The 53,633-nt window shown below is 63.2% G+C and carries 53 protein-coding genes, 1 tRNA gene and 1 pseudogene; 26 read left to right on the forward strand and 29 right to left on the reverse strand.

What is annotated here, in order from left to right; all coding sequences use genetic code 11:
- Positions 1–111 precede the first annotated feature (111 nt).
- The 6 genes from NKH71_RS29600 to NKH71_RS29625 form a co-directional block, all read right to left on the reverse strand.
- Positions 112–1,893 carry an NAD(P)/FAD-dependent oxidoreductase gene (locus NKH71_RS29600; RefSeq protein ID WP_023720567.1) on the reverse strand — a complete coding sequence of 594 codons (1,782 nt, stop codon included), beginning with the start codon at positions 1,891–1,893 and terminating at the stop codon, positions 112–114.
- Between the two features lie 420 nt (positions 1,894–2,313).
- Positions 2,314–4,347 (reverse strand): aldo/keto reductase, encoded by a 2,034-nt coding sequence (locus NKH71_RS29605; RefSeq protein WP_352791712.1) that lies wholly within the window; start codon positions 4,345–4,347, stop codon positions 2,314–2,316.
- A 56-nt stretch (positions 4,348–4,403) separates the two neighbouring features.
- The gene (locus NKH71_RS29610; protein WP_023720570.1) at positions 4,404–5,501 is read right to left on the reverse strand and encodes an ABC transporter ATP-binding protein; all 1,098 of its coding nucleotides are present in this window, start codon (positions 5,499–5,501) and stop codon (positions 4,404–4,406) included.
- 8 nt (positions 5,502–5,509) lie between these two features.
- Positions 5,510–6,376 carry a carbohydrate ABC transporter permease gene (locus tag NKH71_RS29615; RefSeq protein WP_352587971.1) on the reverse strand — a complete coding sequence of 289 codons (867 nt, stop codon included), beginning with the start codon at positions 6,374–6,376 and terminating at the stop codon, positions 5,510–5,512.
- Complete coding sequence (locus NKH71_RS29620; protein WP_352481102.1) at positions 6,373–7,233, reverse strand: carbohydrate ABC transporter permease; 861 nt, start codon at positions 7,231–7,233, stop codon at positions 6,373–6,375. The genes NKH71_RS29615 and NKH71_RS29620 overlap by 4 nt, the downstream gene beginning before the upstream one ends.
- A 261-nt stretch (positions 7,234–7,494) precedes the next feature.
- Positions 7,495–8,766 (reverse strand): extracellular solute-binding protein, encoded by a 1,272-nt coding sequence (locus NKH71_RS29625; protein ID WP_352496003.1) that lies wholly within the window; start codon positions 8,764–8,766, stop codon positions 7,495–7,497.
- Positions 8,767–8,872: 106 nt separating this feature from the next.
- Between NKH71_RS29625 and NKH71_RS29630 the strand changes: the two genes are divergently transcribed.
- Positions 8,873–9,745, forward strand: a complete 873-nt coding sequence (locus NKH71_RS29630) for a helix-turn-helix domain-containing protein (protein ID WP_023720574.1) — start codon at positions 8,873–8,875, stop codon at positions 9,743–9,745.
- Positions 9,746–9,760: 15 nt separating this feature from the next.
- Here the strand turns inward: NKH71_RS29630 and NKH71_RS29635 are convergent, their stop codons facing one another.
- The 3 genes from NKH71_RS29635 to NKH71_RS29645 all read right to left on the reverse strand — a co-directional run bounded on the left by NKH71_RS29635 (position 9,761) and on the right by NKH71_RS29645 (position 12,007).
- Positions 9,761–10,999 carry a M24 family metallopeptidase gene (locus NKH71_RS29635; RefSeq protein ID WP_023720575.1) on the reverse strand — a complete coding sequence of 413 codons (1,239 nt, stop codon included), beginning with the start codon at positions 10,997–10,999 and terminating at the stop codon, positions 9,761–9,763.
- 316 nt (positions 11,000–11,315) lie between these two features.
- The gene (locus tag NKH71_RS29640; protein WP_023720576.1) at positions 11,316–11,654 is read right to left on the reverse strand and encodes a hypothetical protein; all 339 of its coding nucleotides are present in this window, start codon (positions 11,652–11,654) and stop codon (positions 11,316–11,318) included.
- A gap of 278 nt (positions 11,655–11,932) precedes the next feature.
- Positions 11,933–12,007: transfer RNA gene (locus NKH71_RS29645), tRNA-Gly, on the reverse strand.
- Between the two features lie 231 nt (positions 12,008–12,238).
- On the opposite strand from NKH71_RS29645, the gene NKH71_RS29650 reads away from it, so the two are divergent.
- From NKH71_RS29650 to NKH71_RS29665, 4 genes are all read left to right on the forward strand, one after another.
- Complete coding sequence (locus NKH71_RS29650) at positions 12,239–12,736, forward strand: prolyl-tRNA synthetase associated domain-containing protein (protein WP_023720577.1); 498 nt, start codon at positions 12,239–12,241, stop codon at positions 12,734–12,736.
- Positions 12,737–12,837: 101 nt separating this feature from the next.
- Positions 12,838–13,830, forward strand: coding sequence for a thioredoxin (trxA, locus tag NKH71_RS29655; protein ID WP_023720578.1), 993 nt, complete (start codon positions 12,838–12,840; stop codon positions 13,828–13,830).
- A 163-nt stretch (positions 13,831–13,993) separates the two neighbouring features.
- A complete protein-coding gene (locus tag NKH71_RS29660; protein WP_023720579.1) occupies positions 13,994–14,665 on the forward strand; it encodes an LON peptidase substrate-binding domain-containing protein in 672 nt (223 codons plus the stop codon).
- 205 nt (positions 14,666–14,870) lie between these two features.
- Entirely contained in the window at positions 14,871–15,107 is a 237-nt protein-coding gene (locus NKH71_RS29665; protein ID WP_023720580.1) for a Trm112 family protein, read from the forward strand.
- Positions 15,108–15,196: 89 nt separating this feature from the next.
- On the opposite strand, the gene NKH71_RS29670 is transcribed toward NKH71_RS29665, so the two are convergent.
- Genes NKH71_RS29670 through NKH71_RS29680 form a run of 3 tightly spaced genes read right to left on the reverse strand, consistent with a single transcriptional unit; the run spans position 15,197 to position 20,962 of the window.
- A complete protein-coding gene (locus NKH71_RS29670; RefSeq protein WP_352895761.1) occupies positions 15,197–18,499 on the reverse strand; it encodes an error-prone DNA polymerase in 3,303 nt (1,100 codons plus the stop codon).
- Positions 18,496–19,974: a DUF6504 family protein gene (locus tag NKH71_RS29675; protein ID WP_352587983.1), complete on the reverse strand. Its 1,479-nt coding sequence runs from the start codon at positions 19,972–19,974 to the stop codon at positions 18,496–18,498. The genes NKH71_RS29670 and NKH71_RS29675 overlap by 4 nt, the downstream gene beginning before the upstream one ends.
- Positions 19,907–20,962: an ImuA family protein gene (locus NKH71_RS29680; protein WP_352481094.1), complete on the reverse strand. Its 1,056-nt coding sequence runs from the start codon at positions 20,960–20,962 to the stop codon at positions 19,907–19,909. Before NKH71_RS29680 ends, NKH71_RS29675 begins: the two co-directional genes overlap by 68 nt.
- 183 nt (positions 20,963–21,145) lie before the next feature.
- Here NKH71_RS29680 and NKH71_RS29685 point away from each other — a divergent pair, with 183 nt between their 5' ends.
- Positions 21,146–21,568 (forward strand): metallopeptidase family protein, encoded by a 423-nt coding sequence (locus NKH71_RS29685; RefSeq protein WP_023721935.1) that lies wholly within the window; start codon positions 21,146–21,148, stop codon positions 21,566–21,568.
- An 87-nt stretch (positions 21,569–21,655) separates the two neighbouring features.
- Here the strand turns inward: NKH71_RS29685 and NKH71_RS29690 are convergent, their stop codons facing one another.
- Together NKH71_RS29690 and NKH71_RS29695 are read right to left on the reverse strand one after the other, a co-directional pair.
- On the reverse strand, positions 21,656–21,862 hold the full coding sequence (locus tag NKH71_RS29690; RefSeq protein ID WP_023721934.1) for a DUF1737 domain-containing protein: 207 nt from the start codon (positions 21,860–21,862) through the stop codon (positions 21,656–21,658).
- Positions 21,863–21,886: 24 nt separating this feature from the next.
- Complete coding sequence (locus tag NKH71_RS29695) at positions 21,887–22,768, reverse strand: HpcH/HpaI aldolase/citrate lyase family protein (RefSeq protein WP_352791707.1); 882 nt, start codon at positions 22,766–22,768, stop codon at positions 21,887–21,889.
- 278 nt (positions 22,769–23,046) lie between these two features.
- On the opposite strand from NKH71_RS29695, the gene NKH71_RS29700 reads away from it, so the two are divergent.
- The 7 genes and pseudogenes from NKH71_RS29700 to NKH71_RS29730 all read left to right on the forward strand — a co-directional run.
- A complete protein-coding gene (locus NKH71_RS29700) occupies positions 23,047–24,600 on the forward strand; it encodes a DUF4153 domain-containing protein (protein WP_023721932.1) in 1,554 nt (517 codons plus the stop codon).
- 4 nt (positions 24,601–24,604) lie between these two features.
- A complete protein-coding gene (locus tag NKH71_RS29705; protein WP_352481091.1) occupies positions 24,605–25,297 on the forward strand; it encodes a response regulator transcription factor in 693 nt (230 codons plus the stop codon).
- The gene (locus NKH71_RS29710; RefSeq protein ID WP_352791705.1) at positions 25,285–26,871 is read left to right on the forward strand and encodes an ATP-binding protein; all 1,587 of its coding nucleotides are present in this window, start codon (positions 25,285–25,287) and stop codon (positions 26,869–26,871) included. The genes NKH71_RS29705 and NKH71_RS29710 overlap by 13 nt, the downstream gene beginning before the upstream one ends.
- 31 nt (positions 26,872–26,902) lie before the next feature.
- The gene (locus tag NKH71_RS29715; RefSeq protein ID WP_023721929.1) at positions 26,903–28,069 is read left to right on the forward strand and encodes an NAD(P)/FAD-dependent oxidoreductase; all 1,167 of its coding nucleotides are present in this window, start codon (positions 26,903–26,905) and stop codon (positions 28,067–28,069) included.
- Positions 28,070–28,279: 210 nt separating this feature from the next.
- Positions 28,280–28,675 (forward strand): hypothetical protein, encoded by a 396-nt coding sequence (locus tag NKH71_RS29720; RefSeq protein ID WP_352481088.1) that lies wholly within the window; start codon positions 28,280–28,282, stop codon positions 28,673–28,675.
- Between the two features lie 235 nt (positions 28,676–28,910).
- A complete protein-coding gene (locus NKH71_RS29725; protein ID WP_352895766.1) occupies positions 28,911–29,525 on the forward strand; it encodes an MBL fold metallo-hydrolase in 615 nt (204 codons plus the stop codon).
- Between the two features lie 318 nt (positions 29,526–29,843).
- Positions 29,844–30,008 (forward strand): annotated as a pseudogene (locus tag NKH71_RS29730) (IS630 family transposase); the annotation flags it as partial.
- A 16-nt stretch (positions 30,009–30,024) separates the two neighbouring features.
- On the opposite strand, the gene NKH71_RS29735 reads toward NKH71_RS29730, so the two are convergent.
- Entirely contained in the window at positions 30,025–30,450 is a 426-nt protein-coding gene (locus tag NKH71_RS29735; RefSeq protein ID WP_023721925.1) for a GNAT family N-acetyltransferase, read from the reverse strand.
- A gap of 166 nt (positions 30,451–30,616) precedes the next feature.
- On the opposite strand from NKH71_RS29735, the gene leuD reads away from it, so the two are divergent.
- From leuD to leuB, 5 genes are all read left to right on the forward strand, one after another.
- Positions 30,617–31,222, forward strand: a complete 606-nt coding sequence (gene leuD / locus NKH71_RS29740) for a 3-isopropylmalate dehydratase small subunit (RefSeq protein WP_023721924.1) — start codon at positions 30,617–30,619, stop codon at positions 31,220–31,222.
- 60 nt (positions 31,223–31,282) lie between these two features.
- Positions 31,283–32,212, forward strand: a complete 930-nt coding sequence (locus NKH71_RS29745) for an Ivy family c-type lysozyme inhibitor (RefSeq protein WP_352895769.1) — start codon at positions 31,283–31,285, stop codon at positions 32,210–32,212.
- Between the two features lie 148 nt (positions 32,213–32,360).
- On the forward strand, positions 32,361–32,744 hold the full coding sequence (locus tag NKH71_RS29750; protein ID WP_023721922.1) for a RidA family protein: 384 nt from the start codon (positions 32,361–32,363) through the stop codon (positions 32,742–32,744).
- Positions 32,745–32,795: 51 nt separating this feature from the next.
- Positions 32,796–33,146 (forward strand): VOC family protein, encoded by a 351-nt coding sequence (locus tag NKH71_RS29755; RefSeq protein ID WP_352481122.1) that lies wholly within the window; start codon positions 32,796–32,798, stop codon positions 33,144–33,146.
- 140 nt (positions 33,147–33,286) lie between these two features.
- Positions 33,287–34,390: a 3-isopropylmalate dehydrogenase gene (leuB, locus tag NKH71_RS29760; protein WP_023721920.1), complete on the forward strand. Its 1,104-nt coding sequence runs from the start codon at positions 33,287–33,289 to the stop codon at positions 34,388–34,390.
- Between the two features lie 58 nt (positions 34,391–34,448).
- Here the strand turns inward: leuB and NKH71_RS29765 are convergent, their stop codons facing one another.
- Together NKH71_RS29765 and NKH71_RS29770 are read right to left on the reverse strand one after the other, a co-directional pair.
- Positions 34,449–35,162 (reverse strand): DUF805 domain-containing protein, encoded by a 714-nt coding sequence (locus NKH71_RS29765; protein WP_023721919.1) that lies wholly within the window; start codon positions 35,160–35,162, stop codon positions 34,449–34,451.
- Positions 35,163–35,250: 88 nt separating this feature from the next.
- Positions 35,251–37,083 (reverse strand): DEAD/DEAH box helicase, encoded by a 1,833-nt coding sequence (locus NKH71_RS29770; protein WP_352587998.1) that lies wholly within the window; start codon positions 37,081–37,083, stop codon positions 35,251–35,253.
- 200 nt (positions 37,084–37,283) lie between these two features.
- On the opposite strand from NKH71_RS29770, the gene NKH71_RS29775 reads away from it, so the two are divergent.
- From NKH71_RS29775 to NKH71_RS29785, 3 genes are all read left to right on the forward strand, one after another.
- Positions 37,284–37,433 (forward strand): hypothetical protein, encoded by a 150-nt coding sequence (locus NKH71_RS29775; protein ID WP_023721917.1) that lies wholly within the window; start codon positions 37,284–37,286, stop codon positions 37,431–37,433.
- Positions 37,434–37,536: 103 nt separating this feature from the next.
- Complete coding sequence (locus NKH71_RS29780) at positions 37,537–38,571, forward strand: aspartate-semialdehyde dehydrogenase (RefSeq protein ID WP_023721916.1); 1,035 nt, start codon at positions 37,537–37,539, stop codon at positions 38,569–38,571.
- Between the two features lie 159 nt (positions 38,572–38,730).
- Positions 38,731–39,114 carry a GNAT family N-acetyltransferase gene (locus NKH71_RS29785; RefSeq protein WP_352516117.1) on the forward strand — a complete coding sequence of 128 codons (384 nt, stop codon included), beginning with the start codon at positions 38,731–38,733 and terminating at the stop codon, positions 39,112–39,114.
- 3 nt (positions 39,115–39,117) lie between these two features.
- On the opposite strand, the gene NKH71_RS29790 is transcribed toward NKH71_RS29785, so the two are convergent.
- Positions 39,118–39,525 (reverse strand): ACT domain-containing protein, encoded by a 408-nt coding sequence (locus NKH71_RS29790; RefSeq protein WP_352481080.1) that lies wholly within the window; start codon positions 39,523–39,525, stop codon positions 39,118–39,120.
- A gap of 259 nt (positions 39,526–39,784) precedes the next feature.
- Between NKH71_RS29790 and NKH71_RS29795 the strand changes: the two genes are divergently transcribed.
- Both NKH71_RS29795 and NKH71_RS29800 read left to right on the forward strand, forming a co-directional pair.
- Positions 39,785–40,195, forward strand: coding sequence for a DoxX family protein (locus tag NKH71_RS29795; protein ID WP_023721914.1), 411 nt, complete (start codon positions 39,785–39,787; stop codon positions 40,193–40,195).
- Between the two features lie 192 nt (positions 40,196–40,387).
- The gene (locus NKH71_RS29800) at positions 40,388–40,651 is read left to right on the forward strand and encodes a YMGG-like glycine zipper-containing protein (protein ID WP_023680734.1); all 264 of its coding nucleotides are present in this window, start codon (positions 40,388–40,390) and stop codon (positions 40,649–40,651) included.
- Between the two features lie 93 nt (positions 40,652–40,744).
- On the opposite strand, the gene rpsP is transcribed toward NKH71_RS29800, so the two are convergent.
- The 7 genes from rpsP to NKH71_RS29835 all read right to left on the reverse strand — a co-directional run bounded on the left by rpsP (position 40,745) and on the right by NKH71_RS29835 (position 47,672).
- On the reverse strand, positions 40,745–41,146 hold the full coding sequence (gene rpsP, locus NKH71_RS29805; protein WP_023721913.1) for a 30S ribosomal protein S16: 402 nt from the start codon (positions 41,144–41,146) through the stop codon (positions 40,745–40,747).
- Between the two features lie 51 nt (positions 41,147–41,197).
- A complete protein-coding gene (locus NKH71_RS29810) occupies positions 41,198–41,524 on the reverse strand; it encodes a chorismate mutase (protein WP_023721912.1) in 327 nt (108 codons plus the stop codon).
- Between the two features lie 7 nt (positions 41,525–41,531).
- Positions 41,532–43,142 (reverse strand): signal recognition particle protein, encoded by a 1,611-nt coding sequence (gene ffh / locus NKH71_RS29815; protein WP_352481079.1) that lies wholly within the window; start codon positions 43,140–43,142, stop codon positions 41,532–41,534.
- A gap of 312 nt (positions 43,143–43,454) precedes the next feature.
- Positions 43,455–44,423 (reverse strand): CPBP family intramembrane glutamic endopeptidase, encoded by a 969-nt coding sequence (locus tag NKH71_RS29820; protein WP_352790066.1) that lies wholly within the window; start codon positions 44,421–44,423, stop codon positions 43,455–43,457.
- A gap of 147 nt (positions 44,424–44,570) precedes the next feature.
- The gene (locus NKH71_RS29825) at positions 44,571–45,173 is read right to left on the reverse strand and encodes a DUF1236 domain-containing protein (protein ID WP_023721909.1); all 603 of its coding nucleotides are present in this window, start codon (positions 45,171–45,173) and stop codon (positions 44,571–44,573) included.
- Positions 45,174–45,236: 63 nt separating this feature from the next.
- Complete coding sequence (locus NKH71_RS29830; protein ID WP_352481078.1) at positions 45,237–46,334, reverse strand: zinc-binding metallopeptidase family protein; 1,098 nt, start codon at positions 46,332–46,334, stop codon at positions 45,237–45,239.
- 90 nt (positions 46,335–46,424) lie between these two features.
- Positions 46,425–47,672 (reverse strand): flavin monoamine oxidase family protein, encoded by a 1,248-nt coding sequence (locus NKH71_RS29835; protein ID WP_352790068.1) that lies wholly within the window; start codon positions 47,670–47,672, stop codon positions 46,425–46,427.
- Positions 47,673–47,857: 185 nt separating this feature from the next.
- On the opposite strand from NKH71_RS29835, the gene NKH71_RS29840 reads away from it, so the two are divergent.
- Entirely contained in the window at positions 47,858–48,658 is an 801-nt protein-coding gene (locus NKH71_RS29840) for a lytic murein transglycosylase (RefSeq protein ID WP_023721906.1), read from the forward strand.
- A gap of 58 nt (positions 48,659–48,716) precedes the next feature.
- On the opposite strand, the gene NKH71_RS29845 is transcribed toward NKH71_RS29840, so the two are convergent.
- The gene (locus NKH71_RS29845; RefSeq protein WP_352495991.1) at positions 48,717–49,211 is read right to left on the reverse strand and encodes a hypothetical protein; all 495 of its coding nucleotides are present in this window, start codon (positions 49,209–49,211) and stop codon (positions 48,717–48,719) included.
- 13 nt (positions 49,212–49,224) lie between these two features.
- Between NKH71_RS29845 and NKH71_RS29850 the strand changes: the two genes are divergently transcribed.
- Entirely contained in the window at positions 49,225–49,605 is a 381-nt protein-coding gene (locus NKH71_RS29850; protein ID WP_352516116.1) for a hypothetical protein, read from the forward strand.
- A gap of 99 nt (positions 49,606–49,704) precedes the next feature.
- Here the strand turns inward: NKH71_RS29850 and NKH71_RS29855 are convergent, their stop codons facing one another.
- The gene (locus NKH71_RS29855) at positions 49,705–50,928 is read right to left on the reverse strand and encodes an argininosuccinate synthase (protein WP_352481074.1); all 1,224 of its coding nucleotides are present in this window, start codon (positions 50,926–50,928) and stop codon (positions 49,705–49,707) included.
- Positions 50,929–51,106: 178 nt separating this feature from the next.
- Between NKH71_RS29855 and NKH71_RS29860 the strand changes: the two genes are divergently transcribed.
- Positions 51,107–51,748 carry a LysE family translocator gene (locus tag NKH71_RS29860; RefSeq protein WP_023721902.1) on the forward strand — a complete coding sequence of 214 codons (642 nt, stop codon included), beginning with the start codon at positions 51,107–51,109 and terminating at the stop codon, positions 51,746–51,748.
- Here NKH71_RS29860 and NKH71_RS29865 read toward each other — a convergent pair.
- Positions 51,720–52,199: a hypothetical protein gene (locus tag NKH71_RS29865; RefSeq protein WP_023721901.1), complete on the reverse strand. Its 480-nt coding sequence runs from the start codon at positions 52,197–52,199 to the stop codon at positions 51,720–51,722. The two genes, NKH71_RS29860 and NKH71_RS29865, sit on opposite strands and share 29 nt — an antisense overlap.
- Positions 52,196–53,428, reverse strand: a complete 1,233-nt coding sequence (rlmN, locus tag NKH71_RS29870) for a dual-specificity RNA methyltransferase RlmN (protein ID WP_352481073.1) — start codon at positions 53,426–53,428, stop codon at positions 52,196–52,198. Before rlmN ends, NKH71_RS29865 begins: the two co-directional genes overlap by 4 nt.
- Positions 53,429–53,633: the final 205 nt, after the last annotated feature.

Here is a 53,633-nt window from a genome sequence, read left to right on the forward strand (position 1 = left end):
CAAGACGTCAAATCCCCCGCAAACAAGCGAACAACCGCCGCAACCCCGCCGCCGCAAGCTTTTGCTCATGACTGCGCAACAGGTCCACAAGGGGAGAAGGGAAAGGCAGCCCTATCGCACCGGCGCTCCATAGACTGGCGTCGGAATGCCTTCCATGCGCGCCTTGATCTGCAGCGCCACGAATTTTGAATAGAAGCGCGACAGCGCAAGATTGCCGCCGTGGAACCACAGCGCTTCCTGCGCTGTCGGCTTCCACATGTTGCGCAACTCGCCTTGCCACGGACCCGGGTCGCCTTTCACGCCCGAGCCAATCCCCCAGCACGGCCCGACCTTGTCGGCGACTTCGCGCGAAACGATCGCCGCCACTGTCTCGTTCATCGAGAGATAGCCGGTGCAGGCGATGATCGCGTCGGCCGCCAGTTCCGTGCCGTCGTCGAAGAGGATGCCTGTCGGCGTCAGCGACTTGATCCCGACGCCGCTACGGATGCCGATCTCGCCGTCGATGATCAGATCGCAGGCGCCGACGTCGATGTAGAAGCCCGAGCCGGTGCGGTAGGCCTTCATCAGGAGCCCAGTCTCGTCGTCGCCGAAATCGATGGCGAAGCCGGTGCCGCGCAAGCGGTCGTAGAAAGCCGCGTCGCGCGCCTTGATGACGTCGTAAAGCGCCCGCTGGCCTTGCGGCAGCAGCGCGAACGGCGTCGAGGCGACGATCATGTCGGCCTTCTCAGTGGTGATGCCGCGGGCCAGCGCCTTTTCCGAAAATATCTCGAAACCGATCTCCATCAGCGTGTCCGACTTGACCACCGTCGTCGGCGACCGCTGGACCATCGTCACCTCGGCGCCGCTCTCCCAGAGATCGACGCCGACGTCATGGCCGGAACTTGCCGCGCCGATGACGGCGACCTTTTTGCCGCGGAATTTCTCGCCGCTGGAATACTGGCTGGAATGCAGGATTTCGCCGTTGAAGACCTCGGCGCCCGGCAGGTCGATGCGCCTGGGCGGGCCATAAGCACCGGTCGCGAAGACGATGTGCTTCGGCTTCAGCGTGATGCGCTCGCCGGCGCGGTCGAGCTCGACCGTCCAGACCTTTTCGGTCTCGTCATAGGAGGCACTGACGCATGTCGTGGAGGTCCAGTAATTGAGCTCCATGACGCGCGTATACATCTCCAGCCAGTCGCCCATCTTGTCCTTGGGCGTGAACACCGGCCAGTTCTCGGGAAACGGGATGTAGGGCAGATGGTCGTACCAGACCGGGTCGTGCAGCACGAGCGAGCGATAGCGCTTGCGCCAGGAATCGCCGGCCTGGGCGTTCTTCTCGATGACGATGGCCGGCACGCCCAATTGCCTGAGCCGCGCCCCCAGCATGATGCCGCCCTGGCCGCCGCCGATGACCAGGCAATAGGGCTGCTGGCTAACGCCGAGGTCACGCGCCTCGCGGCGCCTTGCCTCCAGCCAGGTTTCGCGTTCCGGATCGGCCTTGTGGCGGACGCCCAGCGGCCGCGCCGGGCCTTTGCGCTCTTCAAACCCCTTGAGATCGCTCATCGCCGTGAACAGCGTCCGGCACTTGCCGTCCCTGAGGCGCATGATGCCTTGGCCCCACGCCGATGACGTCTCGAAAGAAAACCAGGCTTCGATGGTGCCTTCGTCCGAAGTCGCTTCGCCGCTGAGCTGCCATTGAGCAGGCCTTGTGGTTGCCAGCGTCGCCGCCAGCATGTCGCGGATCGCGGCCGCCCCCTCCATCGTCTTGATGTTCCAGGTGAAGGTCAAAAGATCGCGCCAGTAGCAGTCCTCGACGAACAGATTGGTTGCGGCCTCGACGTCGCCCGCTTCGAGCGCTCGCGCAAAAGAACCGAGCCAGGTGGCCGCCTGTTTCGACGGTGAGATGTCGAGCATCTATCCTCCTCGTCGACCAAGAGTGCCAGAAGCCGCGCAAAATTCGGTAGGGCCAGTACAAAATTCAGAAGGGATCGTAGCCATCTACTCCCGTTATAACGGCTCCTCGGCGGTTGCCAGGTGGGACCATGATTTCCGTGCCGTTGTCAAATCTGACCCGAACCGTGTCCTCCAAGGCTACTTCTACAAGTCGCGTTCCGACCAAAGCCCAGATTAAGCTTAAATCGCCGCTACGGTTATCCGGTTTTATCCAGACGTCAGGCCCTCCGTCGTAGGCCACCTTGAATAAAGTCCAGAGTTGGACGGTAACGCCAGCAAACTCCAAGTGCACTGAGTCGTTCTCGAGAAGCACTCTGATCAGCTCGTTTCCAACCCACGAGTCACGCATAGCGCATCTTCTAGCAACCTTTCTCCCTGCTGTCAGGCCCGCGCGCGGGCCTGATCCGAACCGCTATCCAGCCATGCAAGATCGTCCGGCGAAAGTGAGATGTCGAGCGCCTGGAGGCTGTCTTCCAATTCGTCGAGCGAGCGGGGCCCGATCAGCGGGACGGACGGGAAGGGCTGCGCCAGGACGTAGGCGAGCGCGACGTGGATCGGGCTTTTGCCCAGCCGCTTGGCGAGCTCGATGGCACGGTCGCGACGGCCGAAATTCTTGTCCGAGTACCAGACCCGGACCAACTCCTCATTGTCGCGCCGGTCGCGGCCGGCGCGGTCGGTGAAGAAGCCGCGGCCCTGGCTCGACCAGGCGAAATTCGGCATCTGCCGGGCGGTGAGCCAGGCCTTCCACGCGTCGCTGGAGGAGGTGACACAGCCTGCCCAGATCGGCTCCAGCATCTCGGCCAAGGAGAAATTGTTGGAAAGCGCGCCGGGCTTCTGCTTGCCGGTGCGCTCGGCATAGGCAATCGCCTCGTCCATGCGTTCCATCGTCCAGTTCGAGCCGCCGAACGGACCGCGGATGCGGCCGGCCTTGACCTCGCGGTCCATCGCATCGACGAATTCGTCGACCGGCACGTCCGGATTGTCGCGGTGCATGAAATAAACGTCGATATGGTCGGTCTGCAGCCGCTCGAGCGACTGGGTGAGCTGCTCGCCGATGACGTCGGGATAGCAGAGCGGCGAGTGCGCGCCCTTGCCGATGACCACGGATTGCTCGCGCACGCCGCGGTTTTTCAGCCATTGGCCAAGCAGGGTCTCGGTATAGCCGGAACCGTAGACGAAGGCGGTGTCGAACAGATTGCCGCCGGCCTCGAAATAGGCGTCGAGCAGGATGGCGCCCGACGAAAAGGTGCGGAAATCCTCGAAGCCGAGCGCCAGGCACGAGGCCCGCCGCGGCAGGCCCGGAATGCTGCGCTTGGAGATGGCGGTCCCGCCGGAGCGCAGCTTCCGTCCGGAGATCGTGTTGACGCGCTTTGCCGGTTTCTCGATGTCGTATTCGAGCCCGATCGCGGCACGCCATTTGTCGAGCACGCGCAGATTGCCGAGACTCTCGGCCCAGCCCATGCCGGGCCAGGCGAACTCCTGCTTCCCGCCGAGAATGGCCTCGCCGGCGGCGTCGACCTCGAACGCGTAAAGCCAGCCGTCCTCCTTGACCTCGACCACCTCGGTGTTACCCGGACGGATGATGCGGATTTCGCCGGTGCCGCCTTGCTGGCCGCCGGCATACCAGAAGTCCGCCACCTCGATGCGGCCTTTGCTGCCGAGAATGCGCAAGACATTGTCCTGAGCGAGCGAGATGCTGCAGGAGACTTCCGCGACGATGCCGCCCGGAAAATGCAACAGCGCCGACGCCCATTCGTCGACACCGGATTGGCCGAGATGCGCAGTACCCACCACTTTGTCCGGCTCGGCGAAGGGCTTTCCCGCCGCGGCGCCGGCAATCAGCCGCGCCATCGACACGGGATAGCCGCCGACATCGAGGATGCCGCCGCCGGCAAGATCCTTGGCGTAAAGCCGGTGCTCCGGCATGAAGCCCGGCATGGCGAAGCCGAAGCTGGATTTGATCATCTTGATCTCGCCGATCGCACCGGCACTGATCAGCTCGACCAGCTTGGCCGTCTGCGGATGCAGCCGGTACATGAAGGCTTCGCCGAGAAAGGTGCCGGCCTTGCGCGCCGCATGGATCATCGCGTCGGCCTCGAAGGCGGTCAGGCCAAGCGGCTTTTCGCAAAGCACATGCTTTCCGGCCTCGGCTGCCTTGATCGCCCATTCGGCATGGCTCGGATGCGGCGTCGAAATATAGATCGCGTCGACATCCGGATCGCCAAGCAAAGCCTCGTAGCCGTCGAGGATGCGGGCGCCGGGGAAAGCCTCGGTGAGCCCGGCCTTGCCGGGATTGCGCGCCCCTAAGGCGACCAAGGTGCCGGTGCGCGAATGGGCGACGCCGCCGGCAAAGGCCTTGGCGATGTTGCCGGGCCCGAGAATGCCCCAGCGAATTTTTTCTGGTTTGGAAGTCATGTCAAATCTCCGTGGGGTGGCCGCGAGCAATCGCGATCGGACAAAAGAAAGATGGGTTAGCGAATGCGTGCGCCGGTGGCGTCGAAGAGAAGCGAGCGGTCGGCCTTGATCGACACCACCAGGTCGTCGCCGTTGGCGCGATGCCGTGAGGCCTCGCGCTCGATGATCAGTTCTTCGCGCCCGCCCCCGGTCCCGGAATTGGCATAGACATAGCTCACCGATCCCAAGTGCTCGGCGACGTCGGCCTTGAGGGTAAGGTCGCAATCGCCCTGGCCGGCGTCGAAGAAATGCTCCGGCCGCACGCCAACCACGACATCGCCGCCTATCGCAGGCAAGGCATCGGAAAGCGGCTTGCGCAGTCGCACGCCGCGATGGTTGACCAGCTCCACGATCGCCGCGCTGTTGTCGGTTCCGACCACTTTCGCCGCCAGAAAATTCATCTTCGGCGAGCCGACGAAGCCGGCAACGAAGCGGTTGGCGGGGTCGTCGTAGAGATCGAGCGGCGCGCCGATCTGCTCGATATTACCGGCGTTGAGCACGACGATCCTGTCGGCCAGCGTCATCGCCTCGGTCTGGTCGTGCGTCACATAGACCATGGTAACGCCAAGCTCCTTGTGAAGGCGCGATATCTCGACGCGCATCTGCACCCGGAGCTCGGCATCGAGATTGCTGAGCGGTTCGTCGAACAGGAACACTTGCGGCTCGCGCACGATGGCGCGGCCGATGGCGACGCGCTGGCGCTGGCCGCCCGACAATTGCCGCGGCCGCCGCTTCATCAGCTCGGCGATGCGCAGGATTTCGGAAGCCCGCTTCACCCGCCGCTCGGTATCTGCCTTGGGGTTGCCGGTCATTCTCAGGCCGAAGCTCAGATTCTGCTCAACCGTCATGTGCGGATAGAGCGCGTAGGACTGGAACACCATGGCGATGCCGCGATCGGCCGCCTCGACGTCGTTCACCACCTTGCCGCCAATGGCGATCTCGCCGTCGCTGATGTCCTCGAGCCCGGCGATCATCCGGAGCAGCGTGGACTTGCCGCAGCCGGAAGGGCCGACGAAGACGACGAATTCGCCGTCATCGATATCGATATTGGCGCCGTGGACGATCTCGAAGACGCCGAAGCGCTTGATGACGTTTTTGAGTGTGACTGCCGCCATGCTGATCCTTACTTGATAGCGCCGGCGGCGATGCCGGCGACGAAATGGCGCTGCAGAAGCACGAACACGACGAGCATTGGCGCCGTCAGCATCACCGCGCCCGCCATGATGCCGCCCCAGGACACCTTGGTGAGACCGATCAGCGTGCCGAGCGCCACGGGCGCGGTCATTGCGCCCGGCTTGGAATTGATCAGCAGCGGCCAGAGATAGTTGTTCCAGGAGGCAAGGAACAGGATGATGGCGAGCGCTGCCAGCATCGGCCGCGCCAGAGGCAGTGCGACGAACAGGAATATCCGCCATTCCTTGACGCCCTCGACCTTGGCGGCGTCGAACAGTTCGTGCGGCATCATCGAAAAGCTCTGCCGCATGAAGAGCACGCCCAGCGAATTGAACAGCGGCGGCACGATCAGCGCCACCCAGGTGTTGGCGAGCTTGAAGTCGCGCGCCACCATGATGAATTGCGGGATCAGCACGACCGCATAGGGCAGCGTGATGGTGCCGAAGATGATGGCGACGACCATGCCCTTGCCGAAGAAGTTGTAACGCGCCAGCGCCCAGCCGGCCATCGAGGTCAGCATCACCGACAGGAAGGTGTAGGTCACCGCCACCGAGACGGAGATGCCGATGGCACCGATGAAATTGGTGCCGCGCTGCAGATTGCTGACATTGTCGAGGAAATTGCCGTGCGGCAAAAGCTCGATGTCGGGGCTGAAGATGCCGTTGTCGGGCATCGTGGAAAAGACCACCATCATCCACAGCGGAAACAGCCAGACCAGCGCCAGCGGCGTCAGGAACAGATGCAGCGCGATGCTGCGGCCCAATCTGGCCTGGGAACGGCCGACCCGGGAATGGCCGATTGGGGAGCGCGAGGTCATTTCGGTTCCCTCGTCAGCCATATCTGCACCAGCGAAATGGCAATCGCCAGTCCGGCCATGGTGTAGGCGATGGCCGAAGCGTAGCCGAAATTGAGCGACCGGAAGCCCTGGCGATAAAGCAGCAGCCCGAGCGTTTCGGTGCCGCCGCCCGGCCCGCCGCGCTCGGTGATTAGGAAGGGCTCGGTGAACAGCTGCATGGTGCCGATGATCGACAGCACGGCGCAGAACACGATGATCGGCTTGAGCAGCGGCAGCGTGATGTAGAAGAACTGTTTGACCTTGCTGACCCGGTCCAGGGTCGCCGCCTCGTAAACATCCTCGGGGATGGACTGCAGGCCGGCGAGCAGGATGATGGCGTTGTAGCCGGCCCAGCGCCACGTCACCGCCATCATGATGACCGCCATCGCCGGGGTGACGTTGGTAAACCAGTCGACGTTGGGCAGGCCGATGCTGTTCAGCAATTTGTTGATGATGCCGTAGTCCAGATTGAACATCAGCCGGAAAACCGCCGAATAGGCGACCTCGCCGACCACGACCGGCGCGAAGAAGGCAAAGCGGAACAGGCCACGCGCCTTGAGCAGCGGCGAGTTCAAAAGCACCGCCATCACAATCGCTAGCGAAATCATCACCGGCACCTGGATGACAAGGATCAGCAATGTGTTCTTCAAGGCATTGAAGAAGGCCGGATCGCCGATCAGCCGGCCCCAGTTGAAGGTCGGCGCGAACCGCCACGGCACGGTGCGCGTCGCCTGGAACGAGATCAGGAAGGAATCGATGATCGGCCACAGCCAGAAGATCGAGAAGATCAGCAGATAGGGCGCAAGGAAGCGATACGCCGTGGCGTTCTGGTAGCGCATCGTTCTCCTCCTTTCTGCTTTCGCCTGCTGGGGCGCGCGGTGTTGATGTTTCAGGTGATGCGGCGCCGCAAACGGCGGCTTGTTCGAAGGCCGGTGCCGCCCCTCATCCGCCTGCCGGCACCTTCTCCCCGTAAGTGACGGGGAGAAGGGGCTGGGCCGCAACGCTGGTGACCCCCTCTCCCCGTTCTTCACGGGGAGAGGGTAAGGGTGAGGGGCAGCGCAAGCGCCCGGTAACTGACTCTGGGATCATTCCGTGTCAGATCACGACTTGACCGGCAGGCCGGTCGCCGCGGCGATCTGGCTTGCGGCATCGTCGAGCGCTGCCTTGGCGTCGGGATAGCCCCCGGCCAGATATTTGGTCTGCACCGCGCGGATGATGATTTCGGCGTCGCTCTGGAACGGCGTACCGCGGCTGGGGACGACCTTGGGCAGGGTGCCGAGGATGTCCTTCCACACGGCTTGGCCACCCCAATAGGGCAGGCCCTCGGAGACATAAGGGTCGTTGAGCGCCGAAATCAGCGACGGCACCAGGCCGAAGCCTTTCAGCATGGTGATCTGGCCCTCATTCGTCCCTAGCGTGTATTTCAGATAGGCGTAGGCGGCTTCCTTGTTCTTCGACACCGAGGTGATGGCGAGCGAGGAGCCGCCGAGATTGGCGGCGCGCGGACCGTCGGCGGTCAGGCTCGGCATCAAATAGACGCCCCATTTGCCTGTCCCATCGGGCGATTCGGTGCGCACAGTGCCTTCATACCAGCCGCCATACATCTGCGTGGCGACCTTGCCGGCGGTGTTGTTGGTGATCTTGGTGCTCCAGTCGGCAGAGGAAATGATGCCGGCGTCCTTCATCTCCTTGATCTTGGTCATGGCATCGACGCATTTGGGCTGGTTGACCGTGATCGATTGACCATCGGCGGAGAAGTAGGCGCAGCCCTGCTCGTTGGAGATCATGCGGAAGAATTCGGAATCGCCGTTGAAATCGGCGTTGGTCATCGTGACGCCGGGATTGGCGGCCTGGATCTTCTTGGCGGCAGCGATGAAATCGTCCCAGGTCTTGATCGAGGACGGATCGACGCCGGCCTTCTCGTAGAAGTCGCGTCGGTAGAACATCGCCACCGGCCCCGAATCCCACGGCATCGCATAGGCCTTGTCGTCCACCTCGAGCTCGGTGCGCTTGAAGTCGGGGAATTTTGCCTGGTCTTCCGCGGTGTAGCCGAGCGTGTGCAGGTCGACGAAGCAATCCGGGAACTGGCTCCAGTAGTTTTCCGCTTCGCCGTTCTCGATCGTCACGATGTCCGGCAGGCCCTCGCCACCGGCGGCACAGCCGGCGATCGACTTGTCGTAGGTCGGCTGGTTGCCGAGGTCCTCGACCGTGACCTTGATGTCGGGAAACTGCTTGTTGAAGCCCGCTATGGTGGCCTTCAGCGACGAAGCGGCGATATTCCAGCTCCAGATCGTGATTTCACCGGACTGCGCAAAGGCCGGGCTGGAGCCCAAGGCAAGCGCGAGCGCGGCGCAGGTCAATTTTATGCGCATTGAAATCCTCCCATTTCAGTTGCTCTCTGTTTGCGAGCGTGGCTAGACTAGGCCTCGGGAAAGCCTTGTCCGCGACAAAGGGAATAAGAAATGAGCGGAAAGTAAGATGCCGGAAAGGCCGTTTTACCAGCCTGGCGCCAGCAGCGTGGAGGGCCTGCCGCTGCTGCTGCAGATGTTTCACACCCAGCCCCTGGTGATGCTCAAGCCGCATTGGCACGCCCAGGTCGAGGTGAATTTCATCGTGCGCGGGGCCGTGCATTACCGCATGGACGGGCACGAGCTTTCGCTCTCTGCTGGCGACATGTGTCTGTTCTGGGGCGGCCTGCCGCACCAGATGGACGAAGCCTCCGACGATGCCATCTATGCCGGCGCGCATCTGCCGCTGGTGCATTTCTTCCGGCTGCATTTGCCGGTCGACGTCCGCAACAGGCTGATGACGGGCGCGACGCTGGTAACCGACGCCACCGACCGGTCGGACGACCACAATTTCGAGCGCTGGAACCGCTATGCCCGCTCCGGCGACCCGGTCAAGGCCGAGCATGCCGTCAACGAGCTTTTGCTGCGGCTGGAGCGGGTGCGCTTCGAGCCTTACCGGCTCGCCCCCGAAACCCCGGTCGAACAGGAGATAGGCAGTCCCTTCGATCAGCAATCGCTGCGCAATGTCGGGCGCATGTGCGACTTCATCGCCGAGAATTTCCTCTACGAGATCGATTGCGTCGACATCGCCGCGGCGGCCGACATCCATCCCAAATACGCCATGAGCATCTTCAAGAAATCGACCGGCATGACGCTCAACGAATATGTGAATCTGCTGCGCCTCAGCTACGCGCAGGCGCTGCTGATGCATCAGGATGCCAATGTACTGCGCGTCGCCATGGAATCGGGCTTCGGCTCGCTCAGCGCCTTCAACAAATCGTTCCGCAAGCTTGCCGGCATGTCGCCGTCGGATTTCCGCAGGGGCGTGGCCGGCGCCAGGTAAGGGCACCGGCTGGATTCAGCCTATAGTCCCCAGGCGCCTCGGCAAGCGGTTCATCGGCAGCGGCCCGTTCGCGGTGATCAGGAACTGGTCTTCGAGATTGAAGCTGGCGAGACCGTCGATGTAGAGCGGGATCTCGAATGCCAGCACCATGCCAGCTTCGATCACGACATCGCTGTCGGCCGAGATGAACGGCCATTGCTCGGAAAACACGGAATGGCCGACGCTGTGGCCGAAATGGCCGCGGCGATAGGAACGCAGGCCCTGGCGCGCCAGGCTTTCGCTGGCGGCGCGATGCACGCCGGCGAACGGCTTTCCGGGCATAAGCGCGGCAAGCCCATCGGCGAAGGCGCGCTCGGCTATCGCATGCAATTCGGCCTGTTCGGGCGACGGCGGCCCGAAGGTGAAATTCCTCGACATGTCGGAGGCATAGCCGTTCACGCTGCAGACCATGTCGGCCTTCAGCGGATCGCCGGCGGTGGCTGCCACATCGGCGCTTTTGGGCCGAGCGCCCAGTGTGACGTATTCCGCCGTCGAGATTTGCAGCGAGGACCCGGCGGCTGCTTCGGCGACGCCTTGCCGGTAGAGCGCGACCAGCTCCGACTGACGCATGCCGGTCGCCGCATGCTGCTGCAGTCGCGACAGGCCGGTTTCCGACAGGACGATGCCCTGCCGCAGAAGGTCGATCTCGCTTTGCGATTTGATTGCCCGCAGCCTGTCGAGGATCGGCGAGCCGTTGACCAGGGCCGTGCCGGGCAACATCGCCTGCATCGCGGACAAATCGCTGGCCGAGACAAAATCCAGCTCGATGCCGAGCGTTGCACGCTCCAGCCCGAATTCGGCGAGCATCGTCTTCAGCTCGCGGACAGAGCGGGCAAGCTCGAAGGTCGCTGGACGTGCAAAACCGGGGGCGCGGCCAACCAGGCCGGCCTCGATGCGCTGCGCAACGGGCCGGCCGGCCGTCGCCGGCTCAAGCGACGCGGATTCGATCCAGATCGGATGCGTGCGCACCACGGCATCCGCCACCGCCGCCCGGAGCTGGGCAGCCTGGAAATCGGCAACCACTACGCCGATCGGCAGGTCGTCTCGTCTCGGGATGACCACGAAACCGGCGCCGGCCCGGCGGAACAGGCCGGCCGGGCCGATCCAGGCGCCGGTGGCATATTGGAATGCCTCAGGCTCGCAAAGCACCAATGCCTCGATATTGGCACGCTGCATCAGGTCTGTTGCGCGTTCTCGGTCGACAAAGCCCGTCACGGGATCTCCTCGCATGCAATCGAATCCGACGCCGATGCGGCGGCGTTTGGCCTCAGCGTAGCTTCAGGGCCGCTGTGGAGCAGCTTTTTTCTGGAAGCGCTGTTGACCTGCCGACCCTAAAAGCGCGTTGCGTTCGACCGGCCTCATGCGACGCGCTTCAGGTTCTTGTTTCATGCATGTCGGTGTCGCAAAACCGCTGCACAGTTTTGCGCGACATGCATCAAAGGCCTTGAGAGTTCGAACGCCAGGCGGGGAAACGAAAAAAAGCCGCGGCGAACCACGGCTTTCAACGCGACAAGTTGTCAGTTTCGAATGCTTACTCGGTTTCGTCAGAGGTGTCGTCGGCAGTGTTTGCCGCGTCTTTCGCGGCCTTCCTATCCAGCGCTGCCTGCAAGGCCAGGGTGGCCTGCGGTGAGGCCGGTGTCGTGGCAACGACCGCCATTGCATGAGCAACTCCGGTCGTCGACTTGTCCTTGGCCGCGGCCGAGGTGGCGGCTCCGTGTCCCTGCGAGCCGGCCCCAGCCGAGTTTCCGCCGTTGCCGTGGCTGCCGCCATTGCCGTTCCCGCCGCCATTGCCGCCGGGGGCAGCGAGGACCGGAGACGCGACAAGGGTGAGAGCGGCCGCCGCTGCGAATAGATAGGTGCGCGTTTTCATAATTCCTCCTTCGAGTGGCCCTCCCGCCAGGATGGGTTCCAGTGAGAAACGTGAGGACTTTCCAAAGTGGAGCCCGCTGTCCAACAAGTTCCGTTCAAATAGAGCATTCTGCAAGACGGACCTTGGTCCGAGGACGACACGCAAAAGTCCTGAATTCTATCTGCAGCGTACTTGGCGCGACCGCAGCGCCTGCTGGCAAGTGCGACCTGTGCCGCCCAAATGCGAAAAAGCCGCGGCGGACCGCGGCTTTTCGATGCTTGATTTCCCTTGAGAGAAACTGGAGCGGGTGAAGCGATTCGAACGCTCGACCCCAACCTTGGCAAGGTTGTGCTCTACCCCTGAGCTACACCCGCTCGCGCGGCTTTCGGGCCGCAAGCCGCGCCTATATGGCTGAAGAGCGCGGCGATTGCAACAGGGAATTCGCAGGCTTTTTGCTTCGCCGGCAATGCGGACAAGCCGTCCCGCGACACGTCGCAAGGCAATCACCCCTGCATTGCGCGACGGGCTTGTCTTGGCCGCATCATTGGCCGTAAACGGCGTAGGCCGAACAAGCCGTTGAAAGCGGGCCATCAGAAGAAAGACCGATGCCGAAGACCGAAGCCGACCTTTTCGCCTTTCTTGCCGGACTCGGGATCGAGGTATCGACACAGCGGCATCCGCCGCTGTTCACTGTCGCCGATTCGCAGGTGCTGCGCGGCGAGATCGCCGGCGGCCACACCAAGAACCTGTTCCTCAAGGACAAGAAAGATAATTTCTTCCTGGTCAGCGTCGGCGAGGAGGCGGTGGTCGATCTAAAGCAGATCCATCATCTGATCGGCGCCGCGGGCCGCGTGTCTTTCGGCCGGCCGGAGATGCTGATAGAGCTTCTCGGCGTCGTCCCGGGCGCGGTCACCGTTTTCGGGCTGATCAACGACACGGAGCGAAGGGTCAAGGTCGTTCTCGACGAGGAGCTGATGAGCCATGCTGTGGTCAACGCCCACCCGCTGACCAATGAGGCGACGACTTCCATCGCCGCCACGGACCTGGTCAAATTCGTCGAGGCAACCGGACATGATGCTGTTATCTTGAAAGTCTCGGCATGATCGCCACATGGGTGACTGAGACCGGGGTGACTGAAACCGGGTTCTGAAGAAGGATGTTGCGCCCGTCCCTTGGCCGGCGGCGCGACCGAAAGGGCGACGAGATGAGCGATAGCAACCCCTTTGGCGGGCCATTTGGCAGCAATGGCGGTCAGTATGCCACCACCGTGCAGTATGGCGGCACCGATGCCGCGCGTGAGAAGGTCGCACTTGCGGAGGTGCCGGCCGACGTCATCAGGGACACCACGACCGCTGGATTTGCCGCCGACGTCATCCAGGAATCGCGCCGCCAGCCGGTGCTGGTCGATTTCTGGGCGCCATGGTGCGGCCCCTGCAAGCAATTGACCCCGCTGCTGGAAAAGGCGGTGAAAGCCGCCGGCGGCAAGGTCAAGCTGGTCAAGATGAACATCGACGACCATCCATCGATCGCCGGCCAGCTCGGCATCCAGTCGATACCGGCGGTCATTGCCTTCAAGGACGGCCAGCCGGTCGACGGCTTCATGGGCGCCATTCCCGAGAGCCAGATCACGCAATTCATCCAGAAGGTCGGCGGCAAGGATGGTGGCGCACCGCAAGTGGCCGAGGCGCTGGCCGCGGCCGCCGAGGCGCGCGAGGCCGGTGACGTGCAGACCGCGGCCGACATCTACGACGCTATCCTGGAACAGGCGCCGGAGACGATCGAGGCGATCGCCGGCTTGGGCGATCTGCTGTTCGAGGCCGGCGATACCGAAGGTGCCGATGCGATGCTGGCGCGGGCGCCGGAGGCAAAGAAGGATGCGCCGCAGCTCGCCGCGCTGCGCGCCAAGATGGCGCTCGCCGCGCAAGCAGCAGTGCTCGGCAATCCGGCGGAACTGGAACGGCGGCTGGCCGAAAATCCCGGGGATCACCAGGCGCGGTTCGAGCTTGCGATGATCCAGAACGCCAAGGGTGATCGCATGGCGGCGGCCGACAATCTGCTGGCGATCATCAAGGCCGACCGCTCGTGGAACGACGATGGCGCCAGAACCCAGTTGCTGCAGCTCTTCGAGGCATGGGGCATGACCGACGAGGCAACGCTGTCGGCACGGCGCAAACTGTCGTCGCTGCTGTTTTCCTGAGCCGGCGCAGACTGTTTTGTCCGGCGGGCTTGCGGTCGGCGGCGGCTGCGCCAGATTAGGTTTTCGGACGGCATTCGATTTCGGGTTTCCGGTGTCGCGCCTTGTGCCGGCCGGGAGGAGACGGGTTTGGTGCGCTTCCTGACGAAGCGATCGGAGGATTGAGGTGCAGGCGGGAAACGCGCATTACCGACTCGCTGCGGACTTACCGTCGACCATGCCGATCTTTCCGCTTGAGGGCGCATTGCTGCTGCCGGGAGGCCGCATGCCGCTCAACATCTTCGAGCCGCGCTATCTGCAGATGGTCGATGAGGCGATCGCCGGGGCGCGGCTGATCGGCATGATCCAGCCCAGCCTCGACGGTGCGCTGCGTCCCGACGGCGAGCCGGAACTCTGCAATGTCGGCTGTGCCGGGCGCATCATCGCGCTGTCCGAGAGCGGCGACGGTCGTTATCTGATTTCGCTGCAGGGCGTGTGCCGGTTCCGCATTGTCCAGGAACTCACCGTCAGGACGCCGTTTCGCCAGTGCCGGTTGGCACCCTTTCTCACCGATCTCGACGACGACCAGGCGGAAGCCGAGATCGACCGGCCGGCGCTGCTCAAAGCGTTTCGCGCCTATCTGCAGGCCAACGATCTGGAGGCCGACTGGGAAAGCGTCAGCCGCGCCGAAAACGCCATGCTGGTCAACGCGCTGTCGATGATGGCGCCCTACGGGCCGGCCGAGAAACAGGCGCTGCTCGAAGCGGCCGATCTAAAGACACGCGCCGAAACGCTGATCGCCATCACCGAAATGGCGCTGGCGCGCGACAATGAGGATTTCGGTTCGAGTTTGCAGTAGGCTCTTGCCTTCTCCCCTTGTGGGAGAAGGTGGATCGGCGCGTAGCGCCGAGACGGTTGAGGGGTGCTGGACGGAGTGCCCTCGGTGCCAAGCTGGAACACCCCTCATCCGACCGAGATTCGCTCGGCCACCTTCTCCTACAAGGGGAGAAGGGAAGTCCGCGCGCGAAACCCCGAAGCGGTTGCCTTGTGGAAGGACGGATCGAATGGCGGATGGACGTGACGGGAACAGGACTGTCGATCCCAAGCTGCTGGAACTGCTGGCCTGCCCGCTGACCAAGGGGCCGCTTGCCTGGGATCCGGAGCGCGGCGAGCTTGTCTCGCGGGTGGCAAAGCTTGCCTATCCGGTGCGGGACGGCATTCCTATCATGCTGCCATCGGAGGCGCGGGTCATCGCCATAGACGATGCCATGCCACCGCCGCGCCTGGGTGGCTCGGAATAAGGGCCGCTCCGCAGCGATCCTTCGCGCCCCCCTTGTCCTGCCGTCATCAAATTCCGCACCGCAGCAACGCTCTGACGAAGACAGGGGGCCTATTGAAAATTGCGTCCCTTGGGCATGACCTTCTCCGCCTTTCCCAATAATTCCGTTTGCGCGATGCTGCCCGGCCGAGCCTCGTCTGTACGGCTCGAAGGCTCAGGTCCTGCCTCTTCCAGCAGCACCGACAGCCACGGCGTCAGATCCTCGACCTTCTCGGCGACGATATGGATGACGTCCGATTCCGATTGCAGCTTGCCGGTGACGCGGATGAGACGTGCGCCCATGACGATGGGGCGGAAGCGGTCGAAAGTCCTTTCCCAGAAAATGATGTTGGCGACCGCATTCTCGTCTTCCAGCGTCAGGAAAATCGCCTTGCCATTGCCCGGCCGCTGCCGCACCAGCACGAGGCCGGCGACCGAAACGCGCCGGCCGTCCCGCACCTGGCCGAGCCGCGCATTGGGCGTGACGCCGGACCGATCCAGCCTTTGACGCAGGAAGGCGACCGGGTGCGCCTTCAGCGACAGGCCGAGCGAGCGGTAGTCGTGGACGACGTGCTCGCCGAGCGGCATTGTCGGGAGCCGGGTTTCAGGCTCGAGATCGCGCAAGCGGATCGCCGGCTGATCGAACAGCGGCAGCTTTTCGGCGGCACTCTTGCCGTCGAGCGCGCGGACCGCCCATAGAGCGTTGCGGCGGTTCAATCCAAGCGAGCGGAAGGCGTCGGCCTGCGCCAGCTTTTCGATCTCGTCGACGTTGAGGCCCGAGCGCAGCCAGACATCGCGCACGGATGTGTAGCCGTCGCCGCGCCTCACCACAAATGCTTCCATGCGCTCCTTCGACAGGCCTTTGACCTGGCGAAAGCCAAGCCGGACGGCATGGCTGGTCCGGATGACACCGCGCATTTGAACATGGCGGTCGAGAATGCGGGCCGGATCGAAAGGCGATTGCTCCAAGGCGCAATCCCAGCCGGAAAAGTTGACGTCGACCTCTCGGATCTCGACGCCATGATCATGCGCGTCGCGGACAAGCTGAGCCGGCTGGTAAAAACCCATCGGCTGGGAATTCAGAATCGCGGCGCAGAACACGTCGGGATAGAAGGTCTTGAACCAGCAGGAGGCATAGACCAGCAGGGCGAAGGAGGCGGCATGGCTTTCGGGAAAGCCGTATTCGCCAAAGCCCTCGATCTGCTTGAAGCAACGCTCGGCGAAGTCTTTTTCGTAGCCCTTGGCAACCATGCCGTCGACCATCCTCTTGCGGTAATTGCCGATCGTGCCGGTGCGCTTGAAGGTGGCCATGGCGCGGCGCAATTCATCGGCCTCGCCCGGCCTGAAGCCGCCGGCAACGATGGCAATCTTCATTGCCTGTTCCTGGAACAGCGGCACGCCCAGCGTCCTGCCGAGTATTTTTTCCAGTTCCGGCTTCGGGTATTCGGGCTTTTCCTTGCCTTGCCGGCGGCGCAGATAAGGGTGGACCATGTCACCCTGGATCGGGCCGGGCCGCACGATTGCCACCTCGATGACGAGATCGTAGAAGTTTTTCGGCCGCAGCCGCGGCAGCATCGACATCTGCGCGCGCGATTCGATCTGGAAGACGCCGATCGTGTCGGCGCGGCAGATCATGTCGTAGACATGTTTGTCCTCGGCCGGGAGAGTGGCCAACACATAGGGTTGGCCATATGCGTCCCGCGCCTCGGGATAATGATCCTGGAGCAGGGTGAAGGCGCGCTGCAGGCAGGTCAGCATGCCGAGCGCCAGCACGTCCACTTTAAGGATTTTCACCGCGTCGAGGTCGTCCTTGTCCCACTCGACCATCTTGCGCTCGTCCATCGCCGTCTTGACGATGGGTACGATCTCGTCGAGCCGGTCCCTTGTGATGACGAAACCGCCGACATGCTGCGACAAATGGCGGGGAAAGCCCATGATCTCGTTGGCGCATTCGATCACATGCCTTGTCGAGGGATCGGTCTGATCGAGGCCGCCGGCTTTTGTCTCCTTTTCGCCGAGCTCCGAGGTCGACCAGCCCCAGATCGAACTGGACAGCGCGCTCCGGACGTCGTCCGACAGGCCCATCGCCTTGGCCACTTCGCGCACCGCAGAGCGGCCGCGGTAGCTGACGACGGCGGCGGCCAGCGCGGTGCGCTTGGTGCTGTATTTGGAATAGATGTACTGGATGACCTCCTCGCGCTTTTCATGCTCGAAATCGACATCGATGTCGGGCGGCTCGTTTCTTTCTTCGGAAATGAAGCGCTCGAAAAGCGTGTCGATCTTGTCCGGGCCAACTTCGGTGATGCCGATGCAGAAGCAGACGATCGAGTTGGCGGCGGAGCCGCGCCCCTGGCAGAGAATGTTCTGGCTGCGGGCGAATTTGACGATGTCGTAGACAGTCAGGAAATAGCGCGCGTAGTTCAGGCGCTCGATCAGAGCGAGCTCCTCCTCGATGCGCTGCGTCACAAAAGCGGGCACGCCCGAGGGGTAGCGGATGGCGGCCCCCTCCTTGGCCAGCCTTTCCAGCTCGGCCTGTGGCCCGAGGCCCGATTCCGTCGGCTCGTCGGGGTAGTTGTATTGCAGGTCACTGAGCGAGAAGCTCAGCTCGCCGGCAAAACGCAGCGTTTCCGCCAGCGCTTGCGGATGCCTGCGGAAAAGCCGTGCCATCTCCAGCGGTAGCTTTAAATGACGCTCGGCATTGGCCGCCAGTTCCAGCCCCACCTCGGCGACGGGCACATTGAGGCGGATCGCCGTCAGCACGTCCTGCAGCGGGCGCCGTTCCGACGTATGGTAGAGCACATCGTTGGTCGCCATCAGCGGGATGCCGGCCAGTTCGGCCATCGCCGCCGCCTGCTCGATACGGAAGCGGTCGCTGCCGCGGTAATCCGGCGAAACCGCAAACCGCAGGCTTTCGCCGAAGCGATCCGTGAGCCGGCTAAGCACAGCAAGGCTATCGGCCGCGCCCGTCGACACATCCGGCAGGATGGCCAGCGACAAGAGATCGCCCCATTCGAGAAGATCGCTTTCTTTGAGAAGCGTTGCTCCCTTTTCGTTTTCGTCGCGCAAATTGGCCTGCGTCAGCATGCGGCAGAGATGGCCCCAGCCCTTGCGGTTCTGCGGGTAAGCGAGAATGTCCGGCGTGCCGTCGCAAAATACCAGGCGGCAGCCGGGATGATAGGAAACACCCTCCACCTTGGCCTGCTGCCAGGCGCGCACGACGCCCGCCACCGTATTGCGGTCGGCGAGCCCGATCGCTGAAAACCCCATGAATTTCGCCGCGACCACCAGCTCCTCCGGTTTCGAGGCGCCGCGCAGGAACGAGAAGTTCGACTGGATGCCGAATTCGGCATAGGGAACGGCTGTCAGCGCATTCATGCGAAGACTCCATGCATGAACCAGCGCGGAGCGGGCTGCGAGGCGCCGTAGAGGCCTTGGCGGTAAAGCCAGTAACGGCGGCCGTCGGCATCCTCGATGCGGAAATAGTCCCGGGTCGGCGCATCTTCCCGTCCCGCCGCCTCTCGCCACCATTCAGGCGCAATGCGCTCCGGCCCTTCGGCGCGCGCGACCCGGTAGAGCGCGCGCCGCCAGCGGAAGTTCAAAGGTGGGCCTTCCGGCATTTCGGTGGCCGGCACCTCGATCGGCTCGGGCGAACGGAAAAGCCGGATCGGCCGTTCCGGCTGGAAGACGGTCGTGGGAGCATCCTTCACCTTGTCCGGCTGCTTCGGCGGCGAGCTTCTCTGCGGCGCTTCGGCGAAGGGAATGGCGGCGACGGCGCGCTCCGGCAGATGGCTCTCGACGGCGACCGGCTTCAAGACCGCGCCTTCGCCGAGCCGGGCGCGGATGCGGTCGGCAAAAAGCGCGATGTCGGCGCCCCCGTCGTTCGTCTCGCCGGCAAGGTCTGCCTGCTGCATGTCGAAGGCGGCGGCGGTCAGCACCGAGAGGCGCACGAGATCGAAACCATAGCCGGCGTCGATATCCTGTTCGAGCGCGGCAAGCCTTTCGTGAAACAATTTCTGGATCAGCAGCGGCTCGCGCAAAGGTCGCGAGGTGCCGACGGCGATGCGGCTGACGCCGCCATCGACGCGAAAGAGCAGCAGCGCCAGCCGCCTTGCGCCCTCGCCGCGACGCTCGAGGTCCTTCTTCAATGTGGCCGCCAGCATGCCTGTCAGCCGCTCGATGTCCTCGGTCAGCATGATCGGCTCGGCGAGGTGGCGTTCGACCGAAAGCGGCGCGACCGGCAGGCGCGGCGACACGGCTTCGTCGAGGCGGCCGAGCGCCTGGTCGAGGCGCAATAGCAGCGATGCGCCGAAGCGGCGGGCCAGCGGCGCGCGCGGTGCCGCCATGACGGCGCCCGCCGTGCGCAGGCCGACGCTTTCGAGGCTGGCGCGGACCTCTGGATCGATGCGCAGTGCCGCCAACGGCAAGGGCGCGAGAAGCGCTTCCTCCTCACCATCGGGAACGATGCGGTCGCCGGCAAACCGCGCCGCCGCCCAGGCCGAGCCCGGCGTGGCGGCAAGCCCGGCGCGGACATCGAAGCCCTGATGGAAAAAACGCGACAGGATGTCGTCCAGCATCGAGCGTTCGCCGCCGAAAAGATGGGTGCAGCCGGTGACGTCGAGATAGAGGCCATCGGCCCCGTCGAGCGCCACCAGCGGGGTATAGCGGTCGCACCAGTCGGCGAGGCCTTCGAGCAGGCGCCGGTCGGCTTCCGGATCGGCCTCCACGATGTCGATCGAGGGATGCATGGCGCGTGCATCGGCTATGCCCATGCCGCGTTTCAGGTTAAGCGCTTCGGCCCGCTCGTCGAGGGCGGCGATGCGCTGGGCGTTCCGGTCGCGGTGACTGATCACCAGCGGCAGGTGATCCGACGGCCGGGAACGCCAGGACCGCCCCAGGCGCTGCCGCAGGATCCTCTCGGCGGCGAGATGTGGAAACCACAGGGACAGGATTCTTTGCCCATTCCTCGCCCCGTCTTTCTTCGAATATGCGTTCATCGGGGTTCCACTCCAGTGTGAATTTTCCGGGCAAGGCAGTGCGGCTCTTGCCGATGGTGATGGTGAAGGCGGGCCGGCCGATCGAGCCGGCGAGCGGCCCGGCGATCGTCTCGCGCGCTGCCGCCGGTGCCGCCGACAGGATGAGGCGGACGGGCGCTGCCGTCGGCTCGGGCTCGCCGGCCTGGCGCAGCAGGAAAAGCGGCCGGCCGGCACTCTGCGCCCGGGCGTGCAGCCGCCGCGTCGCGGTGAGATCCAGCCGCTGCGGGTTGCCACGGATTTCGAGGATGACTGCGGCCAGCGCCGTCATCCTGGCGGCCTCCTCGGCGACCCACAGCGCATCGAGCAGCCTTGGCGCCTCGGAAAACAGCAATTGCTCCGGCTCGATGCCGAAGAAGGCGTGAAGCCCCCCGGCATAGGGAAAGCCGGCCTCGCGGAAAACCTCGGATGTGCCGATCCACAGCACCGGCAGTCGCGGCCCCTGGCTGAGGATCAGGCTGATGAGCGACAGGACAAAACCGGCGACTGCTCCGGCATCGCGGGTCGCGGCGCCATGAAACTCGCTCAGCGCCGCCTTCGGCAGGCCGCCGCTCAGCGCAGCATCGAGGCGCTCGGCACCGGTGCGCAAAAACGCATCGGGCGGCGCCACGGCGAGGCCGCGACGGACAATCGTCAGATTCCGAGCGGGTGTCGGATTCCGAGAGGATGCCAGACTCTGGCGAGGCACATCCGCGTCAAACGACGAACCGGCCGGCGCTTCCAGGCGCTCGGACAAGGTCCCTTCGATCTTCGCGATCTGGCGGCGCAGGGCAAAAACAGTCTCCCGCGCCACGGCGCTTGTCGCCATGACGGTCAGCTTCCACTCACAATTGTTCCTGTTATGTTCCTATAGATTCCAGAGGGCGGCCAAAGAGTCAAGCGGAGTCATGGGGAATTTATTCCTGCCTTGATGGCATGGTCCGGGCGCTCCAGCCCGACCATTTGCCGAGTCCGGCCCGAAAGCCTATATGCCGGGATCAAAGGACAAAGCATGGCTCGCATCTACCAAACACGCATCTGGCACGACCAGCTTTCGCCAACGATGGAGGAAATCGAGCTCCTGGCGCTGGAGGCCTATGCCCATCTGCCGGAGGAGTTTCGCAAGCTGACCGGCGAGATCGTCATTCAGATCGCCGAATTCCCGACCGACGAGATCATGGACGACCTTTCGCTGGAAACGCCCTTCGACCTGCTCGGCCTGTTCGAGGGGCGCGGCATCGCCGAGCGCTGGAATCCGCAGACCGGCGAAGGCCCGAACCGGATCACGCTCTACCGCCGCGCCATCCTCGACTACTGGGCCGAGAACGAGGAGACGCTGGGCGACATCGTCACCCATGTGCTGATCCATGAGATCGGTCACCATTTCGGCCTGTCGGACGATGATATGGAGAAGATCGAAGAGGCAGCGGAGTGACGTCGTTTTGACTGGAGAGCGCAGCGTTCCTTCGCGCCAGCGTCCAGAAGTGTCCCGCATTCGCGGGCACCCGAAGCGATGTCAGCGCTACCAGTCGCTGAGCTTGGTGTCGGGGCCGTATTCCTGGCCTTCGATGTCCTTCACCACCGCCTGGCCGCAGCGCATGGTCTTGGCATTCTTGTCATAGGCATAGGTCGGCGAGCCGAACAGGTGCCAGCCCTTGTTGAGCGCCGCCGTCACCTTGTGGCAGAAGCTGGCGTCGTCCGGGCCGGACAAAAAGCGGTAGAGTTTCATTTTCAATCCCGTCGTGAGTTGCAATCATGCGCGAACAGCGGCGGCCTTCGCCAGCAGTTTTTCGGCCTGCGCCAAATGCAGCTGCTCGACCATCTTTCCGTTCAGCGCAATCACCGCCTTGCCGGTATTTTCGGCAAGCGCGAAGGCATCCTTGATCGCGCCCGCCTCGGCTATCGCTTCAGGCGACGGCGCAAAGGCCCGGTTTGCGGCCTCGATCTGGGCCGGATGGATCAGCGATTTGCCGTCGAAGCCCATGGCGGCCGCTTCCGTGCACTCGCGCGCAAACCCGTCCATATCGCTAAAATCATTGAAGACGCCGTCGAGCAGGTCGAGGCTGCCGGCGCGCGCGGCGAGCACCATCTGCATCAGCCACGGCACGAGATAGCGCCGGTCGGGCGTGGTGAGAATTCCGGTGTCCTTGACCAGATCATTCGTTCCGGCAACGAAACAAACCAGTCGAGAGGCTGGGTCGCGGCCAAGCTCGGCGATCGGGCCGATGTTGAGCAGCGCCTTGGGTGTCTCCATCATCGCCCATAGCTTGACCTCGTCCGGCGCAAAATTGTCGTCGAGAACGTCACCGGCCTCGAGAATGTCGCGCGGCGTGTCGACCTTGGGCAGCAGGATGGCGTCGGGAGCGCATTTTGCCGCAGCCAGCAGATCGTCGGCGCCCCATTCGCTCGACAGCGCATTGATGCGCACAACCATCTCGCAGCGCCGGTTGGAACGGCCGGCGAAAATCCCCGCCAGTTTTTCGCGCGCGGAAAGCTTGTCGGCCGGGGCGACGGCGTCCTCGAGATCGATGACGACGGCATCGCAGGCCAGCGACCGGATCTTGGCCAATGCCTTGTCGTTCGAAGCCGGGACGTAAAGCACCGAGCGGCGCGGGCGGGAGGGTTCGGCAGTCATGTCCGATCTATGCCGCCTGCAGACGGCCGAGGCAAGCCGTGCATAAAAACTGCACGCAATTTCGGAAAATCTCCTCGTCTCCGCCCCGCTTGCCACCCGACAGAATGCGACAAGGGCGGCATGCAAGAGCAAACAAATTGCCGTTGGTCCCTGCCGTACCGGCTTCGCCGCGACAGCTGGTGGCTTGTCGATCCGCCCCCGGCAAACCTCCTCCCTTTCGTCCGCAAATCCCCGCCCAGATATTCCGGCCGCATCAAAGCGGCCGAGAAAGCCCGATCATGACAGCGTTCCTCACGCCGGCGCCGAGCTATTGCAGCCGCTTCGGCGTTGCCGTCCTGCTCGTCGCGCTGGCCGATTTTTTCTTCTATAGCCAACCGGCCGGCATCACGCTTTTCCTGTTCGGCGTTGCGATTGCCACCACGAGCATGGCTGTCCATCCTCTCGGCTCCTTCAACGATGGCAGGCCCTGGTTCAAGCCAGTTGCGCTGCTTGTGGCGCTGCTGCCGCTCGCGGAAAATGTCAGTGCGCTGTCCGTCTCGATCGGGCTGGCGGCGCTGGCCGTCTTCGCGCTTTCGCTGGCCGGGCGGTTGAAGCACGGGGTTGCCCGCATTGCCGGCCAACTCTCGCTATTCCTGCTTGCAACGCCCTTTCGGTTCGTCCTGGATTTCTTTCGCTGGCGCAAGGCGGCCCGGCAGCTTGGCCGACGGCGCGTGCGCCTTGCGACGATTGCCGTCTGGGTCATGCCGCTAAGCCTCGGCGCGGTGTTTCTCGCGCTGTTCGGCGCCGCCAATCCGGTCGTCGAATACTGGCTGTCGCTGATCGACCTAATGGCACTGCTCGAGCTCATCCAGCTGCCGCGTCTCGCCTTCTGGCTGTTCGTGCTGGTCGGCGTCTGGGCCTTTCTGCGCCCGCGCCTACCGCGCTTTCTCCGCTCCATTCCGCGTGTGCTGTCGCCTGTGCCTGTCGGCCGGGCGACGACAAAACCCGCCAAGGCGATCGAGGACATCATCTTCGGCAAGGCCGCGATTCTTCGTGCGCTGGTCGTCTTCAACATCCTTTTCGCGATGCAGACCGCGCTCGACGCCACCTATCTGTGGGGCGGCATCGCGCTTCCCGACGGGCTGACCTACGCCGCCTATGCGCATCGCGGCGCCTATCCCTTGATCATCACAGCGCTGCTCGCAGCCGGCTTCGTCCTGGCGGCGCTGCGGCCGGGCAGCACGACCTCCAGCGATCCGCTCATCCGCCGGCTGGTCTACGTCTGGGTGGCGCAGAACATCGTGCTGGTCATCTCGTCGATCCTGCGGCTCGACCTCTATATCGGCATCTACGCGCTGACCTACTGGCGCATCGCCGCCTTCGTCTGGATGGGACTGGTGGCGGCGGGCCTTGCCCTGATCATCGCCCGCATCGCGTTCGAAAAATCCAATGAATGGCTGCTTTCCGCCAATCTTCTGACGCTTTCAATGACGCTCTATGCCTGCTGCTTCGTCAACTTCGCGGCGCTGATCGCCAACTACAATGTCGAGCACTCATTCGAAATGACCGGCCAAGGCACCGAACTCGATTTCTGGTATCTGCGTACGCTCGGTCCCAGCGCCTGGCCGGCGCTCGACCGTTTCCTCGAGCATCAGGGCAGGACGAATGCGGCCAGCGTTTCCTCGTACCGCGAACTCGCCCGTTTGCTTGGGCAGGACGAGGCCCGCTACCGCGCCGGCCTAGAAAACTGGCGCGCCTGGAGCTTTCGCGACTGGCGGCGCCTTCGTGCTCTCGACACACGTATCCCGTTCGTGGTTCCTCCGATGTCCGAACCCTTCATGCCGGGCCGCTGATTTGATGCCGCACCACATACTGGTCGCCGACGACGATCCGCACATTCGCGAAATCATCTGCTTCGCGCTCGAAAAGGCCGGCATGAAGACGCTGGCGGTGCCGGACGGCGCGGCTGCCTTGCAGGCGATCGAACGCCGCGCGCCCGATCTCGTCGTGCTCGACATCGGCATGCCGGAAATGGACGGGCTGGAAGTGTGCCGGCGGCTGCGCCACACATCCGACGTGCCGGTGCTGTTCCTGTCCGCGCGGGATGAAGAGATCGACCGCATCCTCGGGCTGGAAATGGGCGGCGACGACTATGTCACCAAGCCGTTCAGCCCGCGCGAGCTGGTCGCCCGCGTCAACGTCATCCTGCGCCGCGCCCGGCCTGCGCCCGAACATGCCGACGATCGGCAATTCTCGCATGGCAGACTGGCCTTAGTGCCGGCAAGCCATACAGCCAGCTTCGACGGCAAGCCGCTGGTGCTGACGGGCATCGAATTCGCGATCCTGAAAGGGTTTTTGGCGCGTCCCGCGCATGTGCTCGGCCGCGACATGGTGATGGCTAATGCCTATGCTGCCAATATCCACGTCGCCGACCGCACCGTCGACAGCCATGTCCGCAACATCCGCGCCAAGCTGGCGGCGGTCGGCTGCGTCGATGCAATCGAGACCGTGCATGGCGTCGGCTTCCGGCTCGGCAAATGCGGCGCGTGAGCGCCCAAGAACGGATTGGCAGCAAATGGCGGCCACGGCTTGCCACGGTCGTCATTGCCATCCTGATCATGGTGATGGCACTGCCGCTGGCCGGCCTGTTCTTCTTCCGGCTGTACGAGAACCAGCTGATCCGCCAGACCGAGGCCGAGCTGATCGCGCAAGGTGCCGCCCTTGCCGCGATCTATGCGCTAGAGGTCCGTGAGGCCGGCCTTGCCCCGGAAAAGCTCGGCACACCCATGCCTCCACCCAGTACAAGGGATCGGGCTTCTGCCTACCAGCCGATCGAACCGCGCCTCGATCTTGCGTCCGACAGGATACTGCCGACCCGGCCCGCGGCCACGGCGGCCAGCGTCGATCCTGCCTTCGCGGCAATCGGCGCGCGGCTGTCGGGCATTCTTGCCGAGACGCAGAAAACCACGCTGGCCGGCTTTCGGCTGCTCGATCCCAGCGGCGTGGTCATTGCCGGCCGCGAGGAGGCCGGCCTGTCGCTCGCCGCGGTCGAAGAGGTTCGCGCAGCGCTTGCCGGCCGCTACGCCAGCGCGCTCAGGCTGCGGGTTCCCGACCAGCCATCGCCGCCGCTCTATTCGGTCAGCCGCGGCACCAAAGTCCGCGTCTTCGTCGCCATACCAGTTGCGGTCTCCGGCAAGGTCGCCGGCGTGGTCTATCTGTCGCGGACGCCGAACAACATCGTCAAGCATCTCTTTCGCGAGCGCGGCAAGGTGGCGCTGGCGGCAATCGCCATCCTCGGCGGCACGCTGCTGATCGGGCTGGTCTTCCTGCGCACCGTCAGCCGGCCGATCTATGCACTGATCGAGCGCACCGAGCGCATCGCCGCCGGCGACCGTGAGGCGATCAGGTCGCTTGATCACCACGGCACGCGCGAAATGGCGGCGCTCTCCGCGGCCTTCCTCGACATGGCCGAAAAGCTGCATGCGCGCTCCGACAGCATCCAGACCTTCGCCACCCACGTCTCGCACGAACTCAAATCGCCGCTGACGGCGATCCAGGGGGCAGCCGAACTGCTGCGCGATTCGGGCGGCGCGATGGACGAGGCCGAGCGGCGGCGTTTTTCAGACAATATCGTCACCGATGCCGGCCGGCTCAATCTGCTGGTGCGCCGCCTGCTTGACCTTGCGCGTGCCGAAAATCTCGAGCCCAGCGGCCAAGGCACATCACTCGCTCCGGCACTGGCGCTGCTGCCGGCCGACCACAGGCTGGCGGTGCGCCTCGAGGCGGGCGCCGATATCGGCCTGCGCATATCGGCCGAAAACGCCGCGATCGTGTTGGCCAATCTCATCGACAATTCGGCGCGACACGGCGCGACGCTGGTCTCGGTCACGGCAGCAAGCGCGGACGGCAAGGCCACCATTGTGGTGGACGATGACGGCGCCGGCATTTCGCCCAGCAACCGAGGCCGCATCTTCGAGCCGTTCTTCACCACGCGCCGCGATTCCGGCGGCACCGGCATGGGCCTCGGCATCGTGCTGGCCCTCCTGAAAGCGCATGATGGCACGATCCGGCTGGTTGACTCGGCGAGCGGCACGCGCTTCGAGATCATCCTGCCGGCGGCGTGACTCGGCGGTTCAGACCGGAAGGGCGAAAAAGGTGCATTACGACATCATCATCATCGGCGGAGCCATCGTCGGCTCCTCGGTCGCCTATTATCTGCGCGAGGAAGGGTTTTCGGGCCCGATCGCGGTTGTCGAGCGCGACCCGCAATTTTCCCATGCGGCGACAACGCTGTCCTGCGCCTCCATCCGCCAGCAGTTCTCGATCCCTGAAAACATCCGGCTGTCGCAGTTCACGCTGAAACTGTTCCGGCGGTTGAAGGAAGAATTCGGGGCGGACGCCGATATCGGCTTTCGCGAAGGCGGCTATCTGATCCTTGCCGGCGAAAACGGGCTGCCTATCCTGCAGGCCAACCACGAGGCGCAGATGGCCGAGGGCGCCGACATCGTGCTCGAGGATGCCGAGGCGCTTGTTCGTCGGTTTCCGTGGCTATCGGCCGAGGGTATCACTGCCGGGGCCTACGGCCGCAGCGGCGAGGGCTGGTTCGACGCGCATGCGATGCTGATGCTGTTCCGCAAGGCGCTGCGGACGAAGGATATCGACTTCATCACGGCGTCGGTGACCGGCATCGAGCGGCAAGGCGGCCGCGTCACCGGTGTGACCCTCGAAAATGGCGAGCGGCTTGAGGCCGGCATCGTCGTCAATGCTGCCGGGCCGAATGCCGGCAAGGTGGCAGCAATGGCCGGGCTGGCGCTGCCGGTGGAGCCGCGCAAGCGCAATGTCTTCGTCTTCGAGGCGCGCGAAAAATATGACGACATGCCGCTGCTGGTCGACCCGAGCGGCATCTATGTCCGGCCGGAAGGTTCGGTCTACATCACCGGCGGCGCCGAGCCGGAAGAGGGCGAAGGCCCCGCCGACCCCACAGATTTCGAACCCGACTGGCCGCTGTTCGAAGAGGTGATCTGGCCGGTGCTGGCGACCCGTATTCCGGCCTTCGAGGCGATCAAGCCGACGCGCGCCTGGGTCGGCCATTATGACTACAACACGCTCGACCAGAACGCGGTGATCGGTTCGCATCCCGAGGTCGGCAATTTCTTCTTCGCCAACGGTTTTTCCGGCCACGGCTTGCAGCAGGCGCCGGCGGTCGGCAAAGCGCTGGCCGAACTGATCGTCCATGGCGGCTATCGCACGGTGGATTGCTCGGCGTTTGGGTATAGCCGAGTCGCTGAGGGGCGGGCGTTTCGTGAATTGAACGTGATTTGAGGGAAGGCCGCCCAGAATAAGCCGCTCTGTCGAGTTCCCGCCCTCCCCTCTGTCCTGCCGGACAGAGGGGAGGCTGCCCCGCCGATATCAAAAGTCCGCACGCTAGTAGTCAAAACCTGACGCTTGGTACCCGAAACGGAATACCGCTGCCGACTCATTTCGGACATCTAGGGCAGATACTTAAAGAGCCATGGAAAGCAGGAATTTGGCTTGACCTCCACTAGTTGGAAGGCACTTTCAGTGTTGATGTTCGCAATTATCCCATTCTCTGGATGCAGCAACGACCCTGAGTCACCGGAGAACAAACGTATATACTCTGTTCTCCAGCATCAGGAGTTTGAATTACGTCAGCAGAATAATCGTGCCAATTATTTTTTTGGCAAGCGAGTAATGGATACTGAAATCAATACTATCGCCTTCCCTCTCGCCGGTGAGGCGAAAGGCTATGTAGTGTTTTATGCCACGCCCGAAGAGGGTGGGTTAATTCTGTCGGTTCCGCAGCAATATGACGATATCAGTCTGACGAAGCAGACGCTTGAAGCCATCGTTGATAAAGGCCTCATCTCAAAGCCGCTTGAAATTCACCTTGCGTCACGCGCGCACTGAGCGCTTTGCCAAAAAGTACATGGTAGCGTCCGCTTTCCACCCTGAGCGGGCTTACGGCCCCGGAACCAAGCGTCAGATTTCGACCACTAGTGGTTAAGTTCTAACGCTTGGTACCCGATCGTGAGCGCGGCCACATCGCGAGCGCTCCTTCTCCTACAGGCAGAAATGTCTGACGCCATCTGGCCGCAAATGTTATCTCTAGCGATCCGTCCTCGATCGAAGAAGGATGCAGTCAGTGGATGACTGGAGAATCGGGAATATCTGGATAACCAGAATTCTGGAGATGTGCGACCCTCTGCGGACGCCGTCGGAATGGTTTCCCGACTGCACCGATGAAGCGCTCGAACCGCATCTTCATTGGCTCACGCCGCGATTAATATCGCCTGCAACCGGCCGGCTTATTCTTCCCATCCAGAGTTTTCTTGTTCGTACCGGACGCCACACCATTCTGGTCGACAGTTGCGTCGGCAACGATAAGACGTTCGCATACTTCCCCCATTGGCATCGCCGCAATGACGGCACCTTTTTGGAGCGCCTGGCAAATGCAGGTGTTGCTCCCGAGCAGATCGACTATGTGCTGTGCACCCATCTTCATGTCGACCATTGCGGTTGGAACACACGATTGGTGGACGGGCGTTGGGTACCGACATTCCCGAACGCCCGCTACATCATGGCGCGGCGCGAGTTCGAGGCCGCACAGGCGGCCTCCGGTGATGACGAAGATCGGACCTATGAGGACAATGTGTTGCCAATCGTCGAGGCTGGTCGGGCTGTGCTGTCGATATGGATTATGAACTCGATGGCGAAGTGTGGCTGGAACCGACGCCGGGCCACACCCCGGGGCACGTAGCCATCGGCCTGAAATCTCGAGGCGTAGGGGCAGTGTTTTCCGGCGATCTCATGCATTGGCCGATGCAATGCATATACCCTGACTGGAGCTTTCGGTACGACACGGACCCTGACCAGGCACGTCGGACGAGATGGGCATTCCTGGAGGCTTGCTCGGACAATGGCCGCATCGTAATGACGTCGCATTTTCCCTTGCCGTCGGTGGGAACCATCTCGCGACGCCAGTCATCATTCTGGTTCGAGGATCAGCAGCCGCCGTAATCGCCGAGGACGCCGACTGGGCGATCGCCCTCGGCCACCCGCACTTGTCGAAGCGCCGCTCAAGCGCGGCGTCTTCACTCGGTGGTCGACCTCCAGGGCGGCAATCTACCCCTTCCTCGCCGAGCACAACCAGCAGCCCAGACCCTTCATCTGGACCGCCGACCCCGACAGGATCGCCGCCGCGGTCAAACGCGGGCACCAAACGTTAGATTCGATCCACTAGCTGGCAAGGCAACGCGTCAGCGCTTGCGGTCGAACCAGAACGCGTCGGACACGCGCTTCATGCCGATGCGCTCATAAAAGCCGACGGCGTCGGGCATGGAAATCAGGCTTATGGCAACGGAAGGCCCGAGTTGCCGGCGCGCTTCATCAAGCAGGCCCTTGCCGATGCCGAGCCCTTGCGCCGATTTGCAAACGGCGAGCTCGGAAACGAAACAGACCCACGAGAAATCGGTAACACCGCGGGCAACACCGACCAGCGGCTTCCCTTCTGTATCGAGACGCGCGGTGAGCACCAAATTGGCCCCTGACAGCATCGCGTTCAATCGGGTGTCGTCATCGACGGGGCGATTGGCGCCGAGGCCGGATTCCACCAGAACGCGGCGGAACTCGGCGATGCCGAGACCCGGTTCGCTGGCGTAGAGGACCTTGGATCGCGTTGTCATGTCGACAAAAGTGCACCATGGGCCGGTGGTTTTGAAGCTGTTTTGTACCGATCTTGCGTTTCGATCGACGACGGAGGTCCAAAAACAGCCGCCTTTTATTTGCCCGCGGCTTTGTGTAAACCGGGCGCCAGCAATTTCCCGCAACAAGAAGAAGACGGGCAAGGACATGGAAAAATTCACCAAGCTCACCGGCGTCGCCGCGCCGATGCCGATCGTCAATGTCGACACCGACATGATCATCCCCAAGGATTATCTCAAGACGATCAAGCGCACCGGACTCGGCACCGGCCTGTTCGCCGAAATGCGCTACAAGGACGATGGTTCGGAAAACCCGGACTTCGTGCTCAACAAGCCGGCCTACCGCAAGGCGCAGATCCTGGTCGCCGGCGATAATTTCGGCTGCGGCTCGAGCCGGGAACATGCGCCGTGGGCGCTGCTCGATTTCGGCATCCGTTGCGTCATCTCGACCTCGTTCGCCGACATTTTCTACAACAATTGCTTCAAGAACGGCATCCTGCCGATCACCGTCAGCCCGGAAGATCTTGAGAAACTGATGGACGATGCTTCGCGCGGTTCGAACGCGACGCTGTCGGTCGATCTGGAGGCCAAGGAAATCCGTGGGCCTGACGGCGGCGTGGTCAAGTTCGACCTCGACGAGTTCAAGCGCCATTGCCTGCTCAACGGGCTCGACGATATCGGCCTGACCATGGAAAAAGCCGGCGCCATCGCTTCGTTCGAGAAGAGGAACGCCGCTGAGCGCCCCTGGGCCTGAGCGGTACGATGCCCCGCCCGCGACAGGCCGGGTTCGTGGCGGCTGAACGGAGGGACAGTCATGACACGTTCGCTTCTTGTCGGGGCCTGCGCGCTGGCGTGGATTCTGATGCCGGTGGCTGGCGCGCATGCACAGACCGACATGGTGCTCGTGCCGGCTGACGATGCGCCCGGCAGGGCCGCCGACCAGGGCGCGTTGAGCAATGCGGCCCTAGCCGACAATGACAAACAGGCGCCGATCCCGTTCGAGGGCGGCCAACTGACCATCACCCAGGAGGAAGAGTACGGGGAACGGGTGCTCGCCTTCGACGGCAAGGAACTGGCGCGCAATTACGACGTCTTCTTCGACAAGATCGTCGAGGTCGGCGGCGTCAAGGTGGCGCTGGTCGATGTCGGCGACGGCGGCAATCAATGCGGCCCGGCCAAGGTGATCGTGTGGAAGCCGGAAGGCGGCACGATCCAGACGGTCACGGTCGAGCAGGATGAATGCGGCGCACCGCCGGCCGCGATCTCCGACAGCGCCATCTATTTCGTACCCTATCTTTTGCCGGGCGATTCCAAGCCGGCGCTGCAATGGTCGCCGACGGCCGGGCTGACGACCTCGGGCAATTTCACCTATATGCCGGAGCCGGGCACCGACTGGAAGGACGTCGATCCGTCGAAATACGACAACGTCATCGATGCCTTTCACAACGAGGCTGTCTACAGGCTAGCCGAGACGCTGCTCGGCAAGGACATGCCCGACATGGCGACTAGCCTGCTGGTCGGCGGCGGAACTGAGAAGACCGCTTCGGGCGCCTTTTTTGCCAGCGGCTGCGTGCCGCATGATTGCGGCGGCAATGACGGCTTCATGGCGGTCGACCCGGTCAAGCACAAGCTCTATTTCGCCCGCCGCGGCGACAAGCCCGAGCCGGACGCGTGGCCAGCGGTGAGTACATGGCCGGCCGACGTCAAGGAAGCGCTGGACAAGGCGCTGGGGTCGGCGAATTAGGTACTTTTGCAAAGCGCAGTGACCACCACGCCTTGGACGAGAGGGCTTTGTCGAGGCGGGAGACTCATAACAACCGTCAGTTCTATCTGGCCCATGGCGGGATCGGCTCGTTCCCTGCAAGATATCCGCGACGATTTGCGGAGGACCCATGCGAAAACTGATCTCCACCGGTTCGCCCTTCGAAAAGACCGCCGGCTATTCGCGCGCCGTGGTGCAGGGCGACTGGTGTTTCGTGTCCGGAACGACCGGCTACGATTATGCGACCATGTCGATGCCGGAGACCGTGGAGGCACAAACGCGCAATTGCCTGACGACGATCGCCAAGGCGTTGCGAGATGGCGGCTTCGAAATGGCTGACGTGGTGCGGGCACATTACTACATCACCGATGCGGCTTTCGTAGATGTGGTGTTCCCGATCCTCGGCGAGGCGTTTGGCGAGATCAGGCCGGCAGCAACGATGATCGTGTGCCAGCTCAACAAGCCGGAAATGAAGGTCGAGATCGAGGTGACGGCGCTGCGGCGCACAGCCTGATGCCTGTCACGGTTGCGACAACGACACGGTTAGCACGAGGATCGGCCCATGGTGAAGGTCAGACGCATCGTTGCAAACATAGACACGCAGGATATCGCGGCGGCAAAACCCTTCTATCAGGATGTGCTCGGCCTCGATCTCAAGATGGATATGGGCTGGATCGCTACCTATGGCTCGCAAGAGACGATGTCCGTGCAGGTCAGTTTCATGGCCGAAGGGGGATCAGGAACGCCGGTGCCGGACATCTCTATCGAAGTCGACGACGTCGATGCCTCGCTTGAAAGCATGAGGACGGCCGGCTTTATCATCGAGTACGGTCCGGCAGACGAACCCTGGGGCGTGCGGCGCTTCTTCGTGCGCGACCCGTTCGGCAGGCTGGTGAATATCCTTTCGCATCTGTAGACGTTTTGTCTTGAGCATCGGATTTTCCCAAAACCGGTTGCCACTTTTGGGTCCGATGCTCTGAACCGCAGGCTTGCGCGTCGGTCGCTTGGCGTTTAGCAAGGCCGCGTTCATGCGCTAAAATAATCGGGACGGTTCTCATGGCTTCGAAAAATCTTCTCCTGCTTGCCGGCGATGGCATCGGCCCCGAGGCGATGGCCGAGGTGAAGAAGCTGATCGCCGCGATGAACGACAAGCTCGGCAGCGATTTCGTCACCGATGAGGGCCTTGTCGGCGGCTGCGCTTACGACGCACATGGCGCGGCGATTTCCGATGCCGACATGGCCAAGGCAATGGCGGCGGACGCGGTGCTGTTTGGCGCCGTCGGCGGACCGAAATGGGATGCCGTGCCTTACGAGGTGCGCCCGGAGGCGGGTCTGCTGCGGCTGCGCAAGGACATGGAGCTGTTCGCCAATCTTCGACCCGCCATTTGCTATCCGGCGCTGGCGGCGTCCTCCTCGCTCAAGCAGGAGGTGGTCGAGGGGCTCGATATCCTCATCGTGCGCGAGCTCACCGGCGGCGTCTATTTCGGTGAGCCGAAGCAGATCATCGATCTCGGCAACGGCCAGAAGCGCGGTATCGACACCCAAGTCTACGACACTTTCGAGATCGAGCGCATTTCGGGCGTTGCCTTCGAATTGGCACGCACGCGCAAGAACCACGTCACCTCGATGGAAAAGCGCAATGTGATGAAATCGGGCGTGCTGTGGAACGAGGTCGTCAGCCAGACGCAAAAGGCCAGGTATGCCGACGTCAAGCTCGACCATATGCTCGCCGATGCCGGCGGCATGCAGCTGGTGCGCTGGCCCAAGCAGTTCGATGTCATCGTCACCGACAATCTGTTCGGCGACATGCTGTCCGACATCGCCGCCATGCTGACCGGCTCGATCGGCATGCTGCCGTCGGCCTCGCTCGGCGCGCCGGATGCGAAGACAAAAAAGCGCAAGGCGCTCTACGAGCCGGTGCATGGCTCGGCGCCCGACATCGCCGGCAAGGGCATCGCCAATCCGATCGCCATGATCGCCTCCTTCGCCATGTGCATGCGCTATTCCTTCGGCATGGTGACTGAAGCCGACAAGCTCGAAGGTGCGATCGCCGCCGTGCTCGACGAGGGCCTGCGCACCAGGGATATTCATTCGCCGGGGATGACCGAGGTCGGCACCGCTGAGATGGGCGACGCGATCATCGCCAAGTTCCTGGGCTGATCCTGTGTAGGTCGACGTCCGCTGGGCGACTGCCGCCGATGCGGCGGCACTCCCGCGGTTAGATTTGGACACCCGCCGGCACCGGACCCCACTGGTTTTCACGCGGCTGGGTCGGGATCAGCGCAAAGATCAGGATGATCACGGTGCCGAAGGTCGGGATCAGGAAAAGCAGGAAGAGCCAGCCGGTCAGGCCGATATCGTGCAGGCGGCGCACGTTGAGCCCGAACCACGGCAGGGCTGTCGCCAGCAGGAAGAGGCCGCAAAGGCCGACCGTCACTGCCGGCAATTCACTGTTGTCGAGATTGCCCATGGCGTCGTCGATGAAGACGCCGAGTCCTGTCGCCACGATCAGCGCGATCGTCCAGAACAGGCAATAGCCCCAATATTCCTTGCGGCGGGCACGGCCGGCGAAGTTGAAATAATTTTCGGTCAGGCCACGCGAGAAGTAGCTCCACACGCCGGTGGATTCGGCGGTTTGATTTTCAGCGGAACGGCCGAAATGTTGCGGCTGACGTGCCGCGGGCGCATTGCCGGCCTGAGATGGGGCGGCCGTTGCAGCGGAGGCACGGGCGGGTGCACTGGCAGGTTGGGCGTGGATCGAAAAAACATCGCGTGCCCGTCCGCCAGCCGGCTGGAATTCGACGGTCGTGCCTCCGGCAACCGACGCTTGGCGGCGCAAGTCCTCGCGCGCGAAGCTGTAGCGGTTGCCATCGGCCCCGGTAATGAAACCGAAGGCCTGGTCCTCGTCATAGTGAAGAACTTCGCCGCGCATGTCCTGCCCACCCCATTGCCCTGCCCCAGACTGTGCAAAGTTCCGGTAGACCGCAAGGGGCGTGCGCGAAATGGAAGGGGCAGGCTATTCACCCCGGCCGTTTCTTCGATTTCTTGTGTTTCGCCGGTCCGCCTTCGAATTTCGCCTTGGCCGGTTTGCCGGCCCAGGGCTTTGCCTCGAATGCCGGGCGCTGGTCAGCCGGTGCGCGCTTCTCGAATTTGGGCGCGTTCTGATCGAATGTCCGCTTGCCGCGGTGCGGCTTCTTGTCGGGGCGCGGCTCCTGATAGCCGGCCCGCGACAGATCGGGCGTGCCGTCCAGCCGCTTGACCGCAATGTTGCCCTGCAGCTTGCGGTCGGGGCCGATCGCGGCGAGGAAGCGCTCGGCCCAGTCCGCCGCGATCTGCACGAAGGTTTCTTCCGGCTGCATCTTGATGGCGCCGATCTCGCGCTTGGAGATGCCGCCTGTCCGGCACAGCATCGGGATCAGCCAGCGCGGCTCGGCATTCTGCCGGCGTCCGACCGACAGCGAGAACCAGACGCTGTCGCCGAAATCGTCGCGGCGGCTCGGTGCCTCGTCCCGGCGCGCAAATTTTTCGCCCGACGGCGTGAACGGTGCGACGTCGAGAAGATCCTCCGGCGCCGAGCGGCTGGAGCGGCACATCCGTACGAAGGCTGCGGCGACCTGTTCGGGTCCGTGCTGATCGAGAAGCGCCTGGACGAAGCCTCGCTCCTCATCCTTCATAGGCTCGCTGAGGACCGGGTCGGCGAGAATGCGCTCGTCATCGCGCCGGATCACGTCGTCGGCCGAGGGCGGGCTCGCCCAGGTCGCCGCAAGGCCGGCACTCTGCAGCAGCCGCTCGGTGCGTTTGCGGGCATTGTTGGGCACGATCAGCGCGCTGACGCCCTTGCGCCCCGCCCGTCCCGTTCGCCCGCTTCGGTGCAGAAGCGTCTCCGGGTTGGTCGGCAAGTCGGCATGGATCACCAGCTCGAGGTTGGGCAGGTCGATGCCACGCGCCGCGACGTCAGTGGCGATGCAGACCTTGGCGCGGCCGTCGCGCATCGCCTGCAGCGCGTGGCTGCGCTCGTTCTGGCTCAGCTCGCCGGACAGTGCCACGACGGAAAAGTTGCGGTTGTTGAAGCGCGCTGTCAGGTGATTGACGGCGGCACGCGTGTTGCAGAACACCAGCGCGTTCTTCGCCTCATAGTACCGCAGCACGTTGATGATGGCGTTTTCGCGGTCGGCCTGCGCGACGCCCAGCGCCCGGTATTCGATGTCGAGATGCTGCTTCTCCTCGCCCGAGGCCGAGATGCGCACGGCATCGCGCTGGTAGCCCTTGGCCAGCGTGGCGATGGAGCGCGGCACGGTCGCGGAAAACATCAACGTGCGGCGCTCGGCAGGGGCGGCGTCGAGGATGAATTCCAGGTCCTCGCGAAAGCCGAGATCGAGCATCTCGTCGGCCTCGTCGAGCACGACTGCCTTGAGCGCCGACATGTCGAGAGAATTGCGGGTGATGTGGTCGCGCAGGCGGCCGGGCGTGCCGACGACGATATGGGCGCCACGCTCCAGCGCGCGTCGCTCGGTGCGCATGTCCATGCCGCCGACGCAGGACGACACCGTGGCGCCTGTCAGCTCGTAGAGCCATTCCAGCTCGCGCGTCACCTGCAGGGCCAGCTCCCGTGTCGGCGCCACGGCCAGCGCCAGGGGTGCCGCCGCGTGGGAAAAGCGCTCGGCGCCGTCGAGCAGCGTCGGCGCCAAGGCCAGTCCGAAAGCCACGGTCTTGCCGGAGCCGGTCTGGGCTGAAACCAGCGCATCGGCCTGACCGAGCTCAAGAACCGCTTTCTGCACCGGTGTCAGCTCGACATAGCCGCGTTTTTCCAGCGCCTTTGCCAGCGCGGGGACAATAGCTTCGAAGTTGGACATATGCTTCTTTCGAAATTCGGATTCTTAAATGCCCGGCGACGGGTCTGATGTCGGCAAGCGCCACGACGGGCGCCACGAGCCAAACGATGCCCGTTCGTACTTCGTGCCGCCCTCATTGTACAGGGCGGGCGATCCGCCTGGTTGCGATTGACTCCTTACGCAAACCGCGTAAAAGCCGGCACCGAACGGGATAGTTTTCGATGCGCGGCCTTTTGATGGCGCTTCTTGCCTTCGACATCCCCGGCCCCAATGCGAACCATTGGGCCGGACGTCTCGGTGCGCCTTTCCGTTCCAGCAAAACCACGTTCTTGGTCAAAAAAACCGGTAAAACGACCACCAAAACGGTCTGATTCCCTTGGCCTAACCACCCTCTCCCGGGTCCGGCCCGGGGTGAAACCCGCATTGGCCGGCGGGTTTCTCCAGAAACCGAGCGGAGAGGGACAGGAGATTTCGATGAGTTTCAAGGTTGCGATCGTCGGCGCCACGGGCAATGTGGGCCGAGAAATGCTCAACATACTGGAAGAGCGCGGCTTTCCGGTGAGTGAGGTGGTGGCGCTGGCCTCGCGGCGCAGCCAGGGCACGGAAGTGTCGTTCGGCGACCGCACGCTGAAGGTCCGGACGCTCGACCAATATGATTTTTCCGACACCGACATCTGCATCATGTCGGCCGGCGGCAACGTCTCCAAGGAATGGTCGCCGAAGATCGGCAAGCAGGGCTGCGTCGTCATCGATAATTCATCGGCCTTCCGCTACGACCAGGACGTGCCGCTGATCGTTCCCGAAGTGAACCCGGATGCGATTTCGCTGTTCACACGCAAGAACATCATTGCCAACCCGAACTGCTCGACGGCGCAGCTGGTCGTGGCGCTGAAGCCGCTGCATGACTTCGCCACCATAAAGCGCGTCGTCGTCGCCACCTACCAGTCGGTCTCCGGCGCCGGTAAGGAAGGCATGGACGAACTGTTCACGCAGACGCGGGCGGTGTTCGTCGCCGATTCCGTCGACGTCAAGAAGTTCACCAAGCGCATCGCCTTCAACGTCATCCCGCATATCGACGTCTTCCTCGACGACGGCTTCACCAAGGAAGAATGGAAGATGGTGGCCGAGACCAAGAAGATGCTCGATCCCAAGATCAAGCTGACGGCGACCTGCGTGCGGGTGCCGGTGTTCATCGGCCATTCGGAAGCGGTCAACATCGAGTTCGAGAAGCCGATCACCGCCGATGAGGCGCGCGAGATCCTGCGCGAGGCGCCGGGCTGCCAGGTCATCGACAAGCGCGAGGACGGCGGCTACATCACGCCGCTGGAATCGGCTGGCGAGGACGCCACCTTCATCTCGCGCATCCGCGAGGATTCGACCATCGACAACGGCCTGTCGATGTGGATCGTCTCCGACAATCTGCGCAAAGGCGCGGCACTCAACGCGGTTCAGATCGCGGAGCTGCTGGTCGAGCGCGGGCTGATCCAGCCAAAGAAGAAGGCGGCATAACTTCTCGCTCACGGGCCGCATCGCCGCTTCGCGGCTGGCCCTCCGCGGGGGCGCCGGACGGCCGGCGGCCCGCGGTCGCAGGCTTGTGAGATGAGCATTGCGACTAAAATCGCGCTGCGTCCGGCTAACGGGTCGGACGCAGGCGCAATTGCCAGGATCATGCGCGCAGCGCTTTCGTCGTTCGACTGGATGCCGGTCCTGCATACACCGGATGAGGATATGGCCTTCATCAGCGGCACCGTGCTGGCGCAGCAGCACGTGACGGTCGCCGAAATCGACGCGGCCATTGTTGGCTTTGTCGCCGTTGCAGGAGAATGGGTCGAGCAGCTCTATCTGGATCCTGCCTGGACTGGCCAAGGCATCGGCGCCCGGCTGCTGACACAAGCAACCGCGAATTTGCCGGTTGTGAAATTGCATTGCTTTCAGTCGAACTCAGGCGCTCGGCGCTTCTACGAGCGCCATGGCTTTCGCGCGGAAGCTTTGGGCAACGGCACGAACAATGAAGAGCGATTGCCCGACATTTTGTACGTCCGAAGGCATTGATCCTTATCGTGCGGCGTCCGCAGCGAGTTTCTGCAAAACATCCAGCGCCTCCTCCGCCCGGTCGGCGGGCACGAACAGGTGATCGTGGTAGAAGGCCGAGACCGGATTGACGCCGATGCCGGCGGTGGCCAGCCGCGCGGTGATGGCGGCGAGGAAGCCGACCGCTTCCAGCGACGAATGGACGTTCAGCGTCAGCATCCGGCAGCGGAACACGGTTTTCAGGCCAGCGGTCTTGGCCTGGTCTTCAAGCACGATCAGCGTCATGCCCTCGTGCTCGCGAAACAGCATTACCGGATCGAGCTGGTCGGGAACGGCCGCATCAGGTGGCAACGTGGTGAAGACATGAACGCCGGCAAGCAACTCCGGCGTCATTGCCGCCAGCAACTTTTTCAGGTCGGTCTCTCCGGCCATCGCTTACTTTCGTTGTGCGATTAGGCGGCTGCTGCCGTCGAGCGCTCGGGAGATACCCTTACGGATTTCCAATAACGCCCTCCACCTCACCTCGCAAGGTGGACTTGGCCAGGTTGGTTGCTGGCTGAACTTGCACATCCAAGGTCGCCGTCCCCGGAGTGAAAAAGCACTGGAGGCATGTCGGATGGCCGTCATGGGACGCGTCCTTGGTTCGAGCTGGCAGAAAAGCCAGTGCTCGCAACGACCGGAGGGAACATCAATGACCAAGTCTCAGGCAGCATCCGTCTCACCGCGCGCCCTCTGGGCCGGTCGCGTGCTCAGCGCCGTCATCGTGCTGTTCATGATCTTCGACGGCGTCATCAAGCTACCGCCGCTCGAAATCGTCACCCAGACCATGGTGCAGCTCGGCTGGCCAGCCGATGCCAATGTCTCGCGCATGCTCGGCATCATTGGATTGGTCTCGACAGCACTTTATGTACTGCCGCGCACCTCGGTGCTCGGCGCCATCCTGCTCACCGCCTATCTCGGCGGCGCCATCGCCACGCATGTGCGTATCGGCAGCCCTTTGTTCTCGCATATGCTGTTCGGCGTCTACCTTGGCGCCATCCTCTGGGGCGGCCTGTATCTGCGCGATCCAAGGGTGCGCGCGCTGATCCCGTTCAGCCAATAGCAGCGACTTCCAAAGCCGTTCGATGGCGGCCACGCCGCCAGAGAGGGCGCTGTCTGCCGCCGCCTTTCTTCTCTTTGGATCAAATCGAGCGCCGCCCGGTCTGCTGCCGATCTTCTTCTTTGGATCAAATTGGCTGGTTGCGAGTTAGGGGGCGCAGCGGCGAGGACGGCACCCTGTTGGAGAGGAACGACAATGAAAAAGGTGATGATCTTGATGGCCCTGCTGGTGCCGCTCGGTGCCTGCTCCCGTACTGAGCAAGGCGCGGCCGTTGGTGGCCTGGGCGGTGCGGCGGTCGGCGCCGCAGTGGCCGGCAACCCGACCAAGGGCGCGGTGATCGGCGGTGCGGCCGGCGCCTTGGCCGGTGCGCTGATCGGCCGTGCCAGCGAAAGCGGCCAGTGCCGTTATCGCGATCGCAATGGCCGTGTCTACGTTGCGAGTTGCCCGGAAGGCTATTGATCGGGCCGCATCATACGGATGGACAGCAAAACGGCGGGCAAAGGCCCGCCGTTTTGTGACTGGTCAGCCGTTTTGTGAAGGGCAATCGATGACTTATTCGGCGCTGGCGGCTTCCGCCTCGGCCGGCGCGGCGGAAGCGGCGGCAACAGCGGCTGCAGCTTCCTCCTGCGCCTTCTTCAGCAGGGCTGCGCGCTCTTGCGCCTTCTTGCCGGGCTCGGCCTTCTTCGGGTTGGCGCGGGCTTCGCGCTTGGCGAGGCCGGCCTCGTCGAGGAAGCGCAGCACGCGGTCGGTCGGCTGGGCGCCGTGCGACAGCCAATGCTTGACGCGCTCGGCGTCAACCTTGACGCGTTCGCCGTCCTTGGGCAGCAGCGGGTTCCACGAGCCAAGCGACTCGATGAAACGGCCGTCGCGCGGCGAACGGGCATCGGCGACGACGACGTGGTAATAGGGACGCTTCTTCGAGCCCGCACGGGCCAGTCGGATTTTCAGTGGCATTTCTTTTCTCCTAAAAAGCTCTGATTTGGTTGATCGGTTGGTGGCTGGTCCTCAGCCGGTTTTCGTTATGCCGTTGGATGCGGCGATCTGCTCGTGATGGCGGATCACTTCGCGGACGACGAAGTTCAGGAATTTTTCCGCGAAATCCGGGTCGAGATGGGCGTCCTTCGCCAGTTGGCGAAGACGGGCGATCTGCTGCTGCTCGCGTGCCGGATCGGCAGGCGGCAGGCCATGCTCCGCCTTCAGCACGCCGACCGCCTTGGTGCAGCGGAAGCGCTCGGCCAGCATGTGGATCAGCGCCGCGTCGATGTTGTCGATCGAGGCGCGATAATTGACCAGCGCCGCGCGCGCGTCAGCCATGTCCTTTTCTTCGTTCATGGCGCCCTCATTTCTTCTTGCCGAGGCCAGGCAGCCCGCCGCCGGATCCCGGCAAACCAGGGAGCTTCATGCCGCCGGGCAAGCCAGGCAGGCCACCGCCAGCGGGAAAGCCGCCGGGCAGGCCCTTCATGCCGCCGAGCCCGGCCGCCTGTGCCTGCTTCTGCAAGGCCTCGAGCTGCTTGGGGTCCATCTTGGACAGATCGGGCATGCCGCCGCCCATCATGCCGCCTTGGCCGCCCATGCCGGGCATCATGCCGCCGAGCCCCATCTTGGAAGCGAGGCCGCCCATCATGCCGCGCATCAGGCCGCTACCTTTGCCCTTGCCGCCCATCGCCTTCATCATGTCGGCCATGCCGCGATGCATCTTCAACAGCTTGTTGATTTCGGCCGCGTCGGTGCCCGAGCCGGCGGCGATGCGCTTCTTGCGCGAGTGCTTCAGAATATCGGGATTGGCGCGCTCGGCCTTGGTCATCGACGAGATGATGGCGAGCTGGCGGCCGAACATCTTGTCGTCGAGACCGGCGGCGGCCATCTGGTCCTTCATCTTGCCCATGCCCGGCATCATGCCCATGATGCCGCCCATGCCACCCATTTTCGACATTTGCTGAAGCTGGCCGGCGAGGTCGTTCAGGTCGAACTTGCCCGACTGCATCTTCTTGGCCATCGCCGCCGCCTGCTCGGCGTCGATGTTCTCGGCTGCCTTTTCGACGAGGCTGACGATGTCGCCCATGCCGAGGATGCGGTCGGCGATGCGCTTGGGGTGGAATTCCTCCAGCGCGTCCATTTTTTCGCCGATGCCGATCAGCTTGATCGGCTTGCCGGTGACGGCGCGCATCGAGAGTGCTGCGCCACCGCGACCGTCGCCGTCCATGCGGGTCAGCACGAGGCCGGTGATGCCAACACGCTCATCGAAGCTTTTCGCCAGATTGACGGCGTCCTGGCCGGTCAGCGAATCGGCAACCAGCAGGATCTCGTGCGGCGACGACACCTTCTTGATGTCGGCCATCTCGACCATCAACGGCTCGTCGATGTGCGTACGGCCGGCGGTGTCGAGGATGACGATGTCGTGGCCGCCGAGCTTTGCCGCCTGCACGGCGCGGCGGGCGATGTCGACTGGCGTCTGGCCGGCGACGATCGGCAGCGTCGCGACCTTGACCTGCTCGCCGAGCTGACGGAGCTGCTCTTGCGCGGCGGGACGCCGCGTGTCGAGCGAGGCCATCAAGACCTTCTTGTTCTGGCGCTCGGCCAACCGCTTGGCGATCTTGGCCGAGGTCGTCGTCTTGCCGGAACCTTGCAGGCCGACCATCATGATGACGACCGGAGCCGGCGCATTGAGGTCGATGGCGACGCCCTCGGCGCCGAGCATCTCGACCAGCTCGTCATGGACGATTTTGACGACCATCTGGCCGGGCTTGATCGACTTGACCACGGCGGCGCCGACGGCCTTCTCGCGCACCTTGTCGGTGAAGGAACGCACCACTTCCAGCGCCACGTCGGCCTCGAGCAGCGCGCGGCGCACCTCGCGCAGCGCCGCCGAGACATCCGCCTCCGACAAGGCGCCGCGGCCGGTGAGGCCGTTCAGGATCGAACCAAGACGTTCCTGTAGCGATTCAAACATTCTTTTTCCTTTTCCCTGGCACCCGGATGATGCCCGAGAGGTAATGCGTTCGCGCCAGCTGTCCAAGCAAAAGCCGGTCCGGGCAAAAGCCCAAAGCCAAAAAGCACCCGGGGGCGCACAGCGCTGCCGGGTGTTGGCCTCCGGGATCGATTTACAGCACTTCACCTCAAAGAGGTTTCGGCGTCCCGGTCGGTTTGCTCGGAGGAATACTCGTCGCGGAATTTCGCGGCGTGTAGACAGGAAATCGGCCGCGGAGTCAAGCTTTGGTCAGGCTTTGCGCCAAATATGCTCAGGACCACCAGGCAAGGCGCATCAGCGCACGCTGCTGGCGCGCGCCATATCCGGCTCGACCTTCAGCGGGGAGCGCGGATGCAAAAGCAGCAGAACGGTCAACAGGCTGCTGACGATGCCGATCGCGGCGATGAGGACGGCGTCTGAAGTCGTCCAGCCGGCGGCTTCGAGCGGCTTGGCGTTGAACAGGGCGAAGGAATTATAGCTTTGCTGGTGCGAAATCAGCAGGAAGCCGGTCAGATTGTTGCCGAGATGGGCGCCGAAGCCGGCACCGAGATTGCCGGTTGCATAGACCAGAAGCGTCAGCAGCAGCGCAAAGGCGGCGATCGAGGCCAGCACGCAGGCATTGATCGCGGCGCTCGAGCCTGGGCTCCAATGTAGCGAGGTGAACAGCAATCCCGGCAGCAGCGCCCAGATGAAAGGGTTCTGGAACCGGCTCGCCAGGCCCCTGAGCAGATAACCGCGAAACAGCATCTCCTCCGACGAGGTCTGCAGAAAGGTCAGCGCAGCGATCGGGATCAGGAACAAAAGCCACGAGGACAGGCCGATCGTACCGCGCGCAATATCGGGCTGCAGGCCGTAAAGCAGGATCTCGGAAAGCAGCGAGGTGATCAGCACGGCGGCCAGCCCTTTCAGGAACCCCGACCATGAAATGCGCCGGCTGACGCCGATCAGGGCCGTCAGCTTCTCGCGATGGATCCAGCGCATGGCAGCCCAAAGGCCGAGCCAGATTCCGGCAAACGAAGCCAGCGCCGCGAGGATGCCCGCTGGAGAGGCCATGAAATCCTGCACCGCTCCTCCACCTGGCGGGGCGGTGCCAGACGACGCCTGCCAAACGGCAAAGGAATAGGTGCCGCCGAACAGCACGGCGGCAGTGATTCCGAGCCAGAACAGGATGACGACGACCGTTCCAAGCAGAAGGCGCGGCAAAGTGGTCTTCTCGTTGGCGGTGTGCCGGTACTGTTGGAAGGCGGTCGGGTCGATCGTCACGCGGGCTCGCTGGCTGGTGCTTCGGCTCGCATGATCTAGAGCATCGGACGCAAAAGTGGAAACCGGTATTGCAGCGGCAATGCCGGCTTGTGGCAATGTCGGGGTGTGAGCGGCCGCCATTACAGGGCGACCGCCCTGTTTTGCGCGTCAGCGCACGACGTACACGATACGCCGGCTGCTCGGATCGACCAGCGCCGGCTGGCCGTTCACATAGACGTAGCGATAATCATAATCGGGTATCTCGCGCAGCTCGACGGTGTCGGGCAACATCGCGCCGGTAACCACCTCGCCTTCGAGATAGACCGGATCGAGCCGGTTCGTTTCGACATAGGTGCGGATTTCCGCCGGCGGCCGCCGGATGGGCTCGATCGCCTCGCCGGCAACGATCGCTCCGGTATAGCTGTCGGAATATTCGGCGCTATCGGCAGGCGGTGTCACGACGGCAATGTCGGCGCCGGCCGGACGCTGTGTCAGGACCACACGGCTGCCGCCGAAATCGGCCGTCACATAGTCGGAATAGACCCAGCCCTGGCCGTTGGCCTCGGCGATGGTGCACCATTTGCTGTTGGCGATGCAGCCGTCGAGCGTCGCCGACTGGCCGGCCGCGAGTACCCCGATGACCGGATATTGCGGGCCGGGGCCGGCGCGTACATTGAGATCGGTGATGGCCGAGACGGCGGTTTCGGCCAAAGCAGAGCCCGACATCGCTATGAGCGCTCCGGCCACCGCCGGAAACAATATGCGTTTCATGGTTTTCTCTCCGTTTCACAGTCCCTCGGGACCGAAAACGAAGCAAAGCGGCATGCGTTCCGGCTAAAAAGCCTCCGCCGGCTCACGATTTGTTCCAATAGTTTTCGGCAGGTCAGTCAAAAGCTCGTGAACAAAAGCAAGCTTTTGCGCCGCCACGTCGGAGATTACGAAGGGATACAGATCGGGCAGGCCCATGCAGCGGTTGATCGAGTTGGAAGCTTCCGACAGCACCAGCCAGCGGTCGAGGATCTTTTCGAAAGGCTCCGGCCTGGTGGCGGGTTCCGATGGTGCCGGCTGCAGCTCGCCGCCGGTATCGGCGCGCGGCAGCTCGTTGGCTTCGACGGTCTCCAGCCGGCCGAGCGGGAAATTCAGCGCATGCACCATCTCCAGCGTGTCGGTGATGTGCATGTGATGCGCCCATGTCTCGGCCCAGTCCTCCCACGGGTGCGACGTCGCATAGGCCGAGATATGGCGCTGCTGCCAGTCGGGCGGCGCGCCATCGGCGTAATAGGTCTTCAGCGCTTGTTCGTAGCCGGCGCGTTCGTCGCCGAACAAAGCGCGAAAACCGGCAAGCTTTTGCGGATCGTCACGGATCAGGCGGTCCCAATAGTAATGGCCGAGCTCATGGCGGAAATGGCCGAGCAGCGTGCGGTAGTTCTCGCCCATCTCGACGCGCCGCCGCTCGCGCTCAGCCGAGTCCGCCTCGGCGACGTTGAGCGTGATCAGGCCGTTGTCATGGCCGGTCAGGATACGCTCGCCACCGGGACCGCCACCGATAGGATCGGCAAGAAAATCGAAAGCGAGGCCGATCTCGTCGCCGGGATTCTGCTTGGATGCGACCGGCAGGCCGAAGGCGAGCAGCGAATAGACGGCACGCTTCTTTGCCGCCTCGACACGGATCCAGCGGCGGCGATTGCCGTCGACCGACAGATCCGGGATCAGCTGGTTCAGCGTGCAGGCGCGGCAGAAGGCGTGGCCAGGCTCCGCCATCCAGTTGCAGGCGCATTCGTCGGCGTTGGTGCATTGGAAGATGTCGTCGATGCCGGACAGCACAAAACGCGCATGCTCGGGATCATAGAGCACGAGGCTGGCGCAGTTCAGGCATTGCGCGTTCTCGAAATAGAGACGGTGGCCGCAATGCGGGCAGTCGAAAAGCTTCATTGGCGTCTCAAATCATTCGAAATGCGGAGGACGAGGCGAACAGGACAAGGCCAAACGCCTGTCACCGGCCCACGTTCCTGCCGGCCGATGCTATTTTGCCGCAAGCTGGGCCACGACCTCCCTGGCCACTGCCTCGCCCGACAATCTGGCGCCGCCGCAGGTCTGCATCAGCGGACCGGCCAAATGCTCGCCGGCGAAGAAGATCTTTTCCGCCACCGGCTGCATCAGCGTGGCGCGCGCTTGCGAGCGGCCGGGCCGCGCCGCCGCATAGGCGCCGCGCACAAACCGCTCAGCGCCCCAATTGGTCATCATTGCGCGTCCGACATGCTTTCGTACGTCGCCGCCAAAGATGCCGCAGAGCCGGTCGACGACGAAGTCGATGCCGGCCGCCTCGCCCGCCGCCGACATCTCCCAAGCGAAATCGCCGCCGACGAAACCGACCATCAAATCGAAGTCGAAGGGAAAGCAGAGGAAGTAGATGTCGTGCCGGGCCAGCCGCTCGATCAGCAAATCGTCGAACGGCTCCAAGCCAAGCCTCGTGCCGGATATTTCGACCGGCAGCTTGGTCAGCATGCCCATCGGCAGATCGAAGAAGGCAGCGAAATGCCCATCGGGGAGTGCGGGCGAGAACGCAATCTCCTCGAGGGCGAGCACTGCCGGCGAGGCGGTGACGATGACAGCCTTGGCGCGGATGGTACCGCGATCCGTGACGCAGGCTACGCCCGGCCCATCCCAGAGGATCTTGCGCACCGGCGTCGACAGCTCCACCGGCACGTCGGCGCCGAAGCGCGCAACCAGCGTGCCGAAGCCTTCCCTGGTGAAATAGTTCGGATCGAGATCGGCGGCGGCCTGAAAGTCGCGGATCGATATCTCGTCCTCGTCGGCGCCGAAATCCATCGGCCCCGCGAAGGTTGCGGCGGCGCGCGGCGCGTGGCCTTTGGCGAGCAATGCCGAAAGGCGGTCATCGTCGCCTTCCCTCACCTGACGTGCCGCCACCAGTTCGAGCAGTCTTGCGTCGGCCACCTTCATCGCGGCCTCTTCGGCTTCGCTTGCCTTTCGCTCGCGGTAGTAGAGATGATCGACATTCATGTCGTGGTGATGAAGCGTCCAGGCGGCGGCTTTCGCCTCGGGAAAGTAGGGATTGCGGTCTGCCGCATGCAGCCAGGCGCAGCCGATGTCGAACGGCACGCCGAAATGCTGGTCGCTGGTCCAGGCGCGGCCGCCGACGCGGTTCATCGCTTCTAACAATTTGAAAGAAAAACCGGCGGCGCGCAGGGTCTTGGCAGCCGAAAGTCCGGCCGAACCGGCGCCGACGATCACGACATCAACGTCTTTCATGCTTATTCTGTCCCCGCCACAATAATTACTTGATCGTAGGCAAATTCCCGGGCATCCGCCAGTGTGGTGGATTTGAAGTTCCTGCTGTATTGAGTGCATCGGCGCAGCGCCGGGACAGTGACAAGCAGGTGTTTCGCTGGCAAATTCGCAATTGGGAACGTGATTCAGGCAACCAGGAGAGCAGCATGGCATTTCTTGCCAAGGGGAAGATGTTTGTAGTGGCCACGGTGGTGGCGGTGCTTGCGCTGGCGACGGGCGCGCAGGCGGCGGCCAGTTGTGGCAAAAACGGCGCCGGCTTCGAGGCGTGGAAACCGGAGTTTGCCGCGGAGGCCAAGGCCGACGGTGTCGGCTCGAAGGGTCTGGCCGCTCTGGCTCGCGCAACCTACGCGACAAAGACGATCTCCGTCGACCGCGCCATCCATAAGGCTTTCAGCGGCTCGGTCGAAGCTTTCATGAAGCGCCGTGGCGCGTCCGCGATCATTGCCAGGGGCCGTGCGCTGAAGAAGGCCAATGCGGCGCTGTTCGACAAGATCGAACGGAATTACGGCGTGTCGCCGGGTGTGTTGATCGCCATCTGGGGTATGGAGACGGGCTTCGGTTCCGCCATGGGCAACCAGAATACGGTCTCTGCCATTTTAACGCTCGCCTATGATTGCCGCCGTCCGGAGTTCTTCTATCCCCATGCCATTGCAGCCCTGAAGCTGGTCGATCGCGGAGCGTTGAGCGCCTCGTCGGTCGGTGCCGCACATGGCGAGATCGGCCACACGCAGTTCCTGCCCGGAAATGTTTTGACGTATGGCGTCGGCAACAAAAATCTGCGCGACAAGAGCACTGCGTTGGCTTCCACGGCCAACTTCCTCAAGGGCCATGGTTGGCGGGCCGGAGCGAGCGCGCAGGCGAATATGGGCGCAATCGCTGGCTGGAATTCCGCTAGCGTCTATCAACAGGCCATCGCCCGCATGGCCACAGCCATCGATGCCGACTGACAGAAATCTCTATTCGATAGAATGATTCGACAGAAAGCCCGGCCATGCGCCGGGCTTTCTATTTCACGTCGAGCGCGTAGGAGCAGCCGGCGAGAACCTTGCCGGGATGTGAATTAACGGTTGAGACATTGAGCGCAATGTGCGTGGAAAATGTCATGCCGTCGGCTTCCTCGCTGCTTTCGACGAGCACCTTCTCGCCAAGGAATTTGTCCGGTGTCGAGATTTGCGCTGTGACGCCGAGCGCTCGAGCGAGATCGGGCGCGGAAACATCGTCAAACACCGCCATCGGCCCGGTCGCGGTAAGGACGACGGCCGCCGTTTCGCGCCCGAAGACGCCGACCGTGGCCGGCAGCTCGTATTGCCTGAGGAAAGGATTGCCGGCGGTGACTTCCTTCCAGCCAAGTTTTTCCGCCGCGCCGGGCTCACCGCTCAGCCACAAGGCGAATCCGTTATAGGCCGGCACGTCGGCCCTGCATTCAATCAGCGCGGCGAGGTCGAGCGAGGTGGGATCGAATTCCTCCGCTCCGGCTGCTGCCAGGCCCGCCAGCAACATCAGCGGAAGTCGCGTGGCGCGTCGCAAACTAACCATCGCCGACCTGTCACTTGCCTTTGATGACCTTCCAGATGTCGGTGGATTGGTCGAGCTGAAGGCTGTTTATGTCGGAGAAGCCAATTCGGCCGCTGCGCACCGCATCGCCCAAGCGCCGGCAGAAGAGGCTCGGCATGCGTTCCTGAGAAACGCCCATGAAGGCTGCGATCTCATGTTTGAACGTAATGGTCCATGTAGCGACAGCGGCGATGCATCCCGCCTGGGGATCCTTCTTCGTGATGTCCTGTCCGGTCTGGCAGCCCGCCAGAATGCCGATCATCGCCGTCAAAATCAAAAGACCAAGTCGCATTATTACAGCCCCATTGCCCAAAAAAACAATTGGACAATCCGGCCATGAGGTCAAGCAAGAAAAGCTCTGCAGCTGTCATTAGAAACAACTACATTAGCTCACTAAGAGTATGGATCCAGGCTAAGCAGGATTTTCATGAATATATACTTAGCCTTTACGACCACGCGCCGCCAGCGTGCGCAGCCTCAGCGCATTGAGGCGGATGAAACCTTCGGCATCTTTCTGGTCGTAGGCGCCGCGGTCGTCCTCGAAGGTGACCAGCGCGTCGGAATAGAGCGTCTTCCTCGACTTGCGGCCGGTGACAATGACGTTGCCCTTGTAGAGCTTCAGCCGCACGATGCCTTCGACGTCTTCCTGGCTGTTGTCGATCATCGCCTGCAGCATCAGCCGCTCGGGCGCGAACCAGAAGCCGTTATAGATCAGCTCGGCATAACGCGGCATGAACTCGTCCTTGAGATGGGCGGCACCGCGGTCCAGCGTGATCGATTCGATCGCCCGGTGGGCCGATATCAGGATGGTGCCGCCGGGGGTCTCGTAGACGCCGCGCGATTTCATGCCGACGAAACGGTTCTCGACCAGATCGAGCCGGCCGATGCCATTGTCGCGGCCGAGATCGTTCAGCGCCGCCAGCATCGTTGCCGGCGACAGTTTCTTGCCGTTGAGCGCGACGGGATCGCCCTTGAGGAATTCGATTTCGATCTCTGTGACCTCATCCGGCGCATCCATCGGCGAGATGGTGCGCTGGTGGACGAATTCCGGCGGCTCGCTCCACGGGTCTTCCAGCACCTTGCCCTCGGAGGAGGAATGCAGCAGGTTGGCGTCGACCGAGAACGGCGCATCGCCCTTCTTGTCCTTCGGCACCGGAATCTGGTGCTGCTCGGCGAAATTGATCAGATCGGTGCGCGACTTGAACGACCAGTCGCGCCAGGGCGCGATGACCTTGATGTCGGGGTTGAGCGCATAGGCCGAGAGTTCGAAACGCACCTGATCGTTGCCCTTGCCGGTGGCGCCATGGGCGATCGCATCGGCGCCGGTCTCCCTGGCGATCTCGACAAGATGTTTCGAGATCAGTGGCCGGGCGATCGAGGTGCCGAGCAGATAGGTGCCTTCATAGACAGCGTTGGCGCGGAACATCGGAAAGACGAAATCGGATACGAACTCCTCGCGGACATCGACGATGCGAATATCCTTGATGCCCATCATCTCGGCCTTGCGCCTAGCCGGCTCCAGTTCGCCACCCTGGCCTAGATCGGCGGTGAAGGTCACGACCTCGGCGCCGAGCTCGGTCTGCAGCCATTTCAGGATGATCGAGGTGTCAAGGCCGCCAGAATAGGCGAGCACGACTTTCTTGACGGCTTTTGCTTTCGACATGGTGGGCGGTTCCGCGACAGGATTCTTGCGGGCGAGGTATCACGGCGTTTCGGGGCTGCGCAAGGGAGGAACAGGCGCCTGGGAGCCGCAAGCGCTGGACCAGACGCCGTGGCGGCGAGATGCTGGCGTCGGCGAGGCGCCTGCGCTATAGGCTGCGCCTTCTTGTCCGAGGCCGCCAATGTCCTTCATTCCCGACAACGCTACGCTTATCCAATTCGCCATCGCGACGGTGATCCTGGCGATTACGCCTGGGCCGGACATGACGCTGTTCGTGTCGCGCACGCTGAGCCAGGGCCGCGCCACCGGCTTCGCCTCGATGGCCGGCGCGCTGTGCGGCACGCTGATCCACACCACGTTGGTGGTGGTCGGCGTCTCGGCGCTGATCGTCGCCTCGCCGATGGCGTTCTTCGTGCTGAAGATTTTCGGCGCCGGCTATCTGGTCTTCCTGGCCTGGCAGGCGATCACAAAAGGGTCGGCGTTTTCACCGGAGAAGAAGAGCGGGCCGCAGATATCGCTGGTTCGCAGCTGGGCGGCGGGGCTCGGCGTCAATCTGCTCAATCCGAAGATCATCCTGTTCTTCATGACCTTCCTGCCGCAATTCGTCTCCGCGCATGATCCCAATGCGCCGGGAAAGCTGTTCTTCCTCGGCGCGATGTTCGTCGTGCTGTCGGTCCCGGTGACAGCGCCGATGGTGCTGGCGGCGGAAAAATTCTCGGCGGCGATGAAAGCCAGCCCGCGCGTGACGCGCGTCGTCGACTATCTGTTTGCCGGAGTTTTTTCGGCCTTCGCGCTCAAGATCCTGACGGCCCAGGCGAAATAGGGCGTCCGATTTGACGCCAGCTCCCAGCCGAGCGGCCGGCGCTCAGCCAGTAGAAAATACCGCCGACCATGCCGCAGCCGATCACCGCCAGCATGACGCTTGTGTTGGTAACCTCGAAATTGGCGTCGTTCGTCTGGTGGACGAAGCCGAGGAAGACCGCCGCCACCGCCGCGCCCGCCAGTGCATAGAACAGCCAGTCGCGCCGGCCGAGGATTTCGGAAACCAGGATGGCGATCGCCGCCGGCATGAAAGCGAAATAGGCGACGAACAGCGCGACGAAGGGGACGGAAAAATAGAGGGAAGCCGTCGCCGCCGGCGGTGCCTGCTCCGGCGTGTAGCCCAGGGACGCCAGAAACATGATATTGAGAAATGCGCTGGCCGCCAGCGAGGCGACGCCATAACCGATCAGGATGACGGCGAAGCGGATCAGATAGGCGACGACGCGATTCACGCCTCGCCGTGCCCTGCGATCATCATCGCTTCCAGCGCCAGCCGGTCGACTTTGCGCATGCGCTCGGAGTCCGATTTGAGCTGGCCGCAGGCGGCGAGGATGTCGCGGCCGCGCGGCGTGCGGATCGGCGAGGCATAGCCGGCATTGTTGATGTAGTCGGCGAATTTCTCGATCGTCTCCCAGTCCGAGCACTGGTAGTTGGTGCCCGGCCACGGATTGAACGGGATCAGATTGATCTTGGCCGGGATGCCCTTGAGCAGCTTGATCAGCGCCTTGGCGTCCTCGATGGAATCATTGACGTCCTTTAGCATCACATATTCGAAGGTGATGCGCTTGGCGTTGGACAGGCCGGGATAGGCACGGCAGGCAGCGATCAGCTCGTTGAGCGGATACTTCTTGTTGATCGGTACCAAAAGGTCACGCAGATCGTCATTGGTAGCGTGCAGCGAGATTGCCAGCATGACGCCGATCTCTTCGCCGGTGCGGAAGATTTCGGGCACGACGCCCGAGGTCGACAGCGTGATGCGCCTCTTCGACAGGGAAAGCCCGTCGCCGTCGGATGCAATCAGCAGCGCCTTCTTCACCGCCTCGAAATTGTAGAGCGGCTCACCCATGCCCATCATGACGACGTTGGACACTTTCCGGCCCTCGGCCGGCACGATGGCGCCGTCGGGCGTGTCGCGGTCGGGGAAATCGCCGAGCCGGTCGCGAGCTGTCAAAAGCTGGGCGAGGATTTCTTCCGCCGTCAGGTTGCGCACCAGCTTTTGCGTGCCGGTGTGGCAGAAGGAGCAGGTCAGGGTGCAGCCGACCTGCGAGGAGATGCAGAGCGTGCCGCGGCCTTCTTCGGGAATGTAGACGGTCTCGATCTCGACCGGCCGGCCGGCGCCGCGCGGCGGAAAGCGGAACAGCCATTTGCGCGTGCCGTCGGAGGAAATCTGCTCCTCGACGATCTCGGGCCTGGCAACGGTGAAATGCCTGTCCAGTGCGGCGCGCAAATCCTTGGAGATGTTGAACATGCCGGCAAAATCGGAAACGCCGCGCACATAGATCCAGTGCCAGAGCTGCTGGGCGCGCATCTTCGCCTGGCGCTCCGGCACGATGCCGGCGGCGACGAGGGCGGCCCCGAGTTCGGCGCGCGTCAAGCCGATCAGCGACGGCTTTTCAGGCGTCGTGCGGGTGCGCAACGCGTCACGCGCGCCTTCGGCGGTAAGATCGAATGAAAGGGTCATTGTTGCGCCAATATAAGCGATTTGCGGCCGATTACAGCATCGTGCCCGAAATGAAGCGCGGCGCATAGCACAGGTTGATGGCGGAGTCATGCAGGGGGTTCTTCCTTCTCCCCTTGTGGGCCTGTTGCGTAATTCGCTGATTGTGATTCTCTGAGGTGGACGGTCTGAGGGAATCGCGATGGCAGTGAAGCAGACGGGCCAGTTG

The organism is Mesorhizobium sp. M0983 (genome assembly GCF_040318975.1).
Taxonomy (GTDB): Bacteria; Pseudomonadota; Alphaproteobacteria; order Rhizobiales; family Rhizobiaceae; genus Mesorhizobium.

Excerpts from the sequence above, each read along its gene's own strand:
- NKH71_RS29600 (WP_023720567.1), bottom strand. The coding sequence starts at position 1,893 with ATGCTCGACATCTCACCGTCGAAACAGGCGGCCACCTGGCTCGGTTCT.
- NKH71_RS29605 (WP_352791712.1), bottom strand. The coding sequence starts at position 4,347 with ATGACTTCCAAACCAGAAAAAATTCGCTGGGGCATTCTCGGGCCCGGC.
- NKH71_RS29610 (WP_023720570.1), bottom strand. The coding sequence starts at position 5,501 with ATGGCGGCAGTCACACTCAAAAACGTCATCAAGCGCTTCGGCGTCTTC.
- NKH71_RS29615 (WP_352587971.1), bottom strand. The coding sequence starts at position 6,376 with ATGACCTCGCGCTCCCCAATCGGCCATTCCCGGGTCGGCCGTTCCCAG.
- NKH71_RS29620 (WP_352481102.1), bottom strand. The coding sequence starts at position 7,233 with ATGCGCTACCAGAACGCCACGGCGTATCGCTTCCTTGCGCCCTATCTG.
- NKH71_RS29625 (WP_352496003.1), bottom strand. The coding sequence starts at position 8,766 with ATGCGCATAAAATTGACCTGCGCCGCGCTCGCGCTTGCCTTGGGCTCC.
- NKH71_RS29630 (WP_023720574.1), top strand. The coding sequence starts at position 8,873 with ATGCCGGAAAGGCCGTTTTACCAGCCTGGCGCCAGCAGCGTGGAGGGC.
- NKH71_RS29640 (WP_023720576.1), bottom strand. The coding sequence starts at position 11,654 with ATGAAAACGCGCACCTATCTATTCGCAGCGGCGGCCGCTCTCACCCTT.
- NKH71_RS29650 (WP_023720577.1), top strand. The coding sequence starts at position 12,239 with ATGCCGAAGACCGAAGCCGACCTTTTCGCCTTTCTTGCCGGACTCGGG.
- trxA (WP_023720578.1), top strand. The coding sequence starts at position 12,838 with ATGAGCGATAGCAACCCCTTTGGCGGGCCATTTGGCAGCAATGGCGGT.
- NKH71_RS29665 (WP_023720580.1), top strand. The coding sequence starts at position 14,871 with ATGGCGGATGGACGTGACGGGAACAGGACTGTCGATCCCAAGCTGCTG.
- NKH71_RS29670 (WP_352895761.1), bottom strand. The coding sequence starts at position 18,499 with ATGAATGCGCTGACAGCCGTTCCCTATGCCGAATTCGGCATCCAGTCG.
- NKH71_RS29680 (WP_352481094.1), bottom strand. The coding sequence starts at position 20,962 with ATGGCGACAAGCGCCGTGGCGCGGGAGACTGTTTTTGCCCTGCGCCGC.
- NKH71_RS29685 (WP_023721935.1), top strand. The coding sequence starts at position 21,146 with ATGGCTCGCATCTACCAAACACGCATCTGGCACGACCAGCTTTCGCCA.
- NKH71_RS29690 (WP_023721934.1), bottom strand. The coding sequence starts at position 21,862 with ATGAAACTCTACCGCTTTTTGTCCGGCCCGGACGACGCCAGCTTCTGC.
- NKH71_RS29695 (WP_352791707.1), bottom strand. The coding sequence starts at position 22,768 with ATGACTGCCGAACCCTCCCGCCCGCGCCGCTCGGTGCTTTACGTCCCG.
- NKH71_RS29700 (WP_023721932.1), top strand. The coding sequence starts at position 23,047 with ATGACAGCGTTCCTCACGCCGGCGCCGAGCTATTGCAGCCGCTTCGGC.
- NKH71_RS29705 (WP_352481091.1), top strand. The coding sequence starts at position 24,605 with ATGCCGCACCACATACTGGTCGCCGACGACGATCCGCACATTCGCGAA.
- NKH71_RS29710 (WP_352791705.1), top strand. The coding sequence starts at position 25,285 with ATGCGGCGCGTGAGCGCCCAAGAACGGATTGGCAGCAAATGGCGGCCA.
- NKH71_RS29735 (WP_023721925.1), bottom strand. The coding sequence starts at position 30,450 with ATGACAACGCGATCCAAGGTCCTCTACGCCAGCGAACCGGGTCTCGGC.
- leuD (WP_023721924.1), top strand. The coding sequence starts at position 30,617 with ATGGAAAAATTCACCAAGCTCACCGGCGTCGCCGCGCCGATGCCGATC.
- NKH71_RS29745 (WP_352895769.1), top strand. The coding sequence starts at position 31,283 with ATGACACGTTCGCTTCTTGTCGGGGCCTGCGCGCTGGCGTGGATTCTG.
- NKH71_RS29750 (WP_023721922.1), top strand. The coding sequence starts at position 32,361 with ATGCGAAAACTGATCTCCACCGGTTCGCCCTTCGAAAAGACCGCCGGC.
- leuB (WP_023721920.1), top strand. The coding sequence starts at position 33,287 with ATGGCTTCGAAAAATCTTCTCCTGCTTGCCGGCGATGGCATCGGCCCC.
- NKH71_RS29765 (WP_023721919.1), bottom strand. The coding sequence starts at position 35,162 with ATGCGCGGCGAAGTTCTTCACTATGACGAGGACCAGGCCTTCGGTTTC.
- NKH71_RS29770 (WP_352587998.1), bottom strand. The coding sequence starts at position 37,083 with ATGTCCAACTTCGAAGCTATTGTCCCCGCGCTGGCAAAGGCGCTGGAA.
- NKH71_RS29775 (WP_023721917.1), top strand. The coding sequence starts at position 37,284 with ATGCGCGGCCTTTTGATGGCGCTTCTTGCCTTCGACATCCCCGGCCCC.
- NKH71_RS29780 (WP_023721916.1), top strand. The coding sequence starts at position 37,537 with ATGAGTTTCAAGGTTGCGATCGTCGGCGCCACGGGCAATGTGGGCCGA.
- NKH71_RS29785 (WP_352516117.1), top strand. The coding sequence starts at position 38,731 with ATGCGCGCAGCGCTTTCGTCGTTCGACTGGATGCCGGTCCTGCATACA.
- NKH71_RS29790 (WP_352481080.1), bottom strand. The coding sequence starts at position 39,525 with ATGGCCGGAGAGACCGACCTGAAAAAGTTGCTGGCGGCAATGACGCCG.
- NKH71_RS29795 (WP_023721914.1), top strand. The coding sequence starts at position 39,785 with ATGACCAAGTCTCAGGCAGCATCCGTCTCACCGCGCGCCCTCTGGGCC.
- NKH71_RS29800 (WP_023680734.1), top strand. The coding sequence starts at position 40,388 with ATGAAAAAGGTGATGATCTTGATGGCCCTGCTGGTGCCGCTCGGTGCC.
- rpsP (WP_023721913.1), bottom strand. The coding sequence starts at position 41,146 with ATGCCACTGAAAATCCGACTGGCCCGTGCGGGCTCGAAGAAGCGTCCC.
- NKH71_RS29810 (WP_023721912.1), bottom strand. The coding sequence starts at position 41,524 with ATGAACGAAGAAAAGGACATGGCTGACGCGCGCGCGGCGCTGGTCAAT.
- ffh (WP_352481079.1), bottom strand. The coding sequence starts at position 43,142 with ATGTTTGAATCGCTACAGGAACGTCTTGGTTCGATCCTGAACGGCCTC.
- NKH71_RS29825 (WP_023721909.1), bottom strand. The coding sequence starts at position 45,173 with ATGAAACGCATATTGTTTCCGGCGGTGGCCGGAGCGCTCATAGCGATG.
- NKH71_RS29830 (WP_352481078.1), bottom strand. The coding sequence starts at position 46,334 with ATGAAGCTTTTCGACTGCCCGCATTGCGGCCACCGTCTCTATTTCGAG.
- NKH71_RS29835 (WP_352790068.1), bottom strand. The coding sequence starts at position 47,672 with ATGAAAGACGTTGATGTCGTGATCGTCGGCGCCGGTTCGGCCGGACTT.
- NKH71_RS29840 (WP_023721906.1), top strand. The coding sequence starts at position 47,858 with ATGGCATTTCTTGCCAAGGGGAAGATGTTTGTAGTGGCCACGGTGGTG.
- NKH71_RS29845 (WP_352495991.1), bottom strand. The coding sequence starts at position 49,211 with ATGTTGCTGGCGGGCCTGGCAGCAGCCGGAGCGGAGGAATTCGATCCC.
- NKH71_RS29855 (WP_352481074.1), bottom strand. The coding sequence starts at position 50,928 with ATGTCGAAAGCAAAAGCCGTCAAGAAAGTCGTGCTCGCCTATTCTGGC.
- NKH71_RS29860 (WP_023721902.1), top strand. The coding sequence starts at position 51,107 with ATGTCCTTCATTCCCGACAACGCTACGCTTATCCAATTCGCCATCGCG.
- rlmN (WP_352481073.1), bottom strand. The coding sequence starts at position 53,428 with ATGACCCTTTCATTCGATCTTACCGCCGAAGGCGCGCGTGACGCGTTG.